Below are 57,671 nucleotides of genomic sequence, written 5' to 3' on the forward strand. Positions count from 1 at the left end.
TCGGGGGTGTCGGGCTTGGCGTGGAGGACGTCGATGAGGTTCCAGTCGACGTAGGGTTTGAGGGCTTCGGCGCAGGCGTCGAGGTGTTCGCGGAACGGTGTGGACGTGGCGTACAGGTCGAGTGCCATGCCGTCCCACTGACTGCCCTGTCCGGGGAAGACGAACACGATCTTGCCGGGGTCGGCGGTGGCGGTGCCCTGGATCAGGTCGGGAGTCTCTTCCTGGCGGGCGAGGGCGCTCAGGGTGGCGGTGTGGTTGCCGATGATCACCGCGCGGTGCTCGAACAGCGTGCGCCCGGCCAGTACACGGGCGACAGCCGCAGGGTCCGACCCCGGTCGAGCCGCCAGGTGTTCACTCAACCGCCGCGCCTGATCATGTAGGGCCTGCGGCGTACGCGCCGACAAGACCCAAGGCAGCGGCAACGGGTCTGCGGCGACCGGGGTTTCCGGCTCCGGGTCGACCGGCTCCGGTGCCGGACCGGGTACCGGAGCCTGCTCGATGATCACGTGCGCGTTGGTGCCGCTGATCCCGAAGGAGGAGATGCCTGCTCGTCGGGGGTGGTTGGTGTCGGGCCAGGGTGTGGGTTCGGTGAGGAGTGCCACCGCGCCGGAGGCCCAGTCCACGTGCGGTGATGGTTCGTCGACGTGGAGCGTTTTGGGCAGGAGGCCGTGTTGCATGGCGAGGACCATTTTGATGACGCCGCCGACGCCTGCGGCGGCTTGGGTGTGGCCGATGTTGGACTTCAGGGAGCCGAGGTGGAGGGGGTGTTCGGTGGGGCGGTTTTGCCCGTAGGTGGCGAGGAGCGCCTGGGCTTCGATGGGGTCGCCCAGTACGGTTCCCGTGCCGTGTGCTTCGACGGCGTCGATCTGGTCGGGGGTGAGGTTGCCCGCGGCGAGTGCCTGGCGGATGACGCGTTCCTGGGAGGGGCCGTTGGGTGCGGTGAGTCCGTTGCTGGCGCCGTCCTGGTTGATGGCGGAGCCGCGTAGTACGGCGACGACCGGGTGGCCGTTGCGTTGGGCGTCGGAGAGGCGTTCGAGCAGGAGCAGGCCGACGCCCTCGGCCCAGCCTGTACCGTCCGCCGTCGATGAGAACGCCTTGCAGCGGCCGTCCGGTGACAACCCGCGCTGGCGGCTGAACTCCACGAACATGCCCGGCGTCGCCATCACGGCGGCGCCGCCGGCGAGCGCCAGCGAGCACTCCCCATGCCGAAGAGCCTGAGAGGCGAGGTGGATCGCGACGAGCGAGGACGAGCACGCGGTGTCCACCGTCACCGCCGGACCCTCGAACCCGAACGTGTAGGCCACCCGACCCGACGCGACACTCGCCGTATTGCCGGTGAGCAGGTAGCCCTCGAAGCCGTCGGCGGGCTCGTGCAGGCGCGGGCCGTAGTCCTGACTCATCGCGCCCACGAAGACTCCGGCGTCGCTGCCGCGAATCGTGGACGCGTCGATGCCCGCCTGTTCGAACGCCTCCCACGCGGTTTCGAGCAACAGGCGTTGTTGTGGATCCATCGCGGCGGCCTCGCGCGGACTGATCCCGAAGAACTCCGCGTCGAACCCGTCCGCGTCGTGCAGGAATCCGCCCGCTCGCGCGTATGTCTTGCCCGGTACACCTGGCTCCGGCGCATACAGCTCGTCGACGTCCCAGCCCCGGTTCGTCGGCAACGCGGTGATGGCGTCGATGCTTTGGCTGACCAACTGCCAGAGCTGATCCGGAGATTGCACGCCACCGGGATAGCGGCAGCTCATCGCCACGATCGCGATCGGATCGTCGTCGCGCGGTGCGATCATCCGGGTTCGCGAGTCGTTCGTGGTGCCGATTCCGGAGAACCGGGCCCACAGGTGGTCGGTCAGGACCCGGGGCGTCGGATGGTCGAAGGTGAGCGTCGCGGACAGGTCCAGCCCGGTGGAGGTCGCGAGCCGGTCGCGGAACTCCACCGCCGTCAGCGAGTCGAATCCCGACTCCTTGAAGCTCTGCCCGGGGTCGACGGCGTCGGAGGTCACGTGGCCCAGCGCGATGGCGGCCTGGGTGCGGACCAACTCCAGGAGTACGCGCCTTTGTTCGGCTTCGGACCGGCCGCCGAGGCGGCGCGCGAGCGGGTTGGCCGGCTCCGTGGCCTCCGCGTCCTCGGTGGTCTCCGCGTCCTCCGCGAGTTCCACGCTCGACGCGGGATCCGGGCCCGTCTTCGCGGCGGTTTCGACGGTCGGTCCGGAATCGGCGCCCGGCGCCGGGTCGGCGAGCCAGTAGCGGCGACGCTGGAACGCGTAGGTGGGCAGGTCGTCGACGACCTGGTCGGTGGCGAGCTGCGTGCTCCAGTCGGGGGCGGCGTCCAGGAGCCGGGTGTGCGCGATGGCGGTGGCGACGGTGGGGGCCTCGGGCTGCTTGCGGTGCAGAGTCGGGATGAAGACGGGCGATGCGTCCCGGGCGGAGTCACCCGATCGCAGGCTCTCGACGGTGCCCCGGGCGAGGGTGGTGAGAGTGCTGTCGGGGCCGAGTTCGATGTAAGTGGCGACGTCGTGCCGGTGGAGCGTGGTGACGCCGTCGTGGAAGTGCACGGCGTGCCGGATGTGCTCGGTCCAGTAGGCGGGATCCGTGAGTTGCTCGGTGGTCGCGATCGTGCCGGAGACGTTGGAGACGAGCGGGGTGTGCGGTGCGTGATAGGTCAGCGATTCCGCGATGTCCCGGAACTCCGCCAGCACGGGGTCCATGTGCGGTGAGTGGAACGCGTGGCTGACGGTGAGTTCCTTGGTCTTGTGTCCCGCGCCGCGCACCTGTTCCGCGATCCGGCGGCATCGGTCGCGGTCGCCGGAGATCACCGTGGCCCGAGGCGCGTTGTGCGCGGCGATCGAGACGAAGTCGTGTTGGTCGGAGATGAGTTCCGCGAGCTGCTCCGGCGTGGCGTCGATCGCGATCATCGCGCCGCCGGAAGGTGCGGTCTGCATGAGTCGCCCGCGTGCGGTGACGAGGGTGGCGGCGTCGGGGAGGTCGAGGACTCCGGCGAGGTGGGCGGCGGTGAGTTCGCCGATGGAGTGGCCGATGAGGTAGTTCGGCGTGATGCCGTGATGGATCAACAGGTGGTGCAGTGCGCTCTGGAGGGCGAAGAGCGCGGGTTGGGTGTAGCGGGTCTGGTCGAGGAGCTCGGGGTGGTGGTCGATCACGTCGCGGAGCGGTCGGTCCAGGTGCGGGTCCAGGTGGGCGACGGCCTCGTCGAAGGCGTCGGCGAACACCGGGTACGCGGCGCGGAGTTCCGAGCCCATGCCGGGTCGTTGGCTGCCCTGCCCGGTGTACATGAACGCCGTCCCGCCGGCGGTTCCCGAGTACGTGCCTTGCACGACCGTGGCGCCGCCCTGGTCCTCCGCCAGCCCGGCCAGCCCGGCCAGGAAGCCGGCCCGCCGGTCCGCGACGACCGCCGCCCGATGGGCGAACAACGTCCGCCGGGTCGCCAGCGTCCGGGCGATCGCGGCCGGGTCCGCGTCCGGGCGCGCGGTGACGTACGCGTGCAGGCGGGTCGCCTGGTCCCGCAGCGCCTGCGGGGTACGGGCGGACAGCACCCACGGCGTCGGTGCCGACGGTCGCTCCGCGCCCGAGTCCGAGTCCGAACCGGGACCCGAGTTCGCTCCGGCGCTCGCGCCCGCCGCCGAGACGTCGTCCCGAAGTCGTGCGGTAGGTGATTCCGCGAGTACCACATGGCAGTTCGTGCCGCCCATGCCGAACGAGCTGACCCCCGCGATCAGCGGTCGATCGGGCTGCGGCCAGGTACTCGATTCGGTCTGTACGCGCAGGTTGAGCTCGGCCAGCGGTATGTCGGGGTGCGCCGTCTCGTGGTTGAGGGTGGCCGGGAGTACTCGGTGGTGAATGCTCAGCGCGGTCTTGAGCAGCCCCACGATGCCTGCCGCGCCCTCCAGATGCCCGACGTTGGTCTTGGCCGACCCGACCGTGAGCGGTTCACCGGACGCGGTGCGACGGGTCCCGAGCGCCGCGCCGAGCGCCGCGGCCTCGATCGGGTCGCCCACCTTGGTGCCGGTGCCGTGCAGCTCCACGTACTGCACGTCGTCCGGACGGACGCCGGCGGCGCGGTGCGCGAGGCGGACGACGGCTTCCTGGGCGCGTGCGTCGGGGACGGTCAGGCCCGGCGTGGCGCCGTCGCTGTTGATCGCGCCGCCTCGGATGACGCAGTACACCCGGTCGCCGTCGGCCAGCGCGCGGGCGAGCGGCTTGAGGACGATCGCGCCGCCGCCCTCGCCGCGCACGTAGCCGTTGGCCCGGGCGTCGAAGGTGAAGCAGCGACCGTCGGGTGAAAGTCCACCGAACTTGCTCGCGCCGACGGTGCTTTCCGGTACGAGGTTGAGGTTGACGCCACCGGCGATGGCGAGTTCGCACTCGCCGCGCCGGACGCTCTCGCAGGCCGTGTGCACGGCGACCAGCGCGGAGGACTGGGCGGCGTCGAGGGTGAGGCTGGGCCCGTGCAGATCCAGCGTGTACGAGACTCGGTTGGCGATGATGGCGCGGTTGACGCCGGTGAGGCTGTGCCGGGTGATCGCCGCGGGACCGCCGCGGTGCAGCAACGCGGCATAGTCGTCCATGGTGGCGCCGACGAAGACGCCGGTTCGGCTGCCGGCGAGGGTGCCGGGGACGATGCCGGCGTCCTCCAGGGCCTCCCAGCCCAGTTCCAGGATCAGCCGCTGCTGCGGGTCCATGGCCACCGCCTCGCGCGGGGCTATGCCGAAGAAGGCGGGATCGAAGCCGTCGACACGGTCCAGGAATCCGCCGTGCCGGGTGGCGACCTTGCCCGGGGCCGAGGGGTCCTCGTCGTAGTAGGCGTCGATGTCCCAGCGGTCGGCCGGGACTTCGGTGATCGCGTCCACGCCGTCGTGCAGCAGCCGCCAGAAGGCCGCCGGATGCTCCGCCTTGGGCAACCGGCAGGACATGCCGACGATCGCGACGGCGTCGGTGTCGATGCCGGCGGTGTCGACGTCGGTCGCCGGCGTCGTCGCGGCCGGCACGGGCTTTCCTGTCATCGCGTGTCACTGCCCCTCGTCGTGAACAGGTCGCGGCGGCCGCACCGTGCGGGGATGCCTGAGGACCGTTCGTGTGCTGCCAGGCTCCAAAGTTGTCGCGGGTACTAACGCCGGCCTTTGAATCGTCTAAAGCGGCCGGCCGCGCACCGCCGCCGTCGGCGCGGACCGTCCGGGACCGGGAGCCGACCGGCGCCGGAACGCGACAAGGCCCGGTGGGACGGTGCTTGGGCACCCCACCGGACCTGGTCCGATATCCGGTTTTCGACGTTCGTGGTACAGCCTTCGGCGGCCCGCTTCGGCCGGCTCCCGTCGTGCGACGCCCGACACGCGGCCCCGGCCCCCGGGTTGGGAGACGCCCCACGCCCGACGCTCGTGGTCGTACGCCGGCCGGCCCGGCCGTCGGCGGTCAACAGGCCCGGGCGACCGCCGGTGCGCGCAGGAGTGGGGCCAGCGCGCGGGCCGCGAAGGCCGCGCCCGGTTCCTGGGCGAAGAAGTGGCCGCCCGATTGCACGTGTACGCGGCACCGTGCCGACGTGTAGGTGTGCCAGGCCGCGGCGTGCGGGAGCGATACGAGCGGATCATCGACGCCCGCGAAGACCTCGATCGGGCAGGGCAGCCGCGCGCCGTACTCCGGGTGGCCCCGATGCGGGTCGGACGCGCACAACCGCAGGTCGTCGCGCAGCAGTGCGATCGCCGCTCGGCGCCACTCCGGATACCGGAGCAGCGTCGGCGACATGCCGCCGATGTCCAGGAGGAATTGCCCCAGTTCCTCGTCGGTGCGCTCGGCGGCGCCGTCCAGGGGCGTGCGCAGATGCGGTGCCGGGCACGCGCCCACCGCGAGCCGTTCGGGCAGCGTGCGCTCGTGTTCGAAGCGCCGTCGGGTCAACGCGTGGGCCACCAGCGCGCCCATGCTGTGTCCGTAGAAGACGTACGGCCGGTCGCTCAGCCACGGATCCAGGTCGGCGTCGAGCTCGGCGACCAGCTCGGTCAGCTCCCCGGCGCGCGCTTCCCGGGCCCGCCCCTCGCGGCCGGGGAGTTGGATCGGCAGGACGTCGACGCCCGGGCCGAGCGCGCGCCGCCAGTCGCCGAACGACGAGGCCGCGCCACCCGCGTGGTGGAAGCAGAACAGTCGCAGCGGAGCGCCGATCTCGTCGGGTTCACGCGGCAGGAAGCGGGACGAGAGGCCCGCCCGCGCGCTCATCCGCGGCTCCCGGTGAGCCGGCGGCGCAATCGGAGCACGGCCAACAGGCCCTCCAAAAACGCGCGTTGCGGAGTGCGGGCGCCCATCATGCGCAACACCGAGACGATGATCCACAACCTGGTCTCGGTCACGTGCCGAGGCGAACCGTGCACGTCGTCATAGGTGTTCAGGCTCAGCTTGCGCACGTGCGCCCGCAGCAGGTCCGGGTCGGCCGGCGGGATGATCTCGTCGCGCAGACTCACCGTGCAGGCCACCGGGATGTCCAGGGCCGCCAGTTGATCCGGCGTCAGCGCCCAGTCGGCCATCCGGGCGTACAGGTTCTCGGGCTTGGCGCCGGTCAGCCGGGCCAGGGTGTCCACGGTCACCCGGGGCAGCCTGCTCTGCCAGTCGGCGTCGGTGAAGAACGCGCCGACCGGGACCCCGGCGGTGGCGATGCCCCGGATGCGTTGGTCGGACACCGCGCAGCGCAGTGCGAGGTGGCCGCTGAAGCTGAGCGCGACCGCGTACGTACGCGAGACGTCGGCGCGATCGGCCACCGCGTCCAGCACGTCGGACAGGATCCGCCAACTGTCCCGGTCGTAGGCCAGCGTGTTCTCGCCCACGCCGGGCATCTCGGTGACGACCCCGGCCAGGCCGAGTTTGCGGGCCATCAGCAGTACCGGGGCCCACTGTTCCTTGATGCTTACGATGCCGCCGGTGACCAGCAGCAGCGGCTTGCGTACGCCCTCGGGCCCGTCGGTCAACCCGGTGGCCCAGCAGCCCACCCGACCGCCGGGCAGGTCCAGGTCGATCCGCTCCAGATCGGGCTGCTCAGCGGCCCAGCGGCCGAACGTGGACACGCAGCCGTCCAGGGCCTGCTGCCGGGCCGGGCCGTCGACGTAGGGAAAACGCGCCATGTTGTAGTCCCGGCACGCCTCCAGCAGCTTCCCGTCGCCCGCCAGCCGGGCCGCGCCCCGCGACCACTCGCGTGCCCAGGAGCCGGGCGCGCCGTCGTCGTCGTTGTCGATCCGGCCGAGCAGCTCGCCGTAGTGCGCCGGCGGGATGTTCTGGGCCTTGGCGTGCACGAGTACGAACTGCTTGAGCTCGTTGATGTCGTTCACCTCGGGCTGCCTTCCGTGAGGGGGGAGCGGGTTTCGGCGGCCTCGGCCGGCTCCGGGGCGGCGGCCGGCTCGGCCGGTCCCGGGTCGGGCTCGGTGAAGTCCTCCAGGGCCTGCTTGATCTCGGTCAGCACGTCCGCGGCCTCCGCGCCGTCGATGACGCGGTGGTCGAAGGCCAGGTTCAGGCGCATGACCGGAGCGATGACGATCCGCCCGTCGCGCACCACCGGGCGCTGCACGATCCGGCCCACGCCCAGGGTGATGGTGGTGCCGCCGACCGAGTGGAAGCCGTCCACGGCGCGATGCCCGAGCGAGGTGACCGCGAAGGTGCCGAAGCGCCGCGCCCGGGTCCGCAGCGGCCGGACCACCCGGCGAAAGGCGAGGGCGCCGATCAGCCTGGGCAGCCGCTGGAGTCTGGTCAGCGCGGCGAACTCGGGCATGGTCGCCGGGTCTCCGTCGGCGTAGTGCCACACCTGCCGCTGGATCTCGGCCAGACTCGCGCGATCCAGATCGGGCAGTACCGCCGAGAGCACGACACGCCGGCCGCCGAGGGTCTTGTCCAGGGTCAGCTTGCCGTCCACCGAACCGTGCCGCAGCACGCGCGGCACCAGCCCGCCCAGGGCCGCCGCGTTGGCCTCGGGATGGTCGGCGAGCACTCTCGCGGCACCGTGCAGCACGTAGGTCACCAGCGAGTACGGCCGGCCGGTGCCCCGGGTGGCGGCCCGGTGTGCCAGCACCGCGCTCATGTCGACCTCGGTGTCCAGGAAGACGGGGGCGAACGCGCGGATCTCGCCGAGGAAGTACAGCGTGTGCCGGCGTTCGCGGGCCGCCGGTACGCCCGCGCCGCTCATCCGGACACCGCCAGCGTGTAGACGGCCTCCAGGCTGGTCGCCTCCAGGACGTCCGGCAGCGAGATGCGTCGACCGGTGTGCCGCTCCAGCGCGGTGAGCAGCCACAGCAGGTGGACCGAGTCCCAGCCGGCCAATCGGTCGAAGGAGTCCGCCGCGTTCGCCGAGGTGATCGGCAGGCCCAGTTCGTCGCGGACCAGCGCGACGAAGTCGTCAAGGGTGTTCAACGTGCTCATCGCTCGGGTTCCCCTTCGAAGGTCTCGGTCAGCGCGACGTGCCCGGGCACCGGGACGATGTCCACCAGGTCGTGCCGGAAGGTCAGCGCGTCTTCGTCCGCGGCGGCCGGATCCACCGGATCCGCGCCGGACACCGCGGGTTGGCCCGGGACGGGCACGAACCCGTACCGGGGGTAGAGGTCGCGGACCTTGCCGTTCTTGGCACTGGCCCGATACGTGCCGTAGACGGCCTCGGCGCCGGTCGCGCGCGCGTGCCGCAGCAGCGCGGACAGCGCCGACTGCTCGACGCCCCGGGCGAACACCCGGCAGCTCAGCAGCATGTTGTCCACGTGCAGCGCGTCGTCGCGGCGGTGCGCGAGGATCGCGCCGACCAGACCGTTGTCGCCGAAACGGTCGGCGGTGTGGATGGTCAGGACGAGTGCGTCCGGGTCGGCGAGCAGGGCCCGGACGGCGGGCTGTTGCAACCGCTCGGTGGTCAGGTTGAACTGATTGGTGCGCAGCGTGAGCTGGGACACCCGGGAGGTGTCGTCGGGCCCGGCGGGGGCGACGCGTACGGTCACGCCCAGTTCGTTCAGGTAGTCGTCGAGCGAGGTGAACGAGTCGAGGAAGTCCCGCCGATCCAGCTCGTCCCGGTAGCGCGAGGTCCGGGCCCGGTCCTCGGTGGTCAGCTCGCGGGTGTCGAACCAGCCGTCGGCGAGCAGCCGGCCCGGGTGCAGCGCCGGCTCCTCGTCCAGCCGGACCACCGCGACCTCCGGCAACTCGCGTCGGACCAGGCCGCATTCGTAGGGGCTGTCGTCGACGAAGACGAAGGCGTCCACACCCAGGTTGAGCGAGGCCGCGAGTTCGGCGAGGTTCTCGTGCTTGGGCGCCCAGTTGGCCACGACGCGAACGAAGTCGTCCTCTCGCAGCGTCATTCGGGGATGCTCGCGCAGCGCCTCGCGGACCGGGTCGGGGTCGTTCTTGCTGACCGCCGCGAGCAGGACGCCCTGTGCGCCCAGTTGTTTGACCACGCGTTGGAAGGCGGTGAACGCCTCGCCCCGGTAGCCGGCGCCGACCTCGATGCCCTCGATCCCGTCGTCGCCCAGGACGCCGCCCCACAGCGTGTTGTCCAGGTCGAGCACCAACACCTTGCGGGTCCGGCCGACCACGTTGTTGGCCAGGTGCGCGGCCTCGCGGGCGTACCCGGCCAGGAGTTCGGCGGACAGGTGCGCCTTGGCGTACACGTGCAGCCGCGGCTCGGTGGCCGCGATGCCGTCGGCGAGCAGCGGGTCCAGGTCCAGGACGACGACGCTCGCGTGCGCGTCGGCGATCCGGAGCAGGCGCGCGTTGGCCTCGCGCCAGACCGCGCCGAGCCGGGCCCGGGAGCGGTGGTCGACCAGTTGCGCCGAGTGCGCCCGGGGCAGCGGCAGCGTGTTGAGCACCAGCGTGCCGGTCCCGGTGCCGGCGTAGCGCGCGGCGAGTTGTTCGAGCAGGCCCACCTTGGCGGACAACACCTGTTCCACGTCGGCGGGGGTCCACGGCAGGGGCACCTCGTCGAAGACCACCGACGCGTCGAGCACGCACAGCACCAGGTCCGCCTTGGCCGCGTACAACGAGCTCTCCGGGTCCGAGAGTTCGAAGACGTAGCTGTCGAAGTCGGTGACCTGCGGGCGGGACACCAGTCCGTGTCGGGCCAGTTCGCCGGTGAGCGCGCCGGTCAGCGCGGACAGGGTGCCGTGTCCGGTGATGGTGACCGAGACGGTGCGCACGCCCGGGTGGGCGGCCAGGACCGCGTTCGGCTCCAGGCGGGACAACAACACTCCGGCCCGGGCCAGTTCCGCGGGCGTCGCGTCGGTCAAGTGTTCGCGCACGGTTGGGTACCGCGCGACCAGTCGGTCGGCCCGGTGCAGCGCGAGCAGCGCGTCGACTCCGGTCGGGGCAGGGGAGACGCTCTCGGCCGTGGGCGATGGGGTGGTGGTCATATCCTCTCCAGGGCGAAGCCCGCCTTGATCCACTTGCTGGACTCCACCGCGATGCCCACGGCACGGTCGCCGGCGGCCATCTTGGGCAGCGCCCGCTCCAATTGCAGGAACGGCAACGCGTTGCCGTTGTTGCCGGTCTCGTGCACGCAGGTGATCTCCTGCGCGCGAGGCGCGTCCAGGGTCCGCATGATCCGGGCGGTCATCCGGCCGGACAACTGCGGCGGCAGAAGGTAGTCGACGTCGTCCGCGTCCCAGCCGAGGCCGTCCAGGAGTTCGGCGAGGATCTCGCCGGCCATCACCGGCACCGACTCCTCGATCATCTTGTAGTCCTCGCTCGCGGCGGGCCGGTCGGCGTGCCGATCGGCCAGGCCGAACCACTCGATGACCTGCCCGGGCGCCCGGCCCAGCCCGGTCAGCCGGTTGACGATCGCGCGGATGGCCACCGACCCGGACACCGGCTCGGTGCTCAGCACGGCGGCCCCCGCGCCGTCGCCGAAGAGCACGAAGTTGACCAGCTCCTCCGGGGACAGCGCGCGCAGGTCGACGTCGAGGTCGAAGTGCTTCGCGGACACGTCGCCGCCCAGGACGAGCGCGGTGCGGTGCCGACCGGTCGCCAGCAGGGTGCTCGCCACGTCCAGCGCCTGCACCGCACCCGCGCAGCCGGACTGAAGCTGATAGGTGGGCAGTTCGTTGATGCCGAGCCGGTCCGCGACGATGTTCACCGTCGCGGGCATCAGCACGTCCGGGGTGGCCGTACCCAGCACCATCACGTCGATGTCGCCCGCGGCCAGGCCCGCCTCGGCGAGCGCGCGCCCGGCGGCGGCGGTGGCGAGTTCGGCCAGTGAGGAGCGGATCTCGCCGCTGTCCAGGTCGACCGAGAGGTGGCGCGTGCGGGTGCCGATGAAGACGTCGATCCACTGCTCCCACACCGCCTCCATGCCGAACCGCCGTGCCAGGGCGGCGTTGTCCACAGCCGGGCCCGGGAGTGCCGTGCCGACCGCGAGGATGTGGATATCCGAGGCGTGCATCCTTGCCCTTCCTTCACGTGTGCGAATGCCGGCGGCGCCGTCGGCCCGCAGCGGTGACGAGCCCGCGTCCGGTGCCGCGTACGCGCCTTCCGGCTGCCCCCGTGGGTGCCCGTGCTGCGGGGACGGCTGCGGCAAGGCTGTGCGGGCGCGCTAAAACGCGGCTAAGACCGGCTCGCCGAGCCGGGCGCCGACGGGCCGCAGGCCGTTGCCGAAGAGTCCGCGGACCGCGCGCCGACGGGCTCGCGGGCCGGCTGTCGGAGGGCGTGCGGGCCGGTTGCCGAAAGGCCCGCGGACCGGTTGCCGCGCCCGACTTCAGCACGGCTTTAGCGCCCGTACCGAGAGTGATCGATCAACGTCCCCGTGCCCGGTTCCCCGGCGCCCCGGTGCCGGCCCGTCCGCACCGCACGGGTTCCGCGTTCGTCGGGCGGAACCGGCCACACCCTCGAGGAGCCCCAGCATGCACACGATCGTTCGACGCACGGCTCGGGGCAGACCCCGCCTGCTCGTGGCCCTCGGCGCGGCCCTGGCGGTGCTCCTGTCGGGTTGTGCGGCGGACGACGGGCCCGCCGAACAGGCGGGCGCAGCACCGCGCCCGGGCGGCACGCTGAGCTTCGCCACCGACGTGGAACCGGCCTGCATCGACCCGGCGGTCAGCCCCCTGGACGTCACCGCGCTGATCGACCGCAACATCTTCGACTCGTTGGTCAACCTCACCCCCGACGGCGTGATCCACCCCTGGCTGGCCCAGAGTTGGGACATCTCGCCGGACGGCCTCACCTACACCTTCCGGCTGCGATCGGGAGTGCGCTTCCACGACGGCGCCACGCTGGACGCCGCCGCCGTCAAGGCGAGCCTGGACCACGTGGTCGACCCCAAGACCAAGTCGCAGGGCGCGGCCGGCCTGATGGCGGCCTACAAGGGCAGCGCGGCGCCGGATCCGAGCACCGTGCGGATCACCCTGTCCCGCCCGTATGCGCCCTTCCTCCAAGTGCTCAGCACCGCCTACCTCGGCATCCAGTCGCCCAGGTCGCTGACCAACCCCGCCGCCCCCTGCGCACGGCCGGTCGGCTCGGGGCCGTTCCGGTTCGAGAAGTGGACGAAGAAGCAGAGCATCTCGCTGCGCCGCAACCCCGACTACGCGTGGGCCCCACCGACCGCCGCGCACGACGGACCGGCCCACCTGGACGGGCTGAGCATTCGTTTCATCACCGAGAACGCGGTCCGCGTCGGCGCGCTGACCAGTGGTCAGGTCGACGTGATCGGCAGTCTGCCCGCCGCGAACGTGCGCACCGTCAAGCGCGACGGCTCGCTGCAACTGCTGCGCGCCGACGCCCCGGGCGGCGTGTACAGCGTGTTCCTCAACTCCGGGCGCGGACCCTTCGCCGACGAACGCGTCCGGATCGCCTTCCAACGCTCCGTGGACGTCGAGGGCCTGATCAAGGCCATCTACTTCGGCCAGTACCGCCGTGCCTGGGGCGCGCTCAGCCCCAACGGGGTCGGCTACAACCCCGCCGTGGAAGGCAGTTGGCCGCGCGACCCGGCGCTGGCCAACCGGCTCCTGGACGAGGCCGGGTGGACCGGGCGCGACTCGGACGGCGTACGGACCAGGAACGGCGCCCGGCTCAGCCTGCGTTGGCCGGTGCTGACCGCCAAGATCCGCGAACAGCGCGACATCCTCGGCGAGGGCATTCAGGCCCAGGCCAGGCAGGTCGGCATCGAGATCGACCGGGTGGGCCAGGACACCGGCACCTACAGCAAGGACGTCTACGCCGGGAACATGGACATCTGGGACACCAGCAACGTACGGGCCGAACCGGACGTGCTGCGCTCCCTGTTCGGCTCCGGACAGACTCTGGCCAAGGGCGGCCTGAACGTCTTCAAGCTGGCCGACCGGCAGATCGACACCTGGCTCGAGCAGGCCGTGACGACCACCGACCCGGCGATCCGCGCGGCCCGCTACGGCGAGATCCAAAAGTACCTGGTCGAGCACGCGCTCACGCTGCCCATGTACGTACCGACCTACCTGATCGGCGCCGAGAAGAAGGTGCACGGCGTGACCTTCGAGGCCGCCGCCTATCCGCTGTTCTACGACGCCTGGCTGGGGAAGTGACCATGCGCTCGACCACCCTGCGATGGCTGATCCGCCGCGTCCTGCTCGCCGTCCTGGTCCTGCTGGGCGCGGCCACACTCGCCTTCGGCGCGATGCGCCTGACCCCGGGCGACCCGGTGCGGGTGATGCTGGGCGGCACCACCCCCACTCCCGAGGCGGTCGCGCAGATCCGCGCCGACATGGACCTGGACCGCCCGCTGATCCAGCAGTACGGCAACTTCCTGAGCCGACTCCTGCACGGCGACCTGGGCACCTCCTACCAACTCAACGACTCGGTCTCGGACATCATCGGCAGTCAGTTGTGGCCCACCGTGCAACTGGCGCTGGCCGGCTTCCTGATCGCGATCGTGATCGCGCTGCTCCTGGCGGTGGCCACGGCGGGCCGCCGCCCGGCGCTGCGCCGGTTGTCCTCCGGCATCGAGCTGATCCTCACCTCCAGCCCGAGCTTCTGGGTCGGCGTACTGCTGCTCACCGTGTTCTCCTTCCATCTGCGGCTGTTCCCGGCCACCGGCGGAACGAGCCTGCGCGGTCTGGTGCTGCCCGCGGTCACCCTCAGCCTGAGCATGGTCGGCGTGTTCACCCAGGTGCTCCGCGAGGGACTCGAACGAGCCCTGGAGGAACCGTTCGTGACCAGTTCCCGGGCCCGCGGCACCGGTGAGACCACGGTGCGCCTGCGGCACGCGCTGCGACACGCGATGGTCGCGATGATCACCCTCTCCGGCTGGGTGGTCGGCGCGCTCCTGGGCGGCGCCGTGGTGGTGGAGAGCGTGTTCAGCCGGCAGGGCATCGGCCGCACCCTGGCGACCGCCATCTCCTCGCGGGACCTGAACGTGGTCACCGGGATCGTGGTCGTCTCCGCGCTGCTGTTCACCGTCATCAACCTGGCCGTCGACTGGCTGTACCGGGTCGTGGACCCCCGACTGAAAGAGGCGAGCTGGTGACCACGAGGATCCTCAGCGCCGATCTGCTCCTGGCCGGACCCGAGGGAGAGGCGATCGCCGACGGCGCGGTGCTGGTCCGCGACGACCTGATCGCCGACCTCGGCCCACGCGCGGACGTCCTGGCACGCGCCGAACCCGGCACGCCGCACCACCGGTTCCCGGGCGCGACCATCCTGCCCGGGCTGATCGACACGCACGTGCACCTCAGCCTGGACCCCACCGCGGCGCAGGCGTCCGCGATCGGCAAGGCCGGCGACGGCGAACTCCTGTTGGCGATGGCCGGGCACGCGCGGCGCCTGCTGGACATCGGCGTCACCACCGTGCGCGACCTCGGCGGCCGGGGCAACCTCGCCGGCTGCCTGCGCGACGCGGTCGCGGCCGGCGACCTGCCCGGCCCGCGGATCCTCACCGCCGGCGTGCCGATCACGGTCACCGGCGGCCACTTCTGGTTCCTCGGCGGCGAGGCGGACGGCGTACCCGAGATCCGCGCGGCGGTACGGCGCAACCTGCGCGCCGGCGTCGACGTGATCAAGCTTCTGGTCAACGGCAGCCGGCTGACCCCCGGCGGCCCGCGTGGATGGCACCGCCAACTGACCGACGAGGAGATCGCCGCCGCCGTCGAGGAGGCCCGCAGGTTCGGCCGACCGGTGGCCGCGCACGTGCTGGGCGCGGACGCGATCGAGGCGTCCATCGAGGCCGGCGTGCGCACCCTGGAGCACTGTTCGTTCGGCACGCCCGCCGGCCCGGTGATCGAACCCGCCGCGCGGGACGCGTTGATCGCCACCATCGCCGCGAGCGGCGCGTTCGTGTGCCCGACCTGGAGCATCACCATGAGCGAGACCGCCGCGCGGATCGGCGACGCCCGCATGCGTCCGTGGCTGGAGGTGGCCCGCCACCAGTACGAGAACGGCGTGCGACTGATCGCGGGCACCGACGCGGGCACCCCGGGCGTGCCGTTCGAGTTGTACGTCGACGGCCTGGAATGGTTCGTGCGCGCCGGCATCCCGACCACGGCCGCGCTGGAGAGCGCCACCGTGATCGCCGCCGAGGCGCTCGGCCTGGCAGAGCGCACCGGCCGGCTGGCCCCGGGCCTGGACGCGGATCTGATCGTGGTGACCGGCGACCCCCGCGAGGACTTGGCCGTACTGCGCGCGATCCGACTCGTGCTCGCGCGCGGCCGGGTACACACCCCGGCGGACGGCGGCCTGGGCGCCGCACTCGGGTCGCCGGCGGTCGAGGGCGAACCGGACGCCCGGCGCGCGCCGGTGCCGGTCGGCGCGGAAGGGATCCCGCGATGACCGCCGTCGACGTCGGCGCCTTCGCCGGCACCGCCACCGGCGGCGGCCGAGTCGGCGCGCGGGCCCGGACCCGCGACTGGGTCCGTCTGCTGCGCCCCGGAGTCGCGGTGGCCTGGGTGGTCCTGGCGCTGATCGCGCTCGCCGCACTGTGGCCGGGCCTGTTCGCCACCGACCCGCCGAACGCCGTCGACCCGGTGCACGGGTTGCAGGGCCCCAGCGCGGAACACCTGTTCGGCACCGACCAACTCGGCCGCGACGTGTTCAGCCGGGTCGTGCACGGCGCCCGCCCGTCGCTGCTGATCGGTCTCGGCTCCACCCTGGTCGCGGTCGTGGCCGGTGCCCTGCTGGGTGTGCTCGCGGCGACCGGCAGCCGGGTGCTGGACGAGACGATCATGCGCGTGACCGACATCCTGCTGGCCTTCCCCGGCCTGCTGCTCGCGCTGATCGTGGTCTCGGTGCTCGGCCCCGGAACCGGCAACGCCACCCTGGCCATCGGGATCGCCGCCACGCCCGGATTCGTCCGGCTCTCCCGAGGCCAGGCACTGGTGGTGCGCGAGTCGGACTATGTGCGCGCCGCGATCACCTTCGGCCGCCGGCGCAGCGGCATCTTCCTCGGCCACATCCTGCCCAACGCGCTGCCGCCCCTGCTGGTCTTCGCCACGGTCAACATCGGCACCGCGATCATCGCCGGTTCCTCGCTGAGCTTCCTGGGCCTGGGGCCGCAGGCGCCCACGGCCGAATGGGGCGCGATGCTCGCCCAGTCCCGGGACCTGCTGGAGATCGCCTGGGCCCCGGCGGTCTTCCCGGGCCTGGCCGTGACCGTGACCGTGGTCGCGGTGAACGTGGTGGGCCGTACCCTGCAACGTCGATTCGAAGGGCGGCGCGTCGATGCCGGCCAGTGACACGAGAGCGACCGGGACCGCCTCGGCGGTCGACACCGCGACCTCGGCCCCGGACGATCCCACGCTCGTCGTCGAGGGGCTCGACGTCGCCTTCGGCAGCGGGCGGGACCGGATCCACGCGGTGCGCGGGGTGAGCCTCACGCTCGCCGCCGGCGAATGCCTGGCCATCGTCGGCGAGTCGGGCTCCGGAAAGAGCGTCACCGCTCGCTCGCTGGTCGGCCTGGCCGGCGCACGATCGAGCGTGCGGGCGGATCGCCTCGAACTCGACGGCGAGGACCTCACCGGCCTGGACAACCGCCGGTGGCGGGCGATCCGCGGGCGCCGGGTGGGCTTCGTGCTCCAGGACGCGCTGGTCTCGCTGGACCCGCTGCGCCGGGTGGGTGCGGAGATCGCCGAGACCCTCGCCAACCACCGGGTCGTCCCGGCCCGCGCACGCGCCGCCCGGGCCGTCGCCCTGCTCGACGAGGCCAGGGTGCCCGAACCCGAGCTGCGCGCCCGGCAATACCCGCACCAACTCTCCGGTGGCCTGCGCCAACGCGCCCTGATCGCCTCGGCGCTCGCCGCCGAGCCCTCGGTGCTGATCGCGGACGAGCCCACCACGGCGCTCGACGTCACCGTGCAGGCCCGGATCCTGGACCTGTTGGCCGCGAAGAAGGCGGCGGGCACCGCGATCCTGCTGATCAGCCACGACCTGTCGGTGGTGGCGCGACTGGCCGATCGGGTCGCGGTGATGTACCGCGGGCGGTTCGTGGAGGAGGGGACCGTCGAGGACCTGCTGCGCGCGCCCGCCCATCCCTACACGCGGGCGCTGCTCGCGGCGGTGCCGTCGGCGCACGCGCGACGGACCCGGCTTTCGCTGCCGGGAGCGGCGGCTTCGGCGGGCTCGGGCTCCTCCACCGCCTCGGATTCCCCGGCCGGCTCGGACTCTTCCCCGGATTCCTCGGCCGGTTCGGGCCCCGCCGGTGTCCCGGGGCCGGTGATCGAGGACGCCTGCCCGTACGCGGCCCGCTGCCCGTTGGTCACCGACCGATGCCGGACCGAGCCGCCCCCGCGCGTCGAACTCGCCGCCGGACACACCGCCCGCTGCCGGCACACCGCGAAGCCGTGGCCGCGACCCGAGTCCGTGCGGATCGTCGCCGAGCCGACGACCGCGCGCGAACGGGGCACCGACGACGTGGTGTTGGACGTACGCGGCGTCGCCAAGAGCTACCGCGGACCCGATCGGGTGGAGCGCCCCGCCGTCCAGGACGTCTCGTTCACGCTGCGGGCCGGGCAATCGCTGGGCGTGCTCGGCGAGTCCGGCTCGGGTAAGACCACCGTCGCACAGTTGGTGCTGGGACTGCTGGCACCCGACGCGGGCGAGATCGATCTGCTCGGACGACGGTGGTCCGACCGACCCGAATCCGAGCGCCGAGACCTGCGCCGGCACATCCAGCACGTGCAGCAGGACCCACTGGGCTCGTTCGACCCGCGCTGGACGGTGGAACGCATCGTCGGCGAGGCCCTGGGCGCGTTCACCCGCCGCGCGACCCGCGCCGCCCGGGACCGCGTCGTCGAACTCCTGCGCCTGGTGGGCCTGGACGAAACGGTGCTGACCCGCCGCCCGCAGCAACTCTCCGGCGGCCAACGCCAACGTGTAGCCATCGCTCGGGCGTTGGCTCCCGAGCCGGAGATCGTGGTCTGCGACGAGCCGGTCTCCGCGCTCGATGTGTCGATCCAGGCGCAGATCCTGGACCTGTTCGCCGACCTGCGCGAACGCCTGGGCGTGGCCCTGCTGTTCATCTCGCACGACCTCGGCGTGATCCACCACACCAGCGACCACGTGATCGTCATGCAGGCCGGTCGGGTGGTCGAGTCCGGCCCGGTCGACGAGCTCTTCGAGCGCCCGCAACACCCCTATACCCGGGAACTGCTCAGCGCGCTGCCCCGGTTGCCGGCCGACCCGAAGCCGGCGCCGGCACTCGGCGGGTAGCCGGTCGACGAGGCGGTGCGGTCCGCCCGGCAGCCGCCCGGGCGACCCCCCGCCCGGGCGTACGCAGGGCCCCGCGCCGCCGGGTGGACGGGGCGGGGCCCTGCGCGTCGAACCTGTTTGCCGTCACGTGGCGAACGTGCCTGCCGTTACGCGGCGGTCGTGCCGGCGGCAGCCCGGCGATCGTGCCGGGCGGATCCGGGACCTGCCTAGTCGGGCAGCCCCGCGCGGGCGGCGACCGCGGTGTCGGGCTGGTCGGTGAAGACGCCGTCCAGGCCCAGGCCGTAGAAGAGCTTGTACTCGGCGGTGATGTCGCCGCGCGCGTTCGGGTCGGCACCGAGGCGGAAGTCCAGCGGCAGGAACTGGTTCTCCGCGCGGAACGTCCAGGCGTGCACGACCAGTCCGGCGCGGTGCGCGTCGCGGATCACCGAGGTCGGCGCGAGCAGCTTGCCCGCCGCGTCACGCGGGACGAGCAGGTTCTTGTTGGTGCCGATGCCGTCCGCGTACGTGTGGATCCACTTCAGGTTCTCCGGCTTGACCAAGTCCTGGTAGGTGCGCGGGTCGCCGGCCACCACCAGGTCGTACGGCCGACCGCTCGCGTCGAGCAACTGCACCAGCCGGACATCGGTCATCCGGTTCAGCTTGCGCAGGTTCGCGGTCTCGAAGGACTGGATGAACACCTTGTCCTTGCGCCCGGTGAGCCGGTTGTCGCGCAGGGTCCGCACCAGCGGCTCCTCCAGCGGCAGCCCGATCGACTGGAAGTAGGTCGGGTGCTTGGTCTCCGGGTACACCCCGATCGTGCGGTGCACCCGACGGCCCTCGGTCCGGGCCAGGTCCAGCACCTCCTGGAGGGTGGGCACCTCGAACCTGCCGTCGAACGCGGTGTTGGTGGGCCGGACCTGCGGCAGCCGCTCCTTCGCCCGCAGCGTCTTGAGCTCGGCGAGGGTGAGGTCCTCGGTGAACCAGCCGGTGACCGGTGTCCCGTCGATGGTCTTGGTGGTCTTGCGCGCGGCGAACTCCGGGTGCGCGGCGATGTCGGTGGTGCCGGAGATCTCGTTCTCGTGCCGGGCGACCAGTACGCCGTCCCTGGTCGAGACCAGGTCGGGCTCGATGTAGTCGGCGCCCATCCGGATCGCGAGGCGGTAGCTCTCCAGGGTGTGCTCGGGGCGGTAGCCACTGGCACCCCGGTGCCCGATCACGATCGGGTCGGCCGCGGGCCGCGACGAGGCGCGGGACGTGTCGTCCTGGGCCGCGGCGGCGGGTACCGCGACCAGGGTCGCCAGCAGCACGCCGGCCACACCGAGCGCGGGAAGGATACGTCGCAACGCCATCTCCTGTTCTCTGCGTCCGGACGCGGCGAGACCGCGCGGGAGCACCGATCGTGCGAGCACGCCGAGTCAACCCGCATCGGCCGACCCCTCGCCAGGACGAACCCGTGGCCCATGGATGAACCTCCGGAGAACGCCCGGCGGCGGTCGTCTCGCCGCGACCGGGTCAGCTCACGCCGGTCTCGGTGCGGACCTCGAAGCGGGTCAGGTGCTCCGGGGTGAGCGCGCGCAGGAAGTCGGCGGCGGGGAACGCCTCGCCGGCGGCGAGCGCGCCGGTGCCGGTGTGCCGCCCGGCGAGGACACGTTCGGTGGCCTCCACCACGATCGGCGCGGTCACCGCGTAGATGTCGTTCCCGGTGACCACGGCGCGCCGCTCGCGGTCGCCGCGGCGCACGACCGCCTCGACGAGGTAGGTCTGGGCCGAGCGGCCCCGGTCGTCGGCGGCGGAGGGCTCCGGCGTGGCCGGGTGGCGGATGTCCTCCAGCGGCGCGAGGTTCATCACGGCACGCACCTCAGGGGTGCGCAGGTGCCGCGGGATGGTGACCTGGTCGGCCGTGGCGAACTCGTTGGTCCGCTGCTTCCCGAACGGCGCCGGGAACTCCCAGTCGGAGACCTCGGTGCTGTACGAGAACGGGCTCAACCGGCCCCCGGTGTAGACGAGGTGGTGTCCCGCGTTGCTCTCGCCGGTGAGCCGGGTGCCCTGCGTCGGCAACCAACTGTCCAGGGCGAAGGCGATGGTGATCTCGTCCGCCTCCGACCAGTCGCCCATCGCGGCGGTGGCCAGGAGATCGCCGAGACCACCGTAGAAGGCCACGGACGGCGCGAGGACCAGGCCCGCCGCGCGGAACCGTTCGGAGCGGGTGTCGAAGAGGGAGGCCGAGGCCGCCTGTTCGGCCGCGACGTCCAGGTAGTGCGCACCCGCGCGGGCCGCCGCGTCGGCCACCGGCAGCGAGGTGCTCGAGAACGGACCGGCGCAGTTGATCACGGCCCCGACGCCGGCGAACGCGCGGTCCAGCGCCTGGGGATCGTCGGCGGCGGCGACCCATAGCGGCGCGTTCGGGTATCGATCGCCGATCTCCCGGAGCTTCGCGGCGTCGCGACCGACGAGCACCACGGCCCGGCCTCGGGCGATCAACTCCGCGACCACGAAGCGCGCGGTGTGCCCGTAGGCACCGTAGACGGCGACCGGGCGGGCCGAGGCGGCGTCCGAGGTCTCGGCGGCCGGCGGGTTCGAGGCGTTGTGGGTCATCGTTTCTCTTTCCGGTTCCGCTGGATCCGTCCGGAGGTTCCCGGGCGGAAGTTCCCTGGTGGGAAGGAGCGCTCGATCATCCTGTCCGAGCGGTCCGGGCGCTACCAGTGGCTGAAACGACATGGGTCGTACAGTTTCGGACATCGACGAGGGCGCCGTGCCGACCTCGACCGGCAGGGCCGCGCGTCGGCCCGAGCCGAAGTCCGGTGCGGCCGGGATCCGTTCGGGCGTGGGCTCCGGGGTCGGGTCGGTTCGGGCTCGGAGCGCAGCCCGGGCCTGGGCCCGAGCGCGATGATCTTCATCCGGATGATTGCCCGCAGCAGGTTCATCGGTCGGGGGTTCGACCGTAGAGTGATTGCCGGCGCGGAGCGCTTCGCCGCGTGCCTCGACCCGCCCGGCCTGTTCCCGCTCCGCCCCCTCGTCCCGCTCCGGTACGTCCGTCGGCACTCACGTCCCTGATCACGTCCCTCCTTACGTTCTTCTTGTCATCCTTCGTCCGACTCGTCCTCTGTCCGACCCTTCGCCGGGTCGGATTCGTGTGTCGCGTCGCGCCATGGCCGGGTCGACGGTCGACGCGCGGAGACCGGCGCGCGGACCCGGCGACGCGTTGATCGTGCGCCCGCCAGATCCGCCGCCGGCTCGGAATTCAGCCACGACACAGGAGGCCCACGCCTTGGCATCGAAGTTCGCTCGTCCCGCCCTCGCGCTCGTCGCGACCCCCGTACTCGCCGCGCTCCTGGTCGGTGCCGCCACCTCGGGAGGTGCCGCGACGCCCGGTGCCCCGGGCGCGGGCGACCCGTACTTCCCGCTGTCCGGCAACGGCGGGGTCGACGTCGCCCACTACGATCTCGATCTCGACTACACCCCCACGACCAGACGCCTGGAGGCCACCGCCGAGCTCGCCGTCACGGCGACCCAGCGGCTGAGTTCCTTCAACCTCGACCTGTCCGGCCTGAACGTGGACAGCGTCCGGGTCGACGGCAGGCGGGCCGGCTTCAGTCGCAACGGCACCGAACTCACCATCACCCCGGCCCGCACGCTGGACAAGGGCCGCAGGTTCACCGTGGTCATCGGCTACTCGGGTGTCCCGGCGCACGTGTACGACCCGGACGGCTCGCCCGACGGTTGGATCATCCAGCCGGACGACTCGGTCTTCGTGGCCAGTGAACCGCAGGGCGCGATGACCTGGTTCCCGAGCAACAGCCACCCGACCGACAAGTCCACCTACGACGTCGAGGTGACCGTTCCCGACGGCTGGACCGCCGTGTCCAACGGGCGTCTTCGCGACCAGCGGCACCGGGCCGGCAAGACCACCTTCTCCTGGCGCGAGGCCAAGCCGATGGCCGCCTACCTGGCCACCGCGAGCATCGGCAGGTTCCAGGTCGAGCAATACGTGACCGCGGACGGCCTGCCGGTCTACAACGCCGTCGCGCCGAGCCAGGCCGCGGCGACCAAGCCGGTCCTGGACCAACTCCCCGCCGTGATCGAGTGGGAGACCAAGCTGTTCGGCCGCTACCCGTTCGAGGCCGCCGGCGCCATCGTCGAGGACGCGCCCGACGTCGGCTACGCGCTGGAGACCCAGACCAGGCCGATCTACGACCGGGCGCCCAGCATCGGCACGCTCGTGCACGAGACGGCACACCAGTGGTTCGGCAACTCGGTGTCGCTCACCAAGTGGCAGGACATCTGGCTGAACGAGGGCTTCGCCACCTACGCCGAGTGGCTCTGGGACGCCGAGCACGGCGGCCTCAGCACCGCCCAGCAGTTCGCCGCCGACTACGCCCTGCCGGCCACCGACCCGTTGTGGTCCTTCCCGGCCGCCGACCCGGGCGACGGCGGGCACATCTTCGACAAGCCGCCGTACGAGCGCGGCGCCATGGTCTTGGAGAAGCTCCGCCAGACCGTCGGCGACAAGGCGTTCTTCACCATCCTGAAGACCTGGGCCACGGACCGCCGTTACGGCCACGGCGACACCCGCCAGTTCATCGCCCTGAGCAAGCGGATCTCCGGCAAGAACCTCGATTCGCTGTTCAACACCTGGCTCTTCACCGCCGGGAAGCCCGCCACGCCGTAACCGGGGCGAGCCTCGCGAACCACGACTGCGCCGACCTCACGATCGCGGGTGAGGTCGGCGCAGTCGTGTCGGCGGCCCTCGGTGTCGCCGGCGCCCGGCCGTCCGGGCGGGTTCACGCCTCCAGAGCGCGCTCCAAGGCGTCGTTCAGGCGTGTCCTGTGGTCTTCCACCACGTCGTCGGCCGACTCGCCTGCCATCAGCCGGGCGGCGGTGCCGGCGTAGACGCAGCGGTAGGCCGCGACGACCAGGGCCGCGAACAGCCGGGTGCGCGGATCGTCCGGCCGCGTTCCGCGGTCGTGCGCGAGCGCCGCCGCGAGCGCGTCCTCGGTCTCCGCCAACCCCTCGCGCGCGCGAGCCCGCAGCGCGGGGGAGTCCAGGACCACCTGCCAGAAGTGCGGAAACCGGTCCCCGACCGCCGACAACGGGTGACACCGATCGGCCAGGTCGAGCGACACCCGGCGCAGCGCGCCGAGCGGCGACTCGTCCTCGGCTCGATCGTGTACGGCCGACGTCACCAGTTCGACGCCCTCGGGGATGCGATCCAGGAACAGGTCCCCCTTGCGCGGGACGGGGTTGAACACGGTCACCGTTGACACGCCTGCGACCTCGACCACCTCGGTGACGGTCACGCGGTCGAATCCGCGCGCGCCGAACAGCGACGTCGCGACGTCGGAGATCCGCTGTCGGGTCGCCAACTTCTTCCGCAACCGCAGACCACCCGGGCGCTCGTCCGCCTGATTACCCCCATCTTTACGCTGCACCCCGCCGGCGACGTCGGCCTTATCCCGCAGGAGCCGTTGGAGCGCCTGCTCAGTGAGCGCGCCGCCCGGTTAGGTCGAAGTCCGCCGGAGCAGCGAGCTGACCGACTTCACCGCCGACGAGCACGGGGTTACGGTCCGCGCCGGCGACACCCGACTCCGGGCCGGTTGGCTGGTGGAATGCGACGGCGAGCGCAGCACGGCGCGCAAGCTCGCCGGATTCGACTTCCCCGGAACACCCCCCGAGATCACCGGCCACAAGGCGATGGTGGAGATGACCGGCGCCGAGGGACTCGCCCTCGGCGGGAACACGACCGACACCGGCAGCTACGCACACGGCCCGATGCCGGGCCGGATCCTGACCGTGGAGTTCGACGGCCCACCGGCCGACCGCCGAACCCCGGACACCGCCGAGGAGTTGCAGACCGCGCTGCGCGCCGTTTCCGGCGTGGAGGTGACCGTCACCAAGGTGCACACCGCGACCCGCTTCACCGACAACGCACGCCAGGCGAGCACGTACCGCAAGGGCCGCGTGCTGCCGGCCGGCGACGCGGCGCACATGCACTCGCCGTTCGGTGGCCAGGGCCTGAACCTGGGCTGGAAGCCGGCCGCCGAGATCACCGGCCACGCGCCCGAGGGCCTGCTCGACACCTACACCGCCGAACGACACCCGATCGGCGCCTGGGTGCTGGACTGGAGCCGGGCCCAAGTGGCGATGATGCGCCCGGACCGACACGCCCGCGCGCTGCGCGCCGTGATCAAGGGCCTGCTGGAAAACACCACCGGCACCACGTACTTCGTCAAACACATCTTCGGTGTCCTGCACCGCTACGACCTGCCCGGCGACCGCCCCCTGGTCGGCCGCAGCGCCCCCGACCTCGAACCGGCCGACGGCACGCGCCTGGCGGAGCACCTGCACGACGGCCGAGCCCTGCTCCTCGACCTCCGCGACACCCCCGAACTCCGCAAGCCCGCCGCCTATCCCCGATCGCGTCACCATCCACACCACCCGGGCCAACACCCCCACGGCGGCCCTGCTGATCCGCCCCGACGGCATCACCGCCCGGGCTACCGACACCCCAACCACCGACCCCACTGCCCTCACCGATGCCCTACACCACCGGTTCGGCACCCCGCCCACTCCCTGACAAGCCACTGGCAACCTCGACCCGCCCCCACTTAAGAGCTCATGTCGAGGTATGAACCCGTCGGATGTCTTTCGGCCACGAGGAAGGCGGAAGTCGCGTAGCCTCACATTGCCTCGCGACGGCCGGCCACCGTTTCCACGACGACAACTCGACCGAGCGTGGACCCACGCCGCTCATCGACCCGGGGGGAAACCACTCATGGCTCGGACGCTGTACAAGGACACCACGGGAACGGTGGACCACCTCGTGGCGGAGATCCGCCGGGGTGACATCGCGTTGCCCGAACTTCAGCGTCCCTTCGTGTGGAAGGCAACCCAGGTCCGCGACCTGTTCGACTCCATGTACAAGGGGTTCCCGGTCGGTTCGCTGCTGTTCTGGCTGACCGGCGCCGAACCCTCGGCGCGGCAGATCGGGACCAACGCCAAGGATCACGCACCGAGCGCCCTCGTTGTCGACGGGCAGCAGCGGCTCACCGCACTGTACGCGGTGCTTACCGGCGAACCCGTCCTGCGCGGCGACTACACCACGGGACCCATTCGGATCGCCTTCCGGCCGGCGGATGCCACGTTCGCGGTTACTGATGCCGCCGTCGAGAAGGATCCGGAGTTCCTGGCCGACATCAGTGCCCTATGGCAACCCGACAACCGCAAGCCCACGATCCGCCGCTTCATCAAGAAACTTGTCGAGAAGCGTCCGCTGGATCAAGACGAGCGCGACCGCCTCGAGACCGCGCTCGAAGAGTTGCACGACTTGAACAAGGCCATGTTCAAGGTGGTCGAACTCGACGCCAACATCGACGAGGAGCAGGTCGCCGAGATCTTCGTCCGGATCAACAGCGAGGGCGTGAAGCTCAATCAGGCCGACTTCATTCTTACCCTGATGTCCGTCTATTGGCCCGCCGGTCGCGGCGAACTGGAACGGTTCTGCCGGAACGCCCGCGAACCGGCGCTGGGTGGCTCGTCGCCGTTCAATTGGTACATCAGGCCCGAGGCCGACCAACTGCTTCGGGTCACCACGACGCTCGCTCTGCGTCGGGCCGTACTCAAGCAGGTCTACACGATTCTGCGTGGACGCGACCCCGAGACCGGCAAGCGCTCCCCGGAGCTGAGGGAAGCTCGGTTTGCCACGCTCCAGGACGCGCAGAGCCGGGTGTTGGATCTCACGAACTGGCACGAGTTCATGCAATGCCTGGAACGTGCCGGCTATCGCGGCAGCAAGATGATCTCGTCGGACAACGCGGTGCTCTTCAGCTACGCGATGTGGCTCATCGGGCGCGTCGACTATCAGGTTCCGGTGGGCCGATTGCGCGAGAGCATCGCGCGGTGGTTCTTCATGGCCCACCTGACAAGTCGCTATTCGGGATCGTTCGAGACCCGGGTCGAGCAGGATCTCGCCCGTCTGCACGGAGTCGCCCTCGGCGATGCGGACGGATATCTTGCCGTGCTGGATCGTGTGGTCAAGTCCACTCTGACACCGGACTTCTGGAGCATCACGCTGCCCAACGCTCTGGACGCCTCCGGCACGAGATCGCCTACACAACTCGCCTACATCGCGGCGCTCAACATCCTGGACGCCGAACTGCTGCTGTCGACGACGAGAGTGCGCACCAGGCTGGATCCCGCGGTGCTCACGAAGAAGGGCATCGAGCGCCATCACCTCTTCCCAAGGAACTTCCTGAAGTCTCGGGGTGTTAAGGACATCCAGCGGATCAACCAGGTGGCCAACATGGCCCTTGTCGAGTGGCACGACAACATCGAGATCTCCGATCGCGCGCCCGCCGAATACTGGCCGACCGAACTCGTATCCAAGCCGATGTCCAAGGAGCGCCTGTCCCGTCAGATGTACTGGCACGCGTTGCCGAAGGGGTGGGAGTCGATGGTCTACGAAGACTTCCTGGCAGCCCGACGGCCGCTGATTGCCAAGGTTGTGCACGACGCGTATCAGCAACTGCGAGAGCCCGGCTATGAACCGACCTACCCTTCCCCAGTCCATATCCCGGCCCAGGAGCGATGGGTCCGGCTCAGCGACCTGCTGGACGCCGGATTGCTCGCTCCGGAAACCAGGCTCACGCCCGCGCGCGACGGTCACGAGGCGGAGGCAGTGGTCGATGCCCGAGGCTGGATTGTCCTCGATGGTGAGGAGTTCGATTCCCCGTCGCCTGCCGCCGTTCGGATCCTGGGTGGGAACACCAACGGTTGGCACTTCTGGAACGCCCAGTTCGAGGATGGCCCGGTACTGCTTGACGAACTGCGGAGCGAGTATCGGCGCATGACCTCGTGACGCGGTCGGCCGTGCGCGCGTGGCCTCGTCGCCTGTGCGCCCGTGGCTATGGCGTCTGGAGCAAACCCAGTTCGGTCAGGTCGGTGAGGTATTTGGTGATGAACTTCGGGGTGATCGACGGGATTCGGCCTTCGGCGACGGGCAGGCCGGCCACCGCCTCGGTGAAGCGGGTGGTGGGGATCGTGCCGGGGGGTCGCGGGATGGCCGGGTGGGCGTAGGCCGGGAGGAGGGGGAGCAGGGACGCACGGCGTTGGTGATCGGGGAGGCCGCGGACGGCCGCCTCGAAGCGCATGCGCCACTGGTCGTAGTCGGCGAATCGGGTGATCGGGCGGCCCGCGTGGACGAGCCAGTCGACGATCTCGTCGAGTGAGACGCCGTCGTCGTTCGCGTTGACGGTGTTGTAGGTGGCGTATCCGTCCCGGTGACGCGCGGCGAGTGCGGTGATCGCCTCGGCGGTGAAGTCGACCGGCAGTCCGCTGTAGTGGGCCCGCCGGCGTTCGCCGCTCTCGTCGAGTCGGTAGAAGGAGTACGGCGCCATGCCGGTGGCGACGACGCTGAGGATCAGTCGGGTGAACCGGTCGGGGACGTTCAGCCGGCCGGGCAGGCGACTGTGCGCCAGGATCATGTCGGGACGGAACACCACGACCGGCAGACCCGTACGCTCGTGCGCGTCGCGCAGCAGGACCTCGGCGGCCCACTTGCCGGTCGCGTATCCGTTCGCGTCAAAGTCGTGCAACCGCCGCGACGGGGAGGCCGTACGCACGTCCACCCGCTCGTCCAGGATCGACCCGTCCGCCTCCATCGCGGCGGCGATCGTCGAGACGAAGGCGAAGCGCTTCATCGGACCGGTGAGCGCGAGCTCGATCAGCTCGGCCGTCGCGACGACGTTCGGCGTGAACAACCGGCTGTACGGGAGCACGTGGTTGACCAGTGCGGCGGCGTGCACGATCTGATCCGTCTCGGCGGCCACCCGCTCCCACGCGCCCCGGTCCAGGCCCAGCCTCGGCGCGGACACGTCCGCGGCCAGTACGTCCAGGTGCTCGGCGGCGACCGTGTCGAACCACTCGAGACGGTCCGCCGCCGCGGCGCGCAGACTCTCCAGCACCCGTCGCCGTGCCGCCGCGTCGTCGCCCGCACGGGCGAGGCAGGTCAGCCGCCCGCCCGTTGCCACCACACGCCGCAGCCACTCGATCGCCAGGAAGCCGCCGAGGTACCCGGTCGGCCCGGTGAGCAGCACGTTCCGGACCGGATCCACAGGGCCCGAAACGGCCGGAGCGGTCGAAGTACCCGGCAGCCGGGCCAGGACACGCTCGTTCACGAACCGGTCGAGGGTCAACTCGCTTGCCCGCACCTCCACCGCGCCGCGGCCGTGTACCGACGCGAACGTGGGACGCGTCACGTCGCCCCCGCGCGCCGCCTCGATGTACTCCGCGACGCCGATCAGCGTCGCGGTGGGCGCGAGGATCACCTGGACGGGGACCTCCAGCTCGAAGATCTGCTCGAGCGCGGTCGAGAACGTGTGCGCGGACAACGAATCACCGCCCAAATCGGTGAAGTTCGCGTCGGGTCGGACCAGCGACGAGGGATACCCGAGGGTGATCTGCACCGCGGCCAGCACGGCGGCCAAAGGCTCGACGCCTGCGCCCGCGTCCCGCAGAGCCGCGAACCGCCCCGCGCGCCCGGCCGCGATGTCCGCGTACAACCGCTCCAGCCGCGCCCCGTAGCGCTCCTTGAGAGCGGGTCGCACCACCTTGCCGGCTCCCGACAACAGGCCGTTCCCGACCGTGAACGGATGCGGTTCCACGATCACGTCGTGCGGCACCTCGTACGGCTGGAGCCCCGCCGCGCGGGCGAGTTCGCGCATCGAGTCGAGGATCGCGGCCCGCAGCCGGTCGTCGTCGGTCGTGTCGGTGCGCGCCCGGTCGGGCACGACCACCGCGAGCAGGAACGCCTGTTCGGCGCTGCCGTAGACATAGAGCTGCGCGATGCGCGGACTAGTGGCGTACAGCGCCTCCAGCGCGGAGATGGCGACGAACTCCCCCTGGGAGAGCTTGACGACGTTGTTGATCCGGTCGACGTAGACCAGTCGGTCGGGCGCGATCTCGGCGAACACGTCGCCCGTGCGGTAGTAGCCGTCCTCGTCGAAGGTCCGGGCGTCGACGTCGGGTTGCCGGTAGTAGCCGGGAACCAACCCCACCGACTTCAGCCGCAACTCGCCTCGCGGGTGCGGCCGGTCGGTCGCGAAGTAGCCGAGTTCGGGTACGTCGACCAACCTGTAGTCGGTCACCGGTGGTCGGCGCACCCGCTGATCGACGACGACCGCCCGGGTCGTCTCCGTGGACCCGTAGCAGTCGACGACCTTCGTGCCCAGGACCGAGGCCATGAACGTGTGCATCGAAGCCGACAGCGGCGCACTGCCGCACAGCGCGCTGACGATCCGGCCACCGAGCATGTCGTCCCGAACCCGTTCGCGCGCGATCGTCTCGGCCGCCGACCACTCGATGCCGGCGTCCGCGGTGGTCCGGCACAGGCGGTCGGCCTCGAGAAGGTACCGCTGGTGGACCATGTCGCAGATCCGGGGCACCAGGCTCAGCACCGTGGGGCGCGACAGACGGATGTCGTCGAACAGGGTCGACATGTCCGCGCGGGCCGCGAAGTACCCGATCCCGCCGGAGGAGAGACCGGAGATCAGCCACGCGCGGCCGTTGACGTGGCTCATCGGCATGTAGTGCAGGACGATCGTCGGCAGCGGGGTGTCGCCGCTAGCCCCCGCGTTGCTCATACCGCCGCGCCCGGTCTGCCACATCCGGGTGAGCATCGACGCGGTGTAGATCGCGCCCTTGGGGGTGCCGGTGCTGCCGGACGTGTAGATCAGGCCGACCAGCCGATCCGGATCGTCGTCGTCGTAGGGTTCCACCGCCGGCAGCCGCGCGCCGGCACGCAACTCGTCCCCGAGCGACACCACCGGGGCGCGCCCGCTCAGCTTGTCGACCGCGGCGACGAGCGCGTCCCGGTGGTCGTCCACGCGCGCGTCGTGATCGAAGACGACCAGGCGCTCGATGGAGTCGCAGCCCAGGACGGTGTCGACCGCGGCCTCGATCGAAGAGACGTCCGCCGCGAGGATCCGCGGCCGGGTCTCGGCGACGACCGGCGCCAGCCGTACGGCCGGCGATCCGGTCGGCAGCGGGACCGGCACCGCGCCCAGGTACATGCAGGCCAGGTCGATCGTCGCGTAGTCGACTCCGGTGAAGCCCAGTACACCCACGAAGTCGCCGACGCCCAGGCGGCCGGCGCCCTCGCCGGCCCAGGCGGTGGCGAGTACGCGTACCCGCTGCCACACCTCGGCATAGGTCGACATCCGGAACTCGGGCAGGAGTTCGAGGCCACTACGACCGGTGGCGGGATCTCGGACGACGCGCTCGGCTCGTCGTCCGAGCGCCGGCCGGTCCGCGTAGCCGCTCATGGCGGCCGCGATCGTGGCGATCAGGCCGCCGTCCGCGCGCCGGATCGTCTCGACGACCTCCGGTGACGGCGCCGCCCGCGCGAACTCGCGGTCACTCGCACGCAGTTGTGCGACCCGGGTGGCAAGGTCGCGAACGCGATCCGGTTGCTGATCGGACATGAGTACTCCGGGATGTGATGAGTTCCGATGAACCGACGTGCGCCCCCGCGTCGCGCGGCGCCGATGTCGCTACGTCGTGCCGTGCGCCGGCAGTCTCCGGCCCCCCAGCCCGGCGGCCACCCCCATCAACAGGTAGGCCACGACCGCACCGATCGCCGGCGCGGCGATGTCGTCGCCGGACTGGAGGCCGCCGAGCAGCGCGACGCCGATCATGGTTCCGGACTGCCGGGCCGCCGACAGCAGTCCGCTCGCGATCGCCATCCGGTGCGCCGGAGCGGTCGCCATGACCAGGGTGATCTGCGGAACGGTCGCGAGACCGAAGCCGAGGCCGATGAAGGTGAGCCCGACACCCACGCCGATCGGCGCGTCCCCGCCGATCAGGGCCAGCAGCACGCCGCCGACCAGGGTCAGCACGATCGCGACGACCAGGACCCGCAGGGGACCGAGTCGCGCGTTGACCCGCCCCGCGACCAGCGGCATGAAGGTGATCGGCAACGCGGAGGGCAGGAAGCACAGTCCGGTGGCGACCGGACCATACCCGTGCACCTGTTGGAGGAACACGCTGATGGAGAAGACCAGTCCGTAGTAGCCGGTGAACAACAACAGCCCCACCGTGACGAAACCGCGGAACCCCGGGGCCCGGAACAGATCGCCCGGGATCATCGGAAACGCGTACGTGCGCTGTCTGATCACGAACGCGACGAGCGCGACCAGCGCCGTCACCGCGGCGGCGACCGGCAGCGGCGCGGTCCAACCCAGCTCGCGGCCCTCGGTGAGCGCCACCGCGACGCCCCCGAGCAGCACAATGGCCAGGAACTGGCCCGGGAAATCCTGGGGTTCGCGCGCGGCGGCCCGCGCCCGCGGATCGTCGCGTGGCATGTGCGCGGCCGACAACCACAACGTGACCAGCACGATCGGCACGTTCACGAGGAAGATGCTGCGCCAACCGATCGCGGTGACCAGGGCGCCGCCCAGGATGGGGCCGAACGCGACCGGACTCCCGGCGACCATCGCCCACACCGCGACGGCCTTGGCCCGGTCGTTCGGATCCCGGTAGGTCTCGGTGAGCATCACCAGCGTGGCCGGAACCAGCAACACCGCACCCAGCCCCTGCGCGGCCCGCATCGCCACGAGCGTGCCCCCGTCGGGCGCGATTCCGCACAACACCGACGTCGCCCCGAACACCGCGATGCCCAACCGGAACATCGACACCGCGCCGAACCGGCCGACCGCCGCCGCGCCGGCCAGCACCAGGCTCGCCAACACGATCACGTACGCGTCCACCACGAGCTGCATCGTGGCCAGGCTCGCGTCGAGACTGGAGCGGATCGCCGGGATCGCCACGTTGACGATGCTGATGTCGATCACGATCATCCCGTAGCCCAGGCTGACCACCGTCAGCACCCGGCCGGTCCGCACGGTCGGGTCGGCCACCTTCGGCGCGTGGTTGTCCGAACTGGTCGAGTTGGCCATGGGCCGCCATTTCGCAGGAGCCGATGAATTCGGTGCCGATCGGTATGCCGAAATCCTAGCCGGGACGAAACCGGTGACGTCAACCGCGGAGTTCACCCCATCGGCCAATATGCGGGTAATTGGCCCGATTCCAGGGTTCGCTCTAGAGGATCCTCTGATTTCCCGGTGCGTGGGCGCTCGGTACCTTCGCAGCGCTGAAAACTGTGAGAGGGAGTCGTCGTGGACGTGAGTGCGCCGGGCTCGCCATTTTCTTTGCCGGGGCCGAGGCGGGGATTTCCGCAACGCCCCTCATCGATGCCGTTCCACCGCTACACGCGGGACGAGCCACCGGGACCGGCGGCCGATTTCCCGCGCGAGTGGCCCACCCGGGCACTGGACCGGGCCCCGATGTGGGCCTCGGTCGATCTCCGGGACGGAAATCAGGCGCTGGCCGAACCCATGGACCTGCGCCGCAAGAAGCGAATGTTCGAACTGCTCGTCACGATGGGTTTCAAGGATATCGAGATCGGATATCCGGCGGCCAGTGTCGACGATTTCGACTTCGTACGGGAAACGGTGATCAAGGAAGGGATTCCCGACGACGTGACGGTGTCGGTTTTCACACCGGCGCGTCCCGAACTCATCGAGCGGACCTTCGACGCAATTCGCGGAGCCGAACGCGCGGTGGTGCATTTGTGCCACGCGACCGCGTGCCTGTGGCGCGACGTGGTGTTCGGCATGTCGCGGCAGGACGTGCTGCGGATGGCCGTCGACGGCGCACGGCACATGGTGCGCCTGGCGGAGCAGGAGAGCGGCTCGGACATCCGGTTCGAGTACTCGCCGGAGACCTTCAACGTGACCGAGCCGGATTTCGCGCTGGAGATCGCCAACCGGGTCGCGGAGGTCGTCGACGCCACGCCCGACCGGCCGCTCGTGCTGAACCTGCCGACCACTGTGGAGACACACGGACCCAACTTCTTCGCCGACCAGGTGGAGTGGATGCACCGAAACCTCGATCGACGCGATGCGATCATCCTGTCGGTGCATCCGCACAACGACCGCGGCACAGCCGTCGCATCGGCCGAACTGGCCCTGCTGGCGGGGGCCGACCGGGTCGAGGGCACGCTCTTCGGCAACGGCGAACGCACCGGGAACGTCTGCCTGGTGACGCTCGCGCTCAACCTGTTCAGCCGCGGTGTCGATCCCGAGTTGGAGATCCCCGACATCGACGCGGTCCGCGAGATCGTCGAAGACTGCAACCGGCTGCCCGTGCACCCCCGACACCCCTACGCCGGCGACCTGGTCTACACCGCGTTCTCCGGCACCCACCAGGACGCCATCGCCAAAGGGCTCGCCGCCCAGGCCGAACGCGCCCGCAGACACACCGGGGACGCGCCGTGGCAGGTTCCGTACCTGCCGATCGACCCCAAGGACGTCGGCCGCGACTACCGGGCGATCATCCGGGTGAACAGCCAGTCGGGCAAGGGCGGCATCGCCTACGTCCTCAAGAGCGGATGGGGCCTGGACCTGCCGATCGCCCTGCGGCGCGACTTCGCGGCCGTCGTCCAGGACGTCACCGACGCCACCGGCCGCGAACTCGACCCGCCGGAGATCCACCGGCTCCTGCGGGAGACCTACTGCGTCGACGACACGCCCACCACGCACGCCTACGCCGACGAGCACGAGGTGCGCGCCGACGTCGCCGCGGCGCACGGCGTCGAGTTCACCCAGCTGCTCGTCACCGACACCGCGGGTGCGAGCCGCGAGGCCAAGGCCTGCTTCACGGCCCTGGACGCGGACGGACGCACCTTCTGGGGCCTGGGCCTGGCCGCGACCGCCGCCGACGCGGCACTGAGATCGACCCGCTCGGCACTGCGCCGGGCCGGCATCGAAGAAGGAGAACGGTGAAGACGAACTCTTTCATCGCCGTCGGTCCCGGGACCTACCGGGAGGACGGCGGCATGGTCTACGAGGACTTCGTCCCCGGCGAGGTCGTCGAACACCGGCCCGGCCGGACGATCACCATGAGCGACAACGTGTGGAGCTCGCTGCTGTGCCTGAACCAGCACCCGCTGCACATCGACGCCGTCTACGCCGAACAGACCCCCTTCGGCCGCCCGGTGGTCTCCAGCCTGGTCACCTTCGGGATCGTCAACGGGATGACGGTGGCCACCATCAGCGCCAAGGGCGTGGCCAACCTGGGCTGGGACAAGGTACGGCTGACCGCACCGGTGTTCATCGGCGACACCCTCTACGCCCGCACCCGCGTGCTCACCAAACGCGAATCCGCGAGCCGACCCGGCGAGGGCATCGTGACCGTGCACTCCACCGGCCTCAACCAGGACGGCGCGACCGTGATCGACTTCGAGCGGACGATCCTCGTCCCCCGGCAGAAGGAAGACCGATGATCCCGGTCATCAGCCTGCACGCCGAACACCCCCACGCCGAGCGGCGCATCGCCGACGAGATCTCCGACGCGTGCCGGACCACCGGATTCTTCATCGCGCGCGGCCACGGCATCGCCCCCGAGGTCTTCGACGACGCCTACACCGAGTCGCTGCGCTTCTTCCGGCTCCCGCTCGACACCAAGCGCAAGTTCGCGATGCGCACCAGCACCGCGCGCGGCGACAACGACTACAGCCCCTACGGCCACAGCGCGCTGTTGTCCGAGAACGCCTACGCCTACACCGGCAGACAGGGCATGCCCTCGGACTACGTGGAGAAGTTCAGCGTCGGCCGACTGATCCTGAACGACGACGAGGAACTGCCCTTCCCCGCCGACGAGTCCGGGGCCGCGCTGCGGACCGCGCTCAAGCGCTACTTCGTGGCCTGCGAAGCGGTCTCCGGCCGGATCGCCGAACTGCTCGCGCTGGCCCTGGACCTGCCGCGCACCTTCTTCGCCACCCGCACCGACACCTCCAACGACTCGCTCCGCTCACACCTGTACCCGGGCACCGACCCCGAGTTCGTCAACGACCAGGGCATGGGGGAGCACACCGACGGCACCCTGATCACGCTGCTCACCCAGGACGGGCCCGGCCTGCAGATCCGCGACCGCTCGGGCCGCTGGCTGGACATCGAGGTCCGCGACCGGGACAGCTTCATCGTCAACATCGGCGACCTGATGGCCCGCTGGTCCAACGACGAGTACGTCTCCACCCCGCACCGGGTGCGCCTTGCCGACCGGCGACGCCAATCCATCGCGTTCTTCAAGCTCGCCAACGACGACACCGTCATCGAGTGCTTCCCGAAGTTCGCCACCGACCGCCCCGCGCGCTACGAGCCGATCCGCTACGAGGAGTTCTCGCTGCGGAAGATGAACCTGCTGTTCGGACGGAAGAGTGCCCGATGAAGCCGCACGCGAGCCTGCTGTACACCCCGGCGCTGCGCATCGCGGCGGTGGCCGAACCGGGCAAGATGCACGCGGACATGCTCGTCCTGGACCTGGAGGACTCCACCCACCCGGCCAGGAAGGCCGAGGCCCGCGCGATGTTGGCCGCGGCCGATCTGACCCGGGCCGGCCTGCCCGCGCTGGGTCTGCGGGTGAACACCATCGCCACCCTCGACGGCCTCGAGGACATGAAGGCGGTGATCGAACAGGACGCCATGATCGGCGGCATCGCGATCGACGCGATCTTCATCCCCAAGATCGCCGGAGCGGGCGACGTGGCCATCTACCGCTCACTGCTCGCGCAAACCTCGAAACCACCCAGCGTGATCAGCTTCATCGAGACCGTCGACGCCGTCGAGAACGCCTTCGCGATCGCCGCGGAGAGCGACGGCCTGTGCTTCGGCCAGGCGGACCTGACCGCCGAGATGTACACCGCCAACGAGTCCTACCTCGACCACGCACGAGCCCGACTGTGCGTCGCGGCGGCCAAGTACCGGCTGCCCGCGATCGACACCAACTCCTTCGAACTGCACGACCTGGCAGTGGTCCAGGCCCAATGCCAGGCGGCCCGGGAGGCCGGCTTCACCGGCAAGGCGGCCATCCACCCCCGCCAAGTCGACGTGATCGCCCAGACGTTCAAGGTCGGCCCGGACGAGATCGCCGAATACCGGCGCGTGGTCGAGGACTACGACGCCACGCCCTACGGCTTCGCGGTCGAGAAGGACCGCGTGCTGGCCCCACCGTTCGTGCTGCGGGCCAGACGCATGCTCCGGCTGTACGCGGCCGACGCCGAACCCGCCCCGCACCGGCACCACTGAATCGGGAGAACCCAGTGAAGATCCTGCCGCAGCACGCGATCATCGACGTGTCGGCCCACGAGAGCGTGCTCGTCGACGGCCGACTGGAGCGGGCCGACGACGAACTCGTCGACGAACTGGTGCGCCTGGTGACCGGCGGCGCCGGCGTCGCCGTCTGCCACGGCCTCGACCGCACGCTGGCCCGCCACGGGCTGGACATCCACGACGAACGGGACGCCGCGGTGGCCCGCGACTACCTGGAATCGCTCTTCCGCGCCTTCGGCACTCGGGTGGAGGTCGCCAAGTTCACCCCGGTCGCGATCGGCTACGACCGCATCGCCGGCATGGACGTCGACGGCTACAACAAGAACACCCACTTCACCCCGAACGACGACCACACCACGGCACGCGAGTTCCTCACCACCAAATGCGTGCACTTCGACGCCGCCACGCCGTTCATCGCGAACATCTACGGACCCAACACCAACATCGACGGCGGCATCCCGATCCTGTGCGACACCCGCGCCTACTGCCGGGACGCGGACGTACCGCCCGCCGACCTGGTCGAGTTGATGCCGCACAGCTTCAACGTGGCCGTCAAGGAGGAACACGCCGACCGCATCCTGGCCGAGCACGCCACCGCGGTGGACGTCGACCTGGACACCGACCTGGTGATGATCGTGCTGTTCAACGAGGTGGACGGCGGCCTCGCACACGCCGGCTCCATCCCCCGCCCGGCCGACCCCGGCAAGCCCTCGCGCCGGCCCATCCGGCACCTGGAGTACCAGTTCGCCGACAGCGACGAACTGGCCAAGTGGTACCGGCACTACCGCCTCGAGATCCCCGAGCCCACCCTCGAGGTCCCGGACGAGGCCGCCCGCGAGCGCTACCACCGAGGCGTCGACCCGGTCGGCGCCGACGGCGGGACGGCCCGGTGAGCACACCGACCGAACCCGACGTGCCGGTGATGTCCGAGCACGAGGTGGCCGAACTCGACGAACTGCTGGCCGCGTTGACGGCCGACGAATGGCCCGAGGCGATCGACGAGGCCCGTCCGTTCTACGACGCGTGGGGCACCCCGATCGCCGACGACATCAAGGTCGAACACCGCGACGGCGGCGTGCTGTTGACCCCACCGGACGTGCGCGGCGAGCGGACCGGGATCTACCTGCACGGCGGCGGCTACGTCTACGGCTCGTTGCGCAGCCACGGCGGACTCGTCTCCGAGATCGCCCGGGCGGCGCACAGCCGGATGTTCTTCGTCGACTACCGCCGCGCGCCCGAACACCCCTATCCGGCGGCACTGGACGACGCGGTCGCCGCGTACGAGAACCTGCTCGCGAGCGGCGTGCCGGCCCGGGAAGTGGTGTTCGCGGGGGACTCCGCGGGCGGCGGCCTGGTCCTGGGGACACTGCTCAAACTCCGCGACCTCGGACTGCCGCTGCCCGCCGCGGCGGCCTGCGTATCGCCGTGGACCGACCTGGCCGGCACCGGTGAAACCTTCCGCACCCTGGCGGACGACGACCCCCTGGTCGGCAAGAACATCGTCGCACTGGTGGCCGGCTCCTACCTGGCGGGCGCCGAGCCGACCACCCCCTACGCGTCCCCGCTGTACGGGGACCCGACCGGACTGCCGCCCGTGCTCATCCAGGTGGGCAGCCGGGAGATCCTGCTCAGCGACGCGGAACGGTTCACCGCCGCGCTGCGCCGGGCCGGCTCCACCGGCGTCCTGGAGGTCTGGCCCGGCATGGTGCACGTGTGGCACCTGCACTACACGCGGCTGGGCAAGGCACGCCAGGCCATCGTCCGACTCGGCGGCTGGCTGCACGAGCGGGCCGAGGCGGCCCGATGAGCGAGGACATCGTCGGCCCGCACCGATTCCGCAACAACCGCAAGATGGTGCCGGCCGCCGAGGCGGCGTGGGGCCTGTCCGAGAAGCACGGCATGCTCGGACTGGTGGTCGAGGCCGTCGACGGCCAGAACCGGCTGCGCGAGATCGACTCCGGGCACGAGTTCGCCAACCTGTCCTCGTGCTCGTACCTGGGACTCAACAGCCACCCCGCGGTGATCGAGGCCGGGCGCGCCGCGCTCGCCGACGAGCGCATCACCGGCCTGTCCATGGGCGAGTTCCGCATCCGGCTGGGCATCATGAACCGACTCGAGGAGGAACTCGCCGAACACTTCGGCACCCACGTGCTGCCGTCCGTGTCCTGCGGGGTGCTCAGCGCCGCGATCCTGCCGCTGCTGGCCTCCGGGCACCTCGGCGACGGCGAGCCCCTCGTCGTGGTCTTCGACCGGTTCGCGCACTTCTCGATGAACTTCCTCAAGCCGATCGTCGCCGACGAGACGCTGGTGCTGACCTGCCCGCACAACGACATGCAGTTCCTCGAGGACGTGTGCCGGCGATACCCGCGCGTCGCCTACGTCTGCGAAGGCGTCTACTCGGTCGGCGGACAGGCCGACCTGGCCGGCATCAAGGCCCTCCAGGACCGCTACGGGATGTTCGTCTACCTCGACGACTCGCACGCGCTGTCCGCCGTAGGGCCGCGCGGAGAAGGCTACGCACGCTCCGTGTTCGAGGACCTCGGCGCACGGACCGTGATCGTCGCCTCGATCGCCAAGGCGTTCGGCAGCACCGGCGGCATCGCCATGATCGGCGAACGCCACATCTACGACTTCCTCTACCGATCAGGGCCGTTGGCCTGGTCACAGGGCCTGCGCACGGCCGCGGTGGGCACCTCCCTGGGCGCCCTGCGGGTACACCGCGGCCCCGAGCTGACCCAACGCCAACGGCAACTCGCCCACAACATCGCCCTCTTCGACGACCGGCTACGCGGACACGAGGTCCGCGGCACCGGGTCACACATCAAATTCGTCACCGTCGGCGACAACGACCGGGCCGTACGGCTGTCCACCGACCTCTACCGGCGCGGCTACTACTGCTCCGCGATGTTCTTCCCGATCGTGGCGCAAGGAGACGCGGGCGTGCGGATGATGCTGCGCGGCGACATGCCCACGGAACTGGCCGAGCGGTTCGCGGACGACCTCGTCGACGCCCTGGCGGGACTCGAATGAGCCTCGCCCCGCCCGACACCCGCGCCGGCGACGTCCTGGCCGTGGCCGAGCTGATCCGCGACGGCCTGCGTGGCGGCACGCTCGGCCGGATGACCGTGCCCATGCGCCAAGTCGTCGACGAGGGACACGGCGTCAAGTTCGTGTCGATGCCCGCCGTCTCCCTCGACCACGGCCTCTACATCGCCAAGATCGCCACCATCGGCAACGGCCCGGGGCCGACCGTGACCTCCGTGGTCCCGGTCTTCTCGACGAGCACCGGGAAACTGCTCGCGGTCCTGGACGGCGCGGCCGTCACCAATCTCAAATGCGCCGCCGTCACCGCCGTGGTCACCGACCACTGCGCGGCCCGCGACAGCGCCGACCTGGCGATCATCGGATCCGGCGTCCAGGCCTGGCAGCAATACCTCGGCGTCTCGGCCGTACGGGAGATCACCCGGGTACGGGTGCACTCGCGCAACCCCGCGCACGCCGAGGCCCTGTGCGCGCGCATCCGAGCCGCCGGCCGGGCAACGGCTCACGTCCGCGCCTCGGCCGCCGAAGCCACCTCGGGAGCGGACGTCGTGGCCACCGCGACGACCTCGACGAGCCCGCTGCCGATCGCCACGGACCTCCCGGCGCACGTGCACATCAACTGCATGGGCGCACACACCCCGCAATCACGCGAACTGTCGCGCGAACTGCTGGCATCCGGCCCGCTGATCGTCGAATCCATCGAGACCGCCGTAGCCGAGGCCGGCGAGATCCACCGCACCGCGATCGACCTGGAATCCCTGGAGACCGGCGAGCACCCCGGACTCGACGAACGTCCGACCGTCTTCAGCTCCACCGGCCACGCCGCACTCGACCTCGTCACGTGCGCCCACCTGGTCGCGCACTCGAACCACTGAACCGCATCGAAGGGAATACCGAACGTGCCCAACGTCGGCAAGGAAGAGATCACCGGAGCGCACGACACCGAGATCCCCACCGAGTTCGTCGACTACATGACGAGCGGTTGGCGGGAACAGGAGATCGAGCTCGTCCCGGTACCCCACCTCGACCGGCTGTCGGCGCGCCGCGCCCTGCTGTCGAACGCCTTTCCGGGCGAAACGCTGGTCATCCCGACCGGCCGGATCCAATGGCGCAGCTACGGCGCGCCCTACCCGTTCCGCGGCGGCAGCGACCTGCTGTGGCTGACGGCGGACCAGGACCCGAACTCGGTGCTCGTCATGCACCCGATCACCGGCGGCCACGACGCGGTGCTGTACGTGGACCCGCGGCACGACCCGGCCTCCGGCGTCGGCTACCTCGACCGCATCCTCGGCGAGGTGTGGCAGGGCCGCTGCCTCTCGCCCGAGGAGAAGACCACGGTGCTGGGAGTGCAGACCCGTCCCATCGGCGACCTCCCGACGGTGTTGCGGCGCGCCGGCCGCAACACCCGAGTGCTGCGTGGCTACGACGCGGGCATCGACCGCGGCCTGCTCCCCGCGACCGAGGAGAACGCGGCCCACGACGCGCTGCTCGCGAGCGTGCTCGCCGAACTGCGGCTGCGCAAGGACGACTGGGAACTCGCGCAACTCCAGGAGGCCGTAGACATCACCGTCCGCGGTTTCGAGGATGTCGCGCGCGCCCTGCCGAGCGATCGCGCGGTCTCCGAGCGGCTGCTCGAAGGCATCTTCGCCACCCGCGCGCGCCACGACGGCAACGGCGTCGGCTACAACTCGATCGTCGCCGCCGGCGCGCACTCGACCATCCTGCACTGGGGCCGCAACGACGGCCCGGTCCGACCGGACGGCATCCTGCTGATGGACATGGGAGCCGAGGCGCGGAGCTGCTACACCGCCGACGTGACCCGCGTCCTGCCCGTCTCGGGCACCTTCACCACCGCCGAGCGCGACGTCTACGACATCGTGCACGCCGCGCGCGACGCGGGCCTGGCGGCGATGGCGCCCGGTGTCGCGTTCGACGACGTCAACCTGGCCTGCCGGCGCACCCTCACCGAGGGCCTGCGCGACCTGGGCGTACTCAAGTGCGGCGTCGAGGAGGCCATGCAGGACAAGCGGCAGCCGTACCGGCGGTGGACCCTGTGCGCCTTCGGCCACATGCTCGGCCTGGACGTGCACGACTGCGGGCACGCGCGCCCGGAGTACTACGGACAGGGCGTGCTCGGCGAGAACCACGTGCTGACCATGGAACCCGGTCTGTACCTGCAACCGCACGACGAATTGGTGCCGGAGGGCCTGCGGGGGATCGGCGTGCGGTTGGAGGACGACGTACGGGTGACCGCGGACGGCGTTCAGGTGTTGTCGGCGGCGCTGCCGGTCGGCGCGCGCGAGACCGAGACCTGGCTCGCCGCGCAACGCGAGGCCGGCCCGCGCCTGCCCGGCGGGCACGGGCCCACCGCGTGAGCGCCGACCGGATCGCCGTGGACGGCGCCGACCACACCGGCCACACCGGCCACACCGGCCACACCGGCCACACCGACCGCGCCGGCCACGCCGACCGCGCCGACCGCGCCGGTATCGCCGGCGCCCGTGCCGGCATCGATGACGCCGACCGCCCCGATCCTCCCGATCGCTCCGAACTCCCCGCCTGCGTCGAAGTAGATCCCGCCGACCGGGAGTTCACCGCCACCCTGGAACGGCTCGGCATCGAGATGCCGCGCGACCTGGCGCCCGGTGTGCTGGCCGGCTACCGCGGGCTGCGGGCGAAGATGGAACTGCTGCGCACCACGGAGGCCACCGATGGCTGACCTCGACAGCACCGGCCCCGGCGCGCTCGCCGAACTGTCCGTCGCACAGGCCGGCGCGCTGCTGCGCGCGGGCCGACTCACCTCGGTGGACCTGGTGGAGAACGCGCTCGGCATGATCGAGGCGCGCGACGCGACACTGCACGCCTTCGTACTCGTCACCCGCGAGCAGGCGTTGCGGCGCGCCCGGCAGGCCGACCGGGAACTGCGCGAGGGCCTCGACCGAGGTCCGCTGCACGGCGTCCCGTACGCGCTCAAGGACATCTTCGCCGCCGAGGGACTGCCCACCACGAACCACTCGTGGCTGACCGTGTCGGACGTGGCCGCCGAGGACAGCGCCGTGGAGGCCCGACTGCGGGCCGGCGGCGGCGTGTTGCTGGGCAAGTTGGCCACCTACGAGTTCGCGCTCGGCGGGCCGAGCGTCGACCTGCCCTTCCCGCCGGCACGGAACCCGTGGAACGGCGAGCACATCCCCAGCGGTTCATCGTCGGGCGCCGGGGTCGCGGTCGCCGCGGGGTTCCTGCGGGTCGCGTTCGGCTCCGACACCGCCGGCTCGATCCGCGGCCCGGCGTTCCACTGCGGGACCGTCGGCCTCAAGCCCACCTACGGCAGCGTGTCCGGGTACGGCGCCACCCCGCTGTCGCACACCATGGACCATTTCGGACCGCTGGGCTGGACGGTGGCCGACACCGCCGCCGCACTCCACGTGATCGCCGGACCGGACCCGCGCGACCCACGCACCCGCGACACACCCGCGCCGGACTTCCTCGGCGCGGCGAGCGAGGACGTCAAGGGCCTGCGCGTGGCGTACTCGACCGCTTGGTACGCCCACGACCCCGCGACGCTGCCGGAGATCACCGAAGGCATCGAGCGGGCCCTGACCCACCTGGACAAGCTCGGCGCGATCGTCGAGGAGTGCGAACTGCCTCCGTACGAGGTGCTCGACGCCTGCGGCCGGGTGATCCTGGCGGCGGAGGGCTTCGCAGTGCACGAGCGCAACCTGCGCGGGTTCCCCTGGTCCTACGGGCGGTTCACCTACCAGAAGCTGATGCCCGGGGCCGGGGTCGGCGCGGGTGACCTGCTCCGCGCGATGGACGTGCGCCGGCGCCTCGTCGAGTCCTTCCAGCAGAAGGTTTTCGCCGACCACGACGTGCTGGTCACCGCCTGCGGCCAGGCCACCGCAGCCCGCTTCGACGACTTTCCCACCGACTGGCCGCCGCCGCGTCTGGCCAACGACATGCAGACGATCCCGTTCGCGGTCACCGGACACCCGGCCCTGTCGCTGCCGCTCGGATTCGCCGCCGACGGGCTGCCGATCGGACTACAGCTCGTGGGACGCAAGTTCGGTGAGGCGAGCCTGTTCCGGGCGGGGGCGGCGCTGGAGGCCGAATTCGGCCGGCGGGACACCAGGCCGCGGTTGACTGGGGCCGGGGCCGGGGCCCGAGCCGTAGGTGGAGCAGCCGGAACCCGAGCCCGAACCCGAGCCGTAGGTGGAGCAGCCGGAGTCGGGGCCGGATCCGGCCCCGGCATCGGGCTTGGCCCCGGCCTTCACCCGGGCCTGCGCCCCGACCTCGCCATCCGCGCCCATCGCCCCGACCCGGAACCGGAGCCCGCCGATGTTCGCCGCTGAGAACCGCGCCTTCCTGAACCGAGTGTTCACCGAACACAGCCCGCACGACCTCGCCCTGGCCCGAGAGATCTCCGACCGGCACCTGCGCGATCTCGGCTTCCTCTTCCCCACGTTGCCCACACACTTCCGGCTGGACCGGACCACCCTCGACGAACTCCACTCGACGACAGCCCGGTTGGTCTCCGCCCACCGCAAGGTGATGCGGCACGTGTGCTCGTCCCTGTCGACCGCCGAACTGGCCGCCACGTTCCGGATCCCGGAGGCGATGGCGGGCCACATCCACTGGCAATGGATGACCGAGGGCACCGCGCTGGCCCGGGCCGACATCATCCCCACCGAATCGGGCTACGCCTTCTGCGAGTTGAACACCTTCTCCGGCGTGGGCGGCGGCGAATGCCAGCACAGCGCGCGACTGCACGCCGAACTGCTGGGACTCCCCGCGGCGGGCGCCTCACCGTTCCTGGACCTGGCCCGGCACTACCTGACGCAGTGCACCCGACTCGGGCTCGACCGCCTGGTCATCCTGGACTCCGTGCGGCACTCCCGGCGCGGCTACGGTCGCGACCAGCCGCTCGTGGACTTCCTCCGGATTATGGCGCCCGACCTGGACGTCGTCTACTGCAACGAGACCTCCTACCGGGCGCAATGGCTGCGCGCGCCGCACGCGCGCCGCATCCTCGTCCACCGACTGATCACCTTCGCCGACACCGACGACGACGGCGCCTTCCTCAAGGCCGTCGACGACAGCGGCGCCACCGTCTCGTGCATGTTCGAGGCCGAACTCGGCATGCACCGCAAGTGGTTCTCCCTGCTGTGCGATCCCGACCTGCACCACCTGCTCGACCCGGAAGAGGTGGAGACGCTCCGACGCCACGTACCGATGACCTTCGACCTCGCGCCGGACATCCTCGACGACGTACTGGCCTCCCGGGGCGACTACGTCTTCAAGCACAGCTACACCTACGGCGGCGACGGCGTCCTGATCGGCGCCGAGCACTCCGCGCCGGCCCTGCGCGCGCGCTTCGTGGCGGACGGGGTCGAGACTTGGACCTGTCAGCGCATGGTCGAAGCGTCCACGCTGGAACTCCCGGTCGCGGACGGTCCGAGCGCCGAGGAGGCCGGGCACCGCAAGACGGCCGAGTTCGACTTCGTGCTCGGCGTCTACGCCTACGGCGATCGCACCAACGGGGCGCTGGTGCGCGGCTCGGCCGACTCCAAGGTGGTCAACGCCTCCCGAGGCGCGATCTCCTGGGCATTCGCGGACTGACCTCGACACCTTCGCGGGGCCTTGCACCGGGCCTTCGCCGGGCCTTCGCCGGGCCTTCGACGACGCGCCTGGCCCCTCGACGACATACCCCCTTCGACGACACTCCCCAGGCTTTCCCCGACGCCTCCCAAGCCCTCGACGACACCTCCCACGGTTGGGCGCCACCGCCATTCCTGCGGCGACGCCGCCATTCCTACGACGACACCGCCACTCCTGCGACGACACTGCCGTTCCTGCGACGACACCCGCCTACGACGACACCCGGCCTTCGATGACCCACCCGCCTCCCCCGATCGCTCCCGCCCGGGAGCAACCACGGTCGGCACTACCGGGCCGGCTGGTGCCTGTCCTTGTGTACGAGCGCCACCAGTTGGATCCGCGACCGCACGCCGAGCTTGCGATAGATCCGGGTCAGGACCGCCTCCACGGTCTTGACGCTGACATACAACGACGCCGCGATGTCCCGGTTGCCGCGCCCGTCGGCGACCAGTTCGGCGATGCGCTGTTCGGCGTCGGTCAGGCCCGCGAGCCCGGCCCTTGCCCCGGTTCGCTCCGGCCGGTCCGGCTCCCACAGCGGCGCATCCGCCTTGCGGAACACCGCCTCCGCAGCCGCGTGCAACTCCCGGGCGCGGGCGGGGCGTCTGCGTCGCTGCTCGACGGCCGAGTGGGTCAGCAACACCCGGCCGCACTCCAACGGGTAGCCCAGCCGCGCGAACGCCTCCCAGGCCCGGGTGAGCAGCCGCTCGGCCGCCGTGAACTCGCCCGCCGCAGCCGCGCACAGCGCCTGGGCGCGGTCGAGCGAGGCCAGCACGCCGCGCCGCCCCAACTCGCGCGCCGGGTCTCGGGCATCGGCGATGGTGCGCGCGGCGGCCTCGACATCCCCGGCGGCGACCAGGGCCTCGGCGAGGTCGGCGTCGTAGCGGATCGCCGCCGGATCCCGGACGGACAACTCGCGCACCAGATCCCGCACCCGCAGCAGATCCGCCAGCGCGCCGACCGTGTCGCGCAGGAACAGCCGCGTACGGCCGGACAGATGCAGGCAGTGCGCCGCGAAGACGGTGTCCTTCTCCTCCTCCGACGCGGTCAATCCCAGCCCCGCGTAGGCGAGCGCCTGTTCCAGGGTTCCGCCCGCGAGTTCGGCGATCGCCGCCGCGTACCACGGCGGACCGGGGGAGGCGCCCAACTCGCGGGCCAGCGCCAGCAGTCGGCGGGCCTCCTCGCGCGCGGCCCGACCGTCGCCGCCGTGCGCGTGGATCAGTACGGCGCAGCCCAGGAGCCGCCCCGGGTCGGCCCGCCCGGCGGCCGACCCGAACCCCGGGCGAAGCGCGTCCAACAACTGCCCGGCGTCGTCCAGGCGGTCCTCCAGGAGGGCGAAGGACACCGCGACCCGGCGCGGATCATCGGAGATCGGAGGCGGGTCACCGGCGCTCGCCCCGGTTCCGCCCGCCGCGCCCGGCTCCAACGCCAGGCGCAGTGTCCCGGCGTGCTCCGGCGAGCCGCGGCCCTGTTGGATCCGGGCGGTCAAGGTGATCGCGGCGGCGCGGCTCGCCGGGTCGCCGGCCCGTTCCGCCCACTCCACGGCCGCGCACGCGTGTGCCAGGGCCTCGGCGGAATAGCCCCGGGTCAGGTGCGTGCTCCAGGCGAGTCGCAGATGCGCCGCCGAAACCAGCGCGGGTTCGTCGGCGGCCGTGGCGTCGGCCAGCGCCCTGGCCGCGATGTCCGCCAGCAGCGCGGCGCCGCGGCCGGCGGCGTCCACGACCGCGATGCGTGCCCGGGCGCGCTGCGCCGGTCCGGCCCGGGTGCGGTCCAGCCGGTCCAGGGCCGTCCAGGCGAGGTCGAAGCGCCCCGCGGTCTCGGCGTCCCGGGCGGCACACACCAGCAGATCGGGTCGGGTGCCGCCGGCCCGGTCGACCGCCAGCAGGGCGAACTCCGCGGCCCGCGTGTGGTCGCCGCGCTCGCGCGCCGCCGCGGCGGCGTCGGCGAGCACCAGGACCAGACGCGCCGCGGTCGTGGCCGGGGCCAGGGCGGACGCCTCGTGCCAGGTCCGGTCGTCGGCACCGGTGGACACCGCCGCCAGCGCGCGATGGGCGCGGCGCACCGACTCGCGGCCGGCCTCGGCGACGATGCCCTCGCGCAGCACCGGCGCCGGGAAGGACACGGCACCGTCGACCAACCGGATCAGCCCGGCGTCCTGGGCGGTGGCCAGAGCGGCGTCCGCGGTCGGCGCGGCGTCGGCGGTGTACCCGGTGGCCCGACGGATGCCGTCGAGCGAGGGATCGGCGGCCAACGCCGCCAACAGCAACACCCGGCGCACCGGTTCGGCCAGATCAGCCAGCCACGCGCGCATCGCCTTGCGCGCGTGCGGGGCCAACGGTTCGGCGTCCCACGCGGTGGCCGAACGCCCGGCCCGGGCCAGTCCGGCGGCGATGTCCGAGACCAGTCGCGGACTACCGCCCGTCGCTGCGTGGATGCGGCCCGCGGTGCGCAGCGGGATGCCGAACGACCGTACGATGGCCGCCGATTCCTCCGGGCTCAGCGGTGGTATCCCGATCTCGACCGCGCCGCCGCCGAGCACGTCGTGCGGCGACGGGCCGTCGGGCCGCAACGCGGCCAGCAGCGACACGCTGCCACGACTGCGCCGCGCGGCGAAACCGAAGACGTCCAGGCTGCCAGGACCCCACCACTGCACGTCGTCGGCGGACAACAACGGCCGGGCCCTGCGTCCCCACGCCTGAAGGCAGGACAACACCGTGCCGCGGAACGTAGCGGTGTCCGGCTCGGGCCCCGCAACGCGCCGCAACACCCAGTCCATCGTCGAGCGTTGCAGTTCGGACAGTTCGCCGCGCACCTCGGCCGGGCACGCGGTGAACAGGTCCATCAGCGGCGCGTAGGCGATGTTCGCGTCGGCGCGCGCCGAGCAGAGCCGGACCACCGGATCCCCGGCCGCCTGCCACGCCGTGCACACCGCGTCCAGGACCGCGGACTTGCCGAACCCGGTGGGCCCGACCACCGCCACCACGCCGGCCTGCCGTAACTGTCCGCAGACCTGGTCCACCAGCGGACCGCGCGCGGTCATCGCAGCGAGGCCATCCAGGCCTCGACCTCGTCCGCGGCGCGTGGCAGGCCCGACGACAGGCATTGTGCGCCGTCGGCCGTGATCAGGAAGTCGTCCTCGATGCGAACGCCGATCCCGCGCAACTCCTCCGGCACGGTCAGGTCGTCGGGCTGGAAGTACAGGCCGGGCTCGACGGTGAGTACGTGCCCGGGTGCCAACAGGCCGTCCGGGTAGCTCTGTCGACGGGCGGCGGCGCAGTCGTGGCAGTCCAGGCCGAGCATGTGGCCCGAGCCGCAGAGGGTGAAGCGGCGATACAGGCCCGAGTCGGGGGCCAGGGCCGCCTCCGCTCCGTCGGGCAACAGGCCCCATTCGTCCAGGCCTTCGGCGATCACGCGCATCGCGGCTGCGTGGAAGTCGCCGAACCGCGCGCCGGGCCGCAGCGCGGCGATACCCGCCGACTGGGCGGCGAAGACGAGGTCGTAGACCCGGCGTTGCACGTCGGTGAAGCGTCCGCCGACCGGCAGCGTACGGGTGACGTCGCCGGTGTAGAACGAGTCGGCCTCGACACCGGCGTCCAACAGCAGCAGGTCGCCCGGGCGCACCGGTCCGTCGTTGCGCATCCAGTGCAGGACGCACGCGTGCGCGCCGGCCGCCGCGATGGTCTCGAAGCCCAGCCCGTAGCCCTCGAGCCGGGCCCGCCGATTGAACGTGCCCTCGATCCAGCGCTCACCACGCTCGAGACCGGTGGCATGATCCAACTCGCCCACCACGTCGTGGAATCCGGCCACCGTGTGGCCCACGGCCGCACGCAGCTGCTCGACCTCCCACTCGTCCTTGACCAGCCGCGACTCGGACAGGAAGGTGAGCAGTTCGGCCTCGGCCTCGGCGCCGGCTCCCGAGGCCGGCGGCACCAGCGCGTCGACGAGCGGGTCCTCGCCGCGCACCACCCGGGTCGGTACCTTCCGTCCGCGCAGGGCCCGTTCGAGGTCCTCGCGCGGGGCCGACTCGATCCCGAGGGCGTCGGCGGTCTCCGCGAGTGTGCGCCGGCGCCCGACCCAGAACTCGCCATACCGCCGGTCGCCGTAGAACCCCGCACCGTCGGGCCCGCCGTCGCGCGGTGAGCGCGGCCGGGTGAACAGTGTGACCGAGTGCCCGTTCCCGTCGGGCTCGAAGACCAGCACACTGTCCGGGACCGCCTGCGTGCCCTGCTCGGCGGTCAGGTGCACGAACGCCGAGTGCGGCCGGAACGTGTAGTCGAAGTCGTTGCTGCGCGCCTTCAACCCACCCGACGGCACCACGATCCGCTCACCGGGAAAGCGCTCGGACACCGCCGCCCGCCGCTTGGCCGCGTACGCCGCCCCGGACACGGGCGGCGCCTGTATCGCGGTGTCGGCCCACCCATGTCGAAACGCCTCCGCCAGCGCCGCCGGCACCGCGTGGTCATGCTTCTCGGTCCCACGCGCCCTGCCGCCGGTCATGTCGTTGTCACCCATGTCGCCCATGTCACCCATTGCACGCCCCGATCATCGCGTTGTGATATTCCGGACGGTACCATTTCACATGTGACACTTCTATGTTCCGAGCCGGACACCCGAGGCAGCGTGAGCCGGCTCGGCGCCGGGCGAGGAGGGCGTCGGCGGCGGTGACGTGACGGTGTCGTCCGCGCCCGCCCCCACCGGCTTCCCGTCCTCGCCGCGCGCGTGCGCGGCGTCACGCGAACGAGAGCGCGCGGAAAGAGAGTTCATGCCGAACCCGTCGATCCGCCCGAAGCCCCCGCGCGGTACGGACCCGCCTCCGGAACGCGCGCCCGTCTCGGCGCCATGTGTAGTCTCCTCGCCGCGCGCGACGACCGAGCGGTGAAACCCGAAACTCGGAGCCCGCGACACGGGCGCCACCACCGCCGCACGCGGAGCCCCGCGACACAGGCGCTGCTGCCACCGCCGCACTCGGACGCATCGCCGGACCGGATGGACATGGACCGGAACGTGTGGCGGTCCCACCGGCGGGGCCTCCGGGCGCCCGTCGGCATACTGGAGGCATGGACGCACGTGTGCGGTACGCGGACGTTCGGCCGTATACGGTGCCGGACACCTTCGCGGAGTTGGCCGGCCCAGCCGAAGGCGTCGTCCGGTTGCCCACGTCCTTGGATTGGACCCCCAAGCAGTCGTACGACCTGGCGGACGACGCCGATGTACGGCTGCTGTACGAGACCGTGCTGCGCGAGGCGATGCACGCCGAGGAACTCGGCCGCCATCTGAACGGGGACTTGCTGGCGCGTGTGTGGCCGCGGCTGTGGTTGCCGCGTCGCCTGCGGGTGATCTGGGAGTCGAAGTTCCCGAACCTCGCGCCCGTCGACGCATAGCATTCCGGCCATGGACCCCCTGCACGCCAGGCTCGCCCGCGTCGGTCTGGCCGCCGCGGCCTCCTACGGTTTCGTCCTGGCGGGCGGCTACGCGGTCCAGGCCCACGGCTTCCTCGAACGCATCTCGGACGACGTCGACCTGTTCACCGACATCGCCGACCCCACGGCGTTCTCCGAAGCGGTCGATCGCGTGGCCGCGGCCTATCGGGCCGACGGTTTCACGGTCGACGTCGAACTCCTGGGGGTCGTGTTCGCCCGCTGCACGGTGATCGACGAGACGGGCCGCGAAACCAGGGTGGAGATGGGCTGCGACTGGCGATCCCGCCCACCGGTACAACTCGACATCGGCCCGGTCCTACACCCCGACGACGCGGTCGCCAACAAGGTCACCACCCTGTTCGGCCGCGCCGCCCCCCGCGACTACCTGGACGTGAACGCCGCCCTCGCCTCCGGCCGCTACACCCCGGACCGCCTCCTCGAACTCGCCGAAGAACACGACGCAGGCTTCGACCGCCCCTATTTCGCGCAAGCCCTCCAAGCCGTAGACCGCTGGCCGGACCGCGAATACGCGGTGTACGGAACAACCAAGGAACAGATCGCCCGCATGCGCGAGCGCTTGAAGAATTGGGCGGCCCGGATCGACGGTTCCTGACCGGCGCAACCGAGTGGTGTTTTTCTTCCTCCGGGAGGATGGGGCGCATGTGAGCCGGCTCACCCATGCCATGATCCTGGAGCGGGACGAGCCGAGTACTCCCGCCGAACCGGCAGTAGCGGAGAATCTTAATCGCATTGCCGAGCGTTGCCGGGCAGGATGAGTCTTTGTACACGCGCTGAATTCGGGGGCCAAGGCGACGAGTTCGCACCGGGTTTGAATCGGGGCTGCGCTCCTGGCGTTGCCCGGTCGATGATGATCTGCGCTCTCTTGGTTTCGGGAACGGGCCGCCGCCGGCACAGTAATCGACATGGTGGACTTCTCTGCTGCAACTGACGCCGTTGTGCAACACGAGGACCGGCTGGACATTCCGATTCTCGTCCGTGGCGGTCCGGCACGGCGCCCCACGCCGCAGTGGCAGACCGCCAGGACGCCGTGGCCCGCTCTCGGAGCGGTGCCACCTCACGGCTGGTACCTGGCCACCACCACGTGGCGTGAAATCCTGAAGCAGGCGGCCGGTGTGGGCCGCGACGTCACGCCCTGGCTCGTCCATCTCCCGCAACTGGCGCTCCAGGAACTCCTGGCACGGATCTCACCGCTCCAGGCGTATCTGACGCTGGAGGACACACCTGCCGGTGGTCCGTACCCGCACAACGCGGGACGGCGGCTCGTGCCCAGCGTTGTGCACACGCACGGCGCGGAGCGCTCGGCCCGCGGTGCGTTCGGCTATCGGCTCGGGATGACCATGGCGCAGTGGCTGTGCTGTGGGTTGATGGGTTTGCCTTCGACGACAGATGTCGAGTCGCGGGCGCCCGCAGGACTGCCGGGCTTCGACGATCCGAAGAAGCGTCTGCCCGACCTGTGGGGCCGCCACCCAGGGGACATGTCGTCACCCTGGTGGCTGATCGAAGCGAAGGCCGGCTTCAGGATCGGTAAACCGGAGCTGATGGGCGGGCGGGAGCAACTTCTGAGCGCCAGTGCCTTGATGGCCGGGCATCCGCACCGCCTGTTGCTGACTGGTACGAGCATCGCCGACCAAGTCTTCATGACGCTCGACGAAATCACGGTTCCCCCACCGCTCGAGGGCGGTGGAGGAGGTTCCCCCCTCGATCCGGGACCAACGTCCGGTGACGACGCGAGCGAAGACGACGACGTGTTGCTGGAAGCTGCGTTGGACCAACTTCTGGTGTACTTGCACCTCCGCTATGGTCCCCAGGCCGGCGTACGGGTCACCCCGTTGGCCTCGGGCAGTGCCTCTGCCAGGCGCGAGGCGGGCGGGGGAGTGGTTCTGTTGGAACACGACGTCGAGACCCGAGAGACCCGGAGAGCACTGCGGGGGCAGTGGCCGGCCGATCATCGCGGTTTGCGCGAACGCCCAGGCGTTGTGGACTTCATTTCCGCGCCCATCCCGGGGACTGGGGTGCATCTCGGTATGTCGCGCAGCCTCTTCGCTGCCTGCGCGAGCTTGCATCGCGGGCAGATGCGGATCGTCAGAGATACACCCGGCCTCCTCACATCCGGACGTGGTCTCCACCATCTGCTCTTCGAGACCGATGACGACCTCGAAGCGGTCCGTCGTGAGCAACGCGGGCGCTTCCGTGAGCGCGAGACCCGGGAGCACGACCGGATCCGGCGAGATGTCCGTGAAGGTTACGTCCGGGGAGCCGACTCGGACTGGGCCGAGCTGCTGGGTGGTGCCGAACCCCGTGTGTCACTGGGCGAGAACTTGCTCGAGGCTGCCGGGCCGGAGACCTACGTGGCGGTCGAACGTGACGAGCCGATGCTCGCAGCATCCCGGCGACGCTAAGGCCCGCCGAACCGGCGCGGGTGCCCGTCGCTTTTCGAATGCGAGATCATCGTTCGCACGCCCGCGATCGGGAAGGGGGAACGTACCGGACGCAGGCGGGTCGAAGCGCGTTGGCGGGGCATCCATCGTCTCGGGGAGGCCACAGGCCGTGTGGCGGGTTGGACGGTGCCGCCCATCGGAAGCGCCAACGTGTTCCGAACGCAGCTCGTGGCTGGTCAGGCGACGGAGCGACGGCTTCTCATCAGTGATCTCGCGGCCGGCAGCAGCAAGGCATGCCGCGAATCACTGTCGTTGGCCAAAACCGTGTTCCCGAGTCGCCGGAGTGTCACGAGGTCTGTCGTCGCGGTGTCGGCTGTCGACCAGTTGGATTTCTGGCGGGACGTTCTCGTCGGTTCAGAGGCCGACGACGGCGTGGTGGTGCTACTTCGCAAACACGACGAACGTGCACTGCGGGACTGGACGCAGCGCCACAGTCGGTTCGAGACGGATGAGCGGATGGCCAGGCTTTCCCGGGCTACCGGCGGCTGGCCTTGCCTGTTGGACAAGGCTCTCGAACTATGGGCCGTCAGCCACGACCAGGACGAAGCGCTGCGTGAACTGGAGTTGTGGCTCGGTCAGAATCTCGGTGCGCAGGAGTTCGTCGACGCCGTGGGGCTGTTGCGGGATGACACGGTCATGAACGGCTACTTGGCCATCGTCGATCAGCTGGACACGGGCTGGAACTCCGACGGCGACTGCAGGGCCGCTCTCGAACTGGTCCACATCGCGCCGGACGAGGCGAGATGGGCCTTGAGCTGCCTGGAGGCCCTCCAGGTCCTCGACCGGGACGTCAATCGGTTGCGGGTGGACCCTGTTCTGCACACAGCGCTGGGAGTGATGGGCCGAATCGGGTGACGTACGGGGCCGGGCCCTCGTGGGCCCGGCCCGTGAGCACCTGATCAGCGGGCCTTCGCGCGAAGACCCAGGTGCCCGGTTGCACGAGCACGACCCGCTAACCGTTTCGTTGCGCAGGGCGGGGCCTCGGGTTGTGTACTGGCGCGACATGGGTCCCCTGGACACCTCGGGGCTCTCGGGGAGCTCGGATGGCCGTTACCCGGTCGTTATTGTGAGAGCTTGTAAGAGAGCAGGAACCGGAAGCGGGAAAAAGCCCTGCTTCAGTTTCCTGAAGCAGGGCTTCGACCTGCGACTTGCGTTCCCGCGAAGTCGGGACGACAGTATTTGAACCTGCGACCCTTTGACCCCCAGGCAATCCAGGAGCCGGCGGCGAGGCGCTTCACGTCCCTCCCGACGTGCCGGAACAGGCCCCAGTGGTGCGTGGACGTCCGGCAGCGTACGTCGCCGTTGTCACGCAGTTGGTCACGCAAGGCAGTGCACGGCTGGTCGCGGACCTCCGTGGGCCGCCCACTTCTAGGGCCGGGCCGCTGACGTTGCGAAGGAGGTGGCCGCGCTCCCGGCTGGTGGCTCGCACCAAACTGTCGTCCTGGTCTCGTAGCCTCTGCTCATGACGATCGGCGATGCCGCCCCAGGGCCGGAGCCCGCGGTGAAGTCCTCCACTAAGTCGGCTCTTTGGATCCGCGAAGAGCGGATTTCAAGAGGATCACCAGGGCCGCTCTGACCAGCACGTTCGATTGCTAGCGACGCAACTTGACCGCGCATTCGCCGTAGATCATGGTTTCTGCCCTCGTCGACCCCGCATAGAAGGCCCTGCCGACTTGCTCTCAACGTGGCTCGCCCTCGTAGTGATCAAGCCAGCAACCTCATGCTTAGAAGGCACTTGCTCGGTTCGCCACTCCGGTCCCCTGACCTGCACCATCACCGGACCTTGCTGACATGGTGGGCGGTCACCGGCATTCTGCCGGAGAGTCCCTACGTTCGAGGATCAGCTCACCTACATAGGGTGATCGACCCGCGCAGGGCCGCGGCCCCGTCGTCAGCCGCCCCGTACGGCCCGCTCGCGCAGCTCTGGGTCAACGGCTGCGTTTTGGTCTCGAACTTCGGCGAACAAAGGGCGTAGGGGCCTGTCCTGGAGGACACTAGGTCTATGCGATTTGACCTGACACCTCTTGGCAGCCGTGAATTCGAGCATTTGACTCAAGCCCTTGCTATGGCGGAGCTAGGCCCTGGAGTGGGGGTATTTGGGTCTGGCGCAGATGGGGGCCGTGAGGCGACATTTCGTGGACCTGTTCCAGTTACCACGCATGGGCATCTCTGGAGCGGCTACGGTGTGATTCAGGCTAAGTTCATGGAAAACCCCGGAAAGCCTAAAGAGAATGCAGCCTGGCTCGCGAGTCAAATCAATTCGGAGATGGCCGCATGGAAGGAAAGGAGGGATGCAGGGAAAGATATTCCCGCATACTATTTGGTGTCAACGAACGTGAGACTTTCGCCACAAGAGCAAATTGGAGGTATCGACAAAGTCGACGAATGCATGAAGAGTCACGCTAAGACTCTCGGATTCAAGGGTTGGCTGGTTTGGCATTCCGATACCATCAGTACCCTACTGGCTACTAATAACGATGTACGCACATCCTATGCCGCATGGATTACGCCGGGTGATGTACTTGCAAGTGTTCTGCAGGCGCGACAAGAGGAAGATAAAGAATTTCCAGAAGCCTTAAACTCCTTCTTGGCGAAGGAGCTTCTTCGTCAAAGGTACGTAAACCTCGACCAGTCAGGGTCCGCTGACGATAGAAACCTGGCTCTCGCAGATATCTTCGTCGACCTTCCTTTTCAGCCATGGCAGGATGAATACGCGTATCCGAATTCGAAAAAGGTTCTCACTACGATAATTTCTTCCTCTGATGCAAGATACGGCGCATCGGGACAGGGTGAATCCGATGGTCAAACCGAATCAGAACAGAAGTACGTGTTGATCGGTGGACCCGGGCAAGGCAAGACAACAATTACGCAGTTCATCTGCCAGGTTTACCGTGCATCGCTTGTTGCCGAGTCTCGTACTTCCAAGCAGATTGACATAAGCAGGGCTATCGAGAAAATCAACAGACTCATGAGCAGCGAGTCTATTCCAGTTCCGCGAAATCGACGATGGCCAATCAATATTCAATTAACACGACTGGCTGATGATCTGGCAAAGAACAAATCCTCATCTGTCTTGGAATATCTTGCTAACTATATATCGCGACGTTGCACAGGAAGCGTCTCGGAAACACAGCTTAAGAAATGGCTTCGCACTTATCCATGGTTTGTTGTCCTAGACGGACTGGACGAGGTTCCTGCTGCAAGTAACCGGGCAGAAGTTTTGTCTACCATCGATGATTTCCTCGTGGAGGCAGCCTCGGTCAATGCCGACCTCGTTGTAGTTGCAACGACCCGCCCGCAAGGCTACACAGATGAATTTTCCCCACGCTCTTACCGTCATTTGCACCTCACAGCTCTGACAGAACAAGTGGCTATGAATTTCGGATCCAAGCTGGCCACTGCTCGTCATGGTGAAGAAAGTGACCGCAAAGACAGGCTGGTCGAAAGGCTCGAACGGGCTTACATGGAACCAGCCACATCGAGGCTCATGACCACACCACTCCAGGTGTCGATTCTCGCCGTCCTCCTTGATCGCGTCGGCCAGGCTCCCAAAGACAGATACACACTATTTGATGAGTACTACCGAGTGATCTACGAACGTGAGCTTGAGAAAGATAGTCAAGCAAGTTCGCTCTTGCGGGATCACCGGTCCGACGTCGACGCAATTCATTCTCGCGTGGGTCTTCTCCTTCAAACTCAGAGTGAACGTTCCGGTGAAACAACTTCTACCTTGTCGACCCAGGAACTGCGCAACGTAGTTCGTGCCAGACTCTCAAGGGAGGGGCATGCTGGAGTCGAGCTTGAAGCCCTGTGCGGACACATAATCCAAGCGGCGACAGACCGTCTGGTATTTCTTGTTTCGAGTCGATCGGATGAAATCGGATTCGAAATCAGATCGTTGCAGGAGTTTTGGGCCGCTCAAGGCGTGGTTCAAGGCACGGATCTTCAAGTAGGCAACCGGCTGCGCGCCATCTCAGCGAGTTCACATTGGAGAAACACACTTCTATTTGCCCTTGGGAGTATTTTCGCCAAGCGTGAAAATATGCGCGACACCGTTGTGACGCTGGTCTCCGAACTTAACAGTCATTCTGCGATCCATTTTGAAGTGCGAAAGTCACTTCTGCTGGGGTCGCGACTAGCTGTCTCCCTCCTTCGCGATGGAATGGTCCGCGCCCCTCTATATGCGCAACTCCTGACTGAACAAGCGCTCCTTCTGTTGCGACTTCCACCCGACGAGGACATTCGTAGACTTGCTGGGTGCATACCCAAGGATACGATCGAGGCTCTTGTTCATATGGCTGAAGAGAAGATCGCTGGCCGGAACGAGGCAGATTATCTCAGCCTCATCA

The 57,671-nt window shown here is 70.1% G+C and carries 39 protein-coding genes and 1 pseudogene (1 of these 40 running past the window's edge); 26 read left to right on the top strand and 14 right to left on the bottom strand.

Features of this window, described 5'->3' with window-relative positions; all coding sequences use genetic code 11:
* The 7 genes from ACIRL2_RS02625 to ACIRL2_RS02655 all read right to left on the bottom strand — a co-directional run.
* On the bottom strand, window positions 1-5,018 hold a 5,018-nt coding region (locus tag ACIRL2_RS02625; protein WP_402229645.1), incomplete at its 3' end, for a beta-ketoacyl synthase N-terminal-like domain-containing protein.
* 406 nt (window positions 5,019-5,424) lie between these two features.
* On the bottom strand, window positions 5,425-6,219 hold the full coding sequence (locus ACIRL2_RS02630; RefSeq protein WP_402229648.1) for a thioesterase II family protein: 795 nt from the start codon (window positions 6,217-6,219) through the stop codon (window positions 5,425-5,427).
* On the bottom strand, window positions 6,216-7,319 hold the full coding sequence (locus ACIRL2_RS02635) for an alpha/beta hydrolase (RefSeq protein WP_402229650.1): 1,104 nt from the start codon (window positions 7,317-7,319) through the stop codon (window positions 6,216-6,218). The genes ACIRL2_RS02630 and ACIRL2_RS02635 overlap by 4 nt, the downstream gene beginning before the upstream one ends.
* Complete coding sequence (locus ACIRL2_RS02640; protein ID WP_402229653.1) at window positions 7,316-8,167, bottom strand: 2-oxo acid dehydrogenase subunit E2; 852 nt, start codon at window positions 8,165-8,167, stop codon at window positions 7,316-7,318. The genes ACIRL2_RS02635 and ACIRL2_RS02640 overlap by 4 nt, the downstream gene beginning before the upstream one ends.
* Window positions 8,164-8,400 (bottom strand): acyl carrier protein, encoded by a 237-nt coding sequence (locus ACIRL2_RS02645; RefSeq protein ID WP_395872950.1) that lies wholly within the window; start codon window positions 8,398-8,400, stop codon window positions 8,164-8,166. The genes ACIRL2_RS02640 and ACIRL2_RS02645 overlap by 4 nt, the downstream gene beginning before the upstream one ends.
* Window positions 8,397-10,361: an HAD-IIIC family phosphatase gene (locus ACIRL2_RS02650; RefSeq protein ID WP_402229656.1), complete on the bottom strand. Its 1,965-nt coding sequence runs from the start codon at window positions 10,359-10,361 to the stop codon at window positions 8,397-8,399. Before ACIRL2_RS02650 ends, ACIRL2_RS02645 begins: the two co-directional genes overlap by 4 nt.
* On the bottom strand, window positions 10,358-11,389 hold the full coding sequence (locus tag ACIRL2_RS02655; RefSeq protein WP_402229658.1) for a 3-oxoacyl-ACP synthase III family protein: 1,032 nt from the start codon (window positions 11,387-11,389) through the stop codon (window positions 10,358-10,360). Before ACIRL2_RS02655 ends, ACIRL2_RS02650 begins: the two co-directional genes overlap by 4 nt.
* A gap of 457 nt (window positions 11,390-11,846) precedes the next feature.
* Between ACIRL2_RS02655 and ACIRL2_RS02660 the strand changes: the two genes are divergently transcribed.
* The 5 genes from ACIRL2_RS02660 to ACIRL2_RS02680 are packed head-to-tail and all read left to right on the top strand — an operon-like array spanning window position 11,847 to window position 18,612.
* Window positions 11,847-13,499: an ABC transporter substrate-binding protein gene (locus ACIRL2_RS02660; RefSeq protein ID WP_395872953.1), complete on the top strand. Its 1,653-nt coding sequence runs from the start codon at window positions 11,847-11,849 to the stop codon at window positions 13,497-13,499.
* 2 nt (window positions 13,500-13,501) lie between these two features.
* Complete coding sequence (locus ACIRL2_RS02665) at window positions 13,502-14,440, top strand: ABC transporter permease (protein ID WP_395872954.1); 939 nt, start codon at window positions 13,502-13,504, stop codon at window positions 14,438-14,440.
* Window positions 14,437-15,738 (top strand): amidohydrolase family protein, encoded by a 1,302-nt coding sequence (locus ACIRL2_RS02670; RefSeq protein ID WP_402229661.1) that lies wholly within the window; start codon window positions 14,437-14,439, stop codon window positions 15,736-15,738. The genes ACIRL2_RS02665 and ACIRL2_RS02670 overlap by 4 nt, the downstream gene beginning before the upstream one ends.
* On the top strand, window positions 15,735-16,640 hold the full coding sequence (locus tag ACIRL2_RS02675) for an ABC transporter permease (protein ID WP_395872956.1): 906 nt from the start codon (window positions 15,735-15,737) through the stop codon (window positions 16,638-16,640). The genes ACIRL2_RS02670 and ACIRL2_RS02675 overlap by 4 nt, the downstream gene beginning before the upstream one ends.
* On the top strand, window positions 16,627-18,612 hold the full coding sequence (locus tag ACIRL2_RS02680) for a dipeptide ABC transporter ATP-binding protein (RefSeq protein ID WP_395872957.1): 1,986 nt from the start codon (window positions 16,627-16,629) through the stop codon (window positions 18,610-18,612). The genes ACIRL2_RS02675 and ACIRL2_RS02680 overlap by 14 nt, the downstream gene beginning before the upstream one ends.
* A gap of 206 nt (window positions 18,613-18,818) precedes the next feature.
* On the opposite strand, the gene ACIRL2_RS02685 is transcribed toward ACIRL2_RS02680, so the two are convergent.
* Both ACIRL2_RS02685 and ACIRL2_RS02690 read right to left on the bottom strand, forming a co-directional pair.
* Entirely contained in the window at window positions 18,819-19,940 is a 1,122-nt protein-coding gene (locus ACIRL2_RS02685; RefSeq protein WP_402229664.1) for a glycerophosphodiester phosphodiesterase, read from the bottom strand.
* Window positions 19,941-20,103: 163 nt separating this feature from the next.
* The gene (locus tag ACIRL2_RS02690; RefSeq protein WP_402229666.1) at window positions 20,104-21,186 is read right to left on the bottom strand and encodes a saccharopine dehydrogenase family protein; all 1,083 of its coding nucleotides are present in this window, start codon (window positions 21,184-21,186) and stop codon (window positions 20,104-20,106) included.
* A 673-nt stretch (window positions 21,187-21,859) separates the two neighbouring features.
* Between ACIRL2_RS02690 and ACIRL2_RS02695 the strand changes: the two genes are divergently transcribed.
* On the top strand, window positions 21,860-23,260 hold the full coding sequence (locus tag ACIRL2_RS02695; RefSeq protein WP_402229669.1) for a M1 family metallopeptidase: 1,401 nt from the start codon (window positions 21,860-21,862) through the stop codon (window positions 23,258-23,260).
* A 112-nt stretch (window positions 23,261-23,372) separates the two neighbouring features.
* Here the strand turns inward: ACIRL2_RS02695 and ACIRL2_RS02700 are convergent, their stop codons facing one another.
* The gene (locus ACIRL2_RS02700; protein ID WP_395872961.1) at window positions 23,373-23,966 is read right to left on the bottom strand and encodes a TetR/AcrR family transcriptional regulator; all 594 of its coding nucleotides are present in this window, start codon (window positions 23,964-23,966) and stop codon (window positions 23,373-23,375) included.
* Between the two features lie 151 nt (window positions 23,967-24,117).
* On the opposite strand from ACIRL2_RS02700, the pseudogene ACIRL2_RS02705 reads away from it, so the two are divergent.
* The 3 genes and pseudogenes from ACIRL2_RS02705 to ACIRL2_RS02715 all read left to right on the top strand — a co-directional run.
* Window positions 24,118-24,657 (top strand): annotated as a pseudogene (locus ACIRL2_RS02705) (FAD-dependent monooxygenase); the annotation flags it as partial.
* Window positions 24,658-24,832: 175 nt separating this feature from the next.
* Window positions 24,833-25,165, top strand: coding sequence for a hypothetical protein (locus ACIRL2_RS02710; protein WP_395872962.1), 333 nt, complete (start codon window positions 24,833-24,835; stop codon window positions 25,163-25,165).
* Window positions 25,166-25,363: 198 nt separating this feature from the next.
* Window positions 25,364-27,445 carry a DUF262 domain-containing protein gene (locus ACIRL2_RS02715; RefSeq protein WP_402229673.1) on the top strand — a complete coding sequence of 694 codons (2,082 nt, stop codon included), beginning with the start codon at window positions 25,364-25,366 and terminating at the stop codon, window positions 27,443-27,445.
* Between the two features lie 46 nt (window positions 27,446-27,491).
* Here the strand turns inward: ACIRL2_RS02715 and car are convergent, their stop codons facing one another.
* Both car and ACIRL2_RS02725 read right to left on the bottom strand, forming a co-directional pair.
* The gene (gene car, locus ACIRL2_RS02720; protein WP_402229676.1) at window positions 27,492-31,067 is read right to left on the bottom strand and encodes a carboxylic acid reductase; all 3,576 of its coding nucleotides are present in this window, start codon (window positions 31,065-31,067) and stop codon (window positions 27,492-27,494) included.
* Between the two features lie 69 nt (window positions 31,068-31,136).
* Entirely contained in the window at window positions 31,137-32,540 is a 1,404-nt protein-coding gene (locus ACIRL2_RS02725; RefSeq protein WP_402229677.1) for an MFS transporter, read from the bottom strand.
* 294 nt (window positions 32,541-32,834) lie between these two features.
* Here ACIRL2_RS02725 and ACIRL2_RS02730 point away from each other — a divergent pair, with 294 nt between their 5' ends.
* Genes ACIRL2_RS02730 through ACIRL2_RS02785 form a run of 12 tightly spaced genes read left to right on the top strand, consistent with a single transcriptional unit; the run spans window position 32,835 to window position 45,407 of the window.
* The gene (locus ACIRL2_RS02730) at window positions 32,835-34,427 is read left to right on the top strand and encodes a 2-isopropylmalate synthase (RefSeq protein ID WP_402229679.1); all 1,593 of its coding nucleotides are present in this window, start codon (window positions 32,835-32,837) and stop codon (window positions 34,425-34,427) included.
* 53 nt (window positions 34,428-34,480) lie between these two features.
* Entirely contained in the window at window positions 34,481-34,927 is a 447-nt protein-coding gene (locus ACIRL2_RS02735) for a MaoC family dehydratase (protein ID WP_395873036.1), read from the top strand.
* Window positions 34,924-35,871: an isopenicillin N synthase family dioxygenase gene (locus ACIRL2_RS02740; RefSeq protein WP_402229681.1), complete on the top strand. Its 948-nt coding sequence runs from the start codon at window positions 34,924-34,926 to the stop codon at window positions 35,869-35,871. The genes ACIRL2_RS02735 and ACIRL2_RS02740 overlap by 4 nt, the downstream gene beginning before the upstream one ends.
* Window positions 35,868-36,728, top strand: a complete 861-nt coding sequence (locus ACIRL2_RS02745) for an HpcH/HpaI aldolase/citrate lyase family protein (RefSeq protein ID WP_395872968.1) — start codon at window positions 35,868-35,870, stop codon at window positions 36,726-36,728. Before ACIRL2_RS02740 ends, ACIRL2_RS02745 begins: the two co-directional genes overlap by 4 nt.
* 14 nt (window positions 36,729-36,742) lie before the next feature.
* Window positions 36,743-37,645, top strand: a complete 903-nt coding sequence (locus ACIRL2_RS02750; protein WP_402229683.1) for a hypothetical protein — start codon at window positions 36,743-36,745, stop codon at window positions 37,643-37,645.
* Window positions 37,642-38,559 (top strand): alpha/beta hydrolase, encoded by a 918-nt coding sequence (locus ACIRL2_RS02755; protein WP_402229685.1) that lies wholly within the window; start codon window positions 37,642-37,644, stop codon window positions 38,557-38,559. The genes ACIRL2_RS02750 and ACIRL2_RS02755 overlap by 4 nt, the downstream gene beginning before the upstream one ends.
* Window positions 38,556-39,782, top strand: a complete 1,227-nt coding sequence (locus tag ACIRL2_RS02760; RefSeq protein WP_402229687.1) for an aminotransferase class I/II-fold pyridoxal phosphate-dependent enzyme — start codon at window positions 38,556-38,558, stop codon at window positions 39,780-39,782. The genes ACIRL2_RS02755 and ACIRL2_RS02760 overlap by 4 nt, the downstream gene beginning before the upstream one ends.
* Window positions 39,779-40,669, top strand: a complete 891-nt coding sequence (locus ACIRL2_RS02765; RefSeq protein ID WP_402229690.1) for an ornithine cyclodeaminase family protein — start codon at window positions 39,779-39,781, stop codon at window positions 40,667-40,669. Before ACIRL2_RS02760 ends, ACIRL2_RS02765 begins: the two co-directional genes overlap by 4 nt.
* A 24-nt stretch (window positions 40,670-40,693) precedes the next feature.
* Window positions 40,694-42,169 carry an aminopeptidase P family protein gene (locus ACIRL2_RS02770; protein WP_402229691.1) on the top strand — a complete coding sequence of 492 codons (1,476 nt, stop codon included), beginning with the start codon at window positions 40,694-40,696 and terminating at the stop codon, window positions 42,167-42,169.
* Entirely contained in the window at window positions 42,166-42,513 is a 348-nt protein-coding gene (locus ACIRL2_RS02775; RefSeq protein ID WP_402229693.1) for a hypothetical protein, read from the top strand. Before ACIRL2_RS02770 ends, ACIRL2_RS02775 begins: the two co-directional genes overlap by 4 nt.
* A complete protein-coding gene (locus tag ACIRL2_RS02780; RefSeq protein ID WP_402229695.1) occupies window positions 42,506-44,140 on the top strand; it encodes an amidase in 1,635 nt (544 codons plus the stop codon). The genes ACIRL2_RS02775 and ACIRL2_RS02780 overlap by 8 nt, the downstream gene beginning before the upstream one ends.
* Window positions 44,127-45,407 carry a hypothetical protein gene (locus ACIRL2_RS02785; protein WP_402229698.1) on the top strand — a complete coding sequence of 427 codons (1,281 nt, stop codon included), beginning with the start codon at window positions 44,127-44,129 and terminating at the stop codon, window positions 45,405-45,407. The genes ACIRL2_RS02780 and ACIRL2_RS02785 overlap by 14 nt, the downstream gene beginning before the upstream one ends.
* A gap of 325 nt (window positions 45,408-45,732) precedes the next feature.
* Here the strand turns inward: ACIRL2_RS02785 and ACIRL2_RS02790 are convergent, their stop codons facing one another.
* Both ACIRL2_RS02790 and ACIRL2_RS02795 read right to left on the bottom strand, forming a co-directional pair.
* Entirely contained in the window at window positions 45,733-48,483 is a 2,751-nt protein-coding gene (locus ACIRL2_RS02790; RefSeq protein WP_402229699.1) for a LuxR C-terminal-related transcriptional regulator, read from the bottom strand.
* Window positions 48,480-49,964: an aminopeptidase P family protein gene (locus ACIRL2_RS02795; protein WP_402229701.1), complete on the bottom strand. Its 1,485-nt coding sequence runs from the start codon at window positions 49,962-49,964 to the stop codon at window positions 48,480-48,482. Before ACIRL2_RS02795 ends, ACIRL2_RS02790 begins: the two co-directional genes overlap by 4 nt.
* Window positions 49,965-50,500: 536 nt before the next feature.
* On the opposite strand from ACIRL2_RS02795, the gene ACIRL2_RS02800 reads away from it, so the two are divergent.
* From ACIRL2_RS02800 to ACIRL2_RS02820, 5 genes are all read left to right on the top strand, one after another.
* Window positions 50,501-50,824 (top strand): hypothetical protein, encoded by a 324-nt coding sequence (locus ACIRL2_RS02800; RefSeq protein ID WP_402229703.1) that lies wholly within the window; start codon window positions 50,501-50,503, stop codon window positions 50,822-50,824.
* Between the two features lie 10 nt (window positions 50,825-50,834).
* Window positions 50,835-51,476, top strand: coding sequence for a nucleotidyl transferase AbiEii/AbiGii toxin family protein (locus ACIRL2_RS02805; RefSeq protein ID WP_402229706.1), 642 nt, complete (start codon window positions 50,835-50,837; stop codon window positions 51,474-51,476).
* 310 nt (window positions 51,477-51,786) lie between these two features.
* Window positions 51,787-53,283 carry a gamma-glutamyltransferase gene (locus ACIRL2_RS02810; protein WP_402229709.1) on the top strand — a complete coding sequence of 499 codons (1,497 nt, stop codon included), beginning with the start codon at window positions 51,787-51,789 and terminating at the stop codon, window positions 53,281-53,283.
* A 165-nt stretch (window positions 53,284-53,448) separates the two neighbouring features.
* The gene (locus ACIRL2_RS02815) at window positions 53,449-54,177 is read left to right on the top strand and encodes a hypothetical protein (RefSeq protein ID WP_402229711.1); all 729 of its coding nucleotides are present in this window, start codon (window positions 53,449-53,451) and stop codon (window positions 54,175-54,177) included.
* A gap of 1,147 nt (window positions 54,178-55,324) precedes the next feature.
* Window positions 55,325-57,671: the 5' portion of an NACHT domain-containing protein gene (locus tag ACIRL2_RS02820; protein WP_402229713.1), read on the top strand. 1,610 nt of this gene lie beyond the right edge of the window; 2,347 of the gene's 3,957 nt are visible here — the first part of the coding sequence; its start codon is at window positions 55,325-55,327; the stop codon falls past the right edge of the window.

This window comes from Embleya sp. NPDC127516 (genome assembly GCF_044765325.1).
GTDB lineage: Bacteria > Actinomycetota > Actinomycetes > Streptomycetales > Streptomycetaceae > Embleya.

What these genes read in the sequence shown, in the direction of transcription:
- ACIRL2_RS02655 (WP_402229658.1), bottom strand. Translation starts at nt 11,389, where the DNA reads ATGCACGCCTCGGATATCCACATCCTCGCGGTCGGCACGGCACTCCCG.
- ACIRL2_RS02640 (WP_402229653.1), bottom strand. Translation starts at nt 8,167, where the DNA reads ATGAGCGGCGCGGGCGTACCGGCGGCCCGCGAACGCCGGCACACGCTG.
- ACIRL2_RS02690 (WP_402229666.1), bottom strand. Translation starts at nt 21,186, where the DNA reads ATGACCCACAACGCCTCGAACCCGCCGGCCGCCGAGACCTCGGACGCC.
- ACIRL2_RS02800 (WP_402229703.1), top strand. Translation starts at nt 50,501, where the DNA reads ATGGACGCACGTGTGCGGTACGCGGACGTTCGGCCGTATACGGTGCCG.
- ACIRL2_RS02765 (WP_402229690.1), top strand. Translation starts at nt 39,779, where the DNA reads ATGAGCCTCGCCCCGCCCGACACCCGCGCCGGCGACGTCCTGGCCGTG.
- ACIRL2_RS02745 (WP_395872968.1), top strand. Translation starts at nt 35,868, where the DNA reads ATGAAGCCGCACGCGAGCCTGCTGTACACCCCGGCGCTGCGCATCGCG.
- ACIRL2_RS02665 (WP_395872954.1), top strand. Translation starts at nt 13,502, where the DNA reads ATGCGCTCGACCACCCTGCGATGGCTGATCCGCCGCGTCCTGCTCGCC.
- ACIRL2_RS02650 (WP_402229656.1), bottom strand. Translation starts at nt 10,361, where the DNA reads ATGACCACCACCCCATCGCCCACGGCCGAGAGCGTCTCCCCTGCCCCG.
- ACIRL2_RS02740 (WP_402229681.1), top strand. Translation starts at nt 34,924, where the DNA reads ATGATCCCGGTCATCAGCCTGCACGCCGAACACCCCCACGCCGAGCGG.
- ACIRL2_RS02725 (WP_402229677.1), bottom strand. Translation starts at nt 32,540, where the DNA reads ATGGCCAACTCGACCAGTTCGGACAACCACGCGCCGAAGGTGGCCGAC.
- ACIRL2_RS02790 (WP_402229699.1), bottom strand. Translation starts at nt 48,483, where the DNA reads ATGACCGCGCGCGGTCCGCTGGTGGACCAGGTCTGCGGACAGTTACGG.
- ACIRL2_RS02785 (WP_402229698.1), top strand. Translation starts at nt 44,127, where the DNA reads ATGTTCGCCGCTGAGAACCGCGCCTTCCTGAACCGAGTGTTCACCGAA.
- ACIRL2_RS02795 (WP_402229701.1), bottom strand. Translation starts at nt 49,964, where the DNA reads ATGGGCGACATGGGTGACAACGACATGACCGGCGGCAGGGCGCGTGGG.
- ACIRL2_RS02780 (WP_402229695.1), top strand. Translation starts at nt 42,506, where the DNA reads ATGGCTGACCTCGACAGCACCGGCCCCGGCGCGCTCGCCGAACTGTCC.
- ACIRL2_RS02730 (WP_402229679.1), top strand. Translation starts at nt 32,835, where the DNA reads ATGCCGTTCCACCGCTACACGCGGGACGAGCCACCGGGACCGGCGGCC.
- ACIRL2_RS02760 (WP_402229687.1), top strand. Translation starts at nt 38,556, where the DNA reads ATGAGCGAGGACATCGTCGGCCCGCACCGATTCCGCAACAACCGCAAG.
- ACIRL2_RS02810 (WP_402229709.1), top strand. Translation starts at nt 51,787, where the DNA reads ATGGTGGACTTCTCTGCTGCAACTGACGCCGTTGTGCAACACGAGGAC.
- ACIRL2_RS02735 (WP_395873036.1), top strand. Translation starts at nt 34,481, where the DNA reads ATGGTCTACGAGGACTTCGTCCCCGGCGAGGTCGTCGAACACCGGCCC.
- ACIRL2_RS02805 (WP_402229706.1), top strand. Translation starts at nt 50,835, where the DNA reads ATGGACCCCCTGCACGCCAGGCTCGCCCGCGTCGGTCTGGCCGCCGCG.
- ACIRL2_RS02675 (WP_395872956.1), top strand. Translation starts at nt 15,735, where the DNA reads ATGACCGCCGTCGACGTCGGCGCCTTCGCCGGCACCGCCACCGGCGGC.
- ACIRL2_RS02680 (WP_395872957.1), top strand. Translation starts at nt 16,627, where the DNA reads ATGCCGGCCAGTGACACGAGAGCGACCGGGACCGCCTCGGCGGTCGAC.
- ACIRL2_RS02630 (WP_402229648.1), bottom strand. Translation starts at nt 6,219, where the DNA reads ATGAGCGCGCGGGCGGGCCTCTCGTCCCGCTTCCTGCCGCGTGAACCC.
- ACIRL2_RS02715 (WP_402229673.1), top strand. Translation starts at nt 25,364, where the DNA reads ATGGCTCGGACGCTGTACAAGGACACCACGGGAACGGTGGACCACCTC.
- ACIRL2_RS02685 (WP_402229664.1), bottom strand. Translation starts at nt 19,940, where the DNA reads ATGGCGTTGCGACGTATCCTTCCCGCGCTCGGTGTGGCCGGCGTGCTG.
- ACIRL2_RS02645 (WP_395872950.1), bottom strand. Translation starts at nt 8,400, where the DNA reads ATGAGCACGTTGAACACCCTTGACGACTTCGTCGCGCTGGTCCGCGAC.
- ACIRL2_RS02660 (WP_395872953.1), top strand. Translation starts at nt 11,847, where the DNA reads ATGCACACGATCGTTCGACGCACGGCTCGGGGCAGACCCCGCCTGCTC.
- car (WP_402229676.1), bottom strand. Translation starts at nt 31,067, where the DNA reads ATGTCCGATCAGCAACCGGATCGCGTTCGCGACCTTGCCACCCGGGTC.